Annotated in this window: 58 protein-coding genes (1 of these 58 running past the window's edge); 49 read left to right on the top strand and 9 right to left on the bottom strand. The window is 64.5% G+C overall.

Going from position 1 to position 56,459, the window contains the following annotated elements:
- The 10 genes from QCM77_RS29020 to QCM77_RS28975 form a co-directional block, all read left to right on the top strand.
- Positions 1-388 carry the 3' portion of a MetQ/NlpA family ABC transporter substrate-binding protein gene (locus QCM77_RS29020; RefSeq protein WP_279685892.1) on the top strand. 407 nt of this gene lie to the left of the window's left edge, so 388 of the gene's 795 nt are visible here — the last part of the coding sequence; its start codon lies beyond the left edge, outside the window; it ends in the stop codon at positions 386-388.
- Between the two features lie 130 nt (positions 389-518).
- Complete coding sequence (locus QCM77_RS29015) at positions 519-1,553, top strand: putative FMN-dependent luciferase-like monooxygenase (protein WP_279685891.1); 1,035 nt, start codon at positions 519-521, stop codon at positions 1,551-1,553.
- A gap of 47 nt (positions 1,554-1,600) precedes the next feature.
- Positions 1,601-2,224, top strand: coding sequence for a CMD domain protein (locus QCM77_RS29010; RefSeq protein WP_279685902.1), 624 nt, complete (start codon positions 1,601-1,603; stop codon positions 2,222-2,224).
- 12 nt (positions 2,225-2,236) lie between these two features.
- Positions 2,237-2,821, top strand: coding sequence for an alkylhydroperoxidase domain protein (locus QCM77_RS29005; RefSeq protein ID WP_279659375.1), 585 nt, complete (start codon positions 2,237-2,239; stop codon positions 2,819-2,821).
- A 59-nt stretch (positions 2,822-2,880) separates the two neighbouring features.
- Positions 2,881-4,038, top strand: coding sequence for an ABC transporter substrate-binding protein (locus QCM77_RS29000; protein WP_279685889.1), 1,158 nt, complete (start codon positions 2,881-2,883; stop codon positions 4,036-4,038).
- 136 nt (positions 4,039-4,174) lie between these two features.
- Complete coding sequence (locus QCM77_RS28995) at positions 4,175-5,998, top strand: ABC transporter permease (RefSeq protein WP_279659377.1); 1,824 nt, start codon at positions 4,175-4,177, stop codon at positions 5,996-5,998.
- The gene (locus tag QCM77_RS28990) at positions 5,998-6,831 is read left to right on the top strand and encodes an ABC transporter ATP-binding protein (RefSeq protein ID WP_279659378.1); all 834 of its coding nucleotides are present in this window, start codon (positions 5,998-6,000) and stop codon (positions 6,829-6,831) included. The genes QCM77_RS28995 and QCM77_RS28990 overlap by 1 nt, the downstream gene beginning before the upstream one ends.
- The gene (locus QCM77_RS28985) at positions 6,828-7,568 is read left to right on the top strand and encodes an ABC transporter ATP-binding protein (RefSeq protein ID WP_279685888.1); all 741 of its coding nucleotides are present in this window, start codon (positions 6,828-6,830) and stop codon (positions 7,566-7,568) included. The genes QCM77_RS28990 and QCM77_RS28985 overlap by 4 nt, the downstream gene beginning before the upstream one ends.
- A gap of 274 nt (positions 7,569-7,842) precedes the next feature.
- A complete protein-coding gene (locus QCM77_RS28980; protein ID WP_279685901.1) occupies positions 7,843-8,874 on the top strand; it encodes a HoxN/HupN/NixA family nickel/cobalt transporter in 1,032 nt (343 codons plus the stop codon).
- Positions 8,855-11,167 carry a TonB-dependent receptor gene (locus QCM77_RS28975; protein WP_279685886.1) on the top strand — a complete coding sequence of 771 codons (2,313 nt, stop codon included), beginning with the start codon at positions 8,855-8,857 and terminating at the stop codon, positions 11,165-11,167. The genes QCM77_RS28980 and QCM77_RS28975 overlap by 20 nt, the downstream gene beginning before the upstream one ends.
- Positions 11,168-11,174: 7 nt before the next feature.
- On the opposite strand, the gene QCM77_RS28970 is transcribed toward QCM77_RS28975, so the two are convergent.
- From QCM77_RS28970 to QCM77_RS28940, 7 genes are all read right to left on the bottom strand, one after another.
- A complete protein-coding gene (locus tag QCM77_RS28970) occupies positions 11,175-12,686 on the bottom strand; it encodes a helicase HerA domain-containing protein (protein WP_279659381.1) in 1,512 nt (503 codons plus the stop codon).
- A 103-nt stretch (positions 12,687-12,789) separates the two neighbouring features.
- Entirely contained in the window at positions 12,790-13,608 is an 819-nt protein-coding gene (locus tag QCM77_RS28965; RefSeq protein WP_279685885.1) for a YkgJ family cysteine cluster protein, read from the bottom strand.
- A 552-nt stretch (positions 13,609-14,160) separates the two neighbouring features.
- On the bottom strand, positions 14,161-15,225 hold the full coding sequence (locus QCM77_RS28960) for a ketopantoate reductase family protein (protein WP_279685883.1): 1,065 nt from the start codon (positions 15,223-15,225) through the stop codon (positions 14,161-14,163).
- Between the two features lie 1,210 nt (positions 15,226-16,435).
- Positions 16,436-17,071 carry a MarR family winged helix-turn-helix transcriptional regulator gene (locus QCM77_RS28955; protein WP_279659384.1) on the bottom strand — a complete coding sequence of 212 codons (636 nt, stop codon included), beginning with the start codon at positions 17,069-17,071 and terminating at the stop codon, positions 16,436-16,438.
- Between the two features lie 859 nt (positions 17,072-17,930).
- On the bottom strand, positions 17,931-19,256 hold the full coding sequence (fliI, locus tag QCM77_RS28950) for a flagellar protein export ATPase FliI (protein WP_279685882.1): 1,326 nt from the start codon (positions 19,254-19,256) through the stop codon (positions 17,931-17,933).
- Between the two features lie 36 nt (positions 19,257-19,292).
- Positions 19,293-20,021, bottom strand: a complete 729-nt coding sequence (gene flgF, locus QCM77_RS28945; RefSeq protein ID WP_279685881.1) for a flagellar basal-body rod protein FlgF — start codon at positions 20,019-20,021, stop codon at positions 19,293-19,295.
- A 3-nt stretch (positions 20,022-20,024) separates the two neighbouring features.
- Complete coding sequence (locus tag QCM77_RS28940; protein WP_279685880.1) at positions 20,025-20,813, bottom strand: DUF1217 domain-containing protein; 789 nt, start codon at positions 20,811-20,813, stop codon at positions 20,025-20,027.
- Positions 20,814-20,955: 142 nt separating this feature from the next.
- On the opposite strand from QCM77_RS28940, the gene motA reads away from it, so the two are divergent.
- The 38 genes from motA to QCM77_RS28750 all read left to right on the top strand — a co-directional run bounded on the left by motA (position 20,956) and on the right by QCM77_RS28750 (position 52,851).
- The gene (motA, locus tag QCM77_RS28935) at positions 20,956-21,855 is read left to right on the top strand and encodes a flagellar motor stator protein MotA (protein WP_279659388.1); all 900 of its coding nucleotides are present in this window, start codon (positions 20,956-20,958) and stop codon (positions 21,853-21,855) included.
- Positions 21,852-22,790, top strand: coding sequence for a flagellar motor switch protein FliM (locus QCM77_RS28930; protein ID WP_279659389.1), 939 nt, complete (start codon positions 21,852-21,854; stop codon positions 22,788-22,790). Before motA ends, QCM77_RS28930 begins: the two co-directional genes overlap by 4 nt.
- Positions 22,771-23,085, top strand: a complete 315-nt coding sequence (locus QCM77_RS28925) for a hypothetical protein (RefSeq protein ID WP_279685879.1) — start codon at positions 22,771-22,773, stop codon at positions 23,083-23,085. Before QCM77_RS28930 ends, QCM77_RS28925 begins: the two co-directional genes overlap by 20 nt.
- A gap of 76 nt (positions 23,086-23,161) precedes the next feature.
- Positions 23,162-23,542 carry a flagellar motor switch protein FliN gene (fliN, locus tag QCM77_RS28920; protein ID WP_279659391.1) on the top strand — a complete coding sequence of 127 codons (381 nt, stop codon included), beginning with the start codon at positions 23,162-23,164 and terminating at the stop codon, positions 23,540-23,542.
- A 2-nt stretch (positions 23,543-23,544) separates the two neighbouring features.
- Positions 23,545-24,585 carry a flagellar motor switch protein FliG gene (locus QCM77_RS28915; RefSeq protein WP_279659392.1) on the top strand — a complete coding sequence of 347 codons (1,041 nt, stop codon included), beginning with the start codon at positions 23,545-23,547 and terminating at the stop codon, positions 24,583-24,585.
- A 13-nt stretch (positions 24,586-24,598) separates the two neighbouring features.
- A complete protein-coding gene (flhB, locus tag QCM77_RS28910) occupies positions 24,599-25,684 on the top strand; it encodes a flagellar biosynthesis protein FlhB (protein WP_279685877.1) in 1,086 nt (361 codons plus the stop codon).
- An 85-nt stretch (positions 25,685-25,769) separates the two neighbouring features.
- Positions 25,770-26,150 carry a flagellar basal body rod protein FlgB gene (gene flgB / locus QCM77_RS28905; RefSeq protein WP_279659394.1) on the top strand — a complete coding sequence of 127 codons (381 nt, stop codon included), beginning with the start codon at positions 25,770-25,772 and terminating at the stop codon, positions 26,148-26,150.
- Positions 26,151-26,161: 11 nt separating this feature from the next.
- Positions 26,162-26,578, top strand: coding sequence for a flagellar basal body rod protein FlgC (flgC, locus tag QCM77_RS28900; RefSeq protein ID WP_279659395.1), 417 nt, complete (start codon positions 26,162-26,164; stop codon positions 26,576-26,578).
- A 2-nt stretch (positions 26,579-26,580) separates the two neighbouring features.
- Complete coding sequence (gene fliE, locus QCM77_RS28895) at positions 26,581-26,910, top strand: flagellar hook-basal body complex protein FliE (RefSeq protein WP_279659396.1); 330 nt, start codon at positions 26,581-26,583, stop codon at positions 26,908-26,910.
- Between the two features lie 15 nt (positions 26,911-26,925).
- Positions 26,926-27,714, top strand: a complete 789-nt coding sequence (gene flgG / locus QCM77_RS28890) for a flagellar basal-body rod protein FlgG (protein WP_279659397.1) — start codon at positions 26,926-26,928, stop codon at positions 27,712-27,714.
- Between the two features lie 34 nt (positions 27,715-27,748).
- Positions 27,749-28,204, top strand: a complete 456-nt coding sequence (gene flgA, locus QCM77_RS28885; protein ID WP_279659398.1) for a flagellar basal body P-ring formation chaperone FlgA — start codon at positions 27,749-27,751, stop codon at positions 28,202-28,204.
- Positions 28,201-29,331 (top strand): flagellar basal body P-ring protein FlgI, encoded by a 1,131-nt coding sequence (flgI, locus tag QCM77_RS28880; protein ID WP_279659399.1) that lies wholly within the window; start codon positions 28,201-28,203, stop codon positions 29,329-29,331. Before flgA ends, flgI begins: the two co-directional genes overlap by 4 nt.
- Before the next feature lie 67 nt (positions 29,332-29,398).
- On the top strand, positions 29,399-30,160 hold the full coding sequence (locus QCM77_RS28875; protein ID WP_279685875.1) for a MotE family protein: 762 nt from the start codon (positions 29,399-29,401) through the stop codon (positions 30,158-30,160).
- Positions 30,161-30,856: a flagellar basal body L-ring protein FlgH gene (gene flgH / locus QCM77_RS28870; RefSeq protein ID WP_279659401.1), complete on the top strand. Its 696-nt coding sequence runs from the start codon at positions 30,161-30,163 to the stop codon at positions 30,854-30,856.
- Between the two features lie 42 nt (positions 30,857-30,898).
- Complete coding sequence (locus QCM77_RS28865) at positions 30,899-31,342, top strand: flagellar basal body-associated FliL family protein (protein ID WP_279659402.1); 444 nt, start codon at positions 30,899-30,901, stop codon at positions 31,340-31,342.
- The gene (gene fliP / locus QCM77_RS28860; RefSeq protein ID WP_279685873.1) at positions 31,339-32,079 is read left to right on the top strand and encodes a flagellar type III secretion system pore protein FliP; all 741 of its coding nucleotides are present in this window, start codon (positions 31,339-31,341) and stop codon (positions 32,077-32,079) included. Before QCM77_RS28865 ends, fliP begins: the two co-directional genes overlap by 4 nt.
- A gap of 243 nt (positions 32,080-32,322) precedes the next feature.
- Positions 32,323-33,231, top strand: coding sequence for a flagellin N-terminal helical domain-containing protein (locus tag QCM77_RS28855; RefSeq protein WP_279659404.1), 909 nt, complete (start codon positions 32,323-32,325; stop codon positions 33,229-33,231).
- A 267-nt stretch (positions 33,232-33,498) separates the two neighbouring features.
- Complete coding sequence (locus QCM77_RS28850) at positions 33,499-34,410, top strand: flagellin N-terminal helical domain-containing protein (RefSeq protein WP_279659405.1); 912 nt, start codon at positions 33,499-33,501, stop codon at positions 34,408-34,410.
- A gap of 297 nt (positions 34,411-34,707) precedes the next feature.
- Positions 34,708-35,622: a flagellin N-terminal helical domain-containing protein gene (locus tag QCM77_RS28845; RefSeq protein ID WP_279685871.1), complete on the top strand. Its 915-nt coding sequence runs from the start codon at positions 34,708-34,710 to the stop codon at positions 35,620-35,622.
- Positions 35,623-35,929: 307 nt separating this feature from the next.
- Entirely contained in the window at positions 35,930-37,564 is a 1,635-nt protein-coding gene (gene fliF, locus QCM77_RS28840) for a flagellar basal-body MS-ring/collar protein FliF (protein WP_279685869.1), read from the top strand.
- On the top strand, positions 37,561-38,256 hold the full coding sequence (locus QCM77_RS28835) for a hypothetical protein (RefSeq protein WP_279659408.1): 696 nt from the start codon (positions 37,561-37,563) through the stop codon (positions 38,254-38,256). The genes fliF and QCM77_RS28835 overlap by 4 nt, the downstream gene beginning before the upstream one ends.
- A 6-nt stretch (positions 38,257-38,262) precedes the next feature.
- A complete protein-coding gene (locus tag QCM77_RS28830; RefSeq protein WP_279685867.1) occupies positions 38,263-39,561 on the top strand; it encodes a MotB family protein in 1,299 nt (432 codons plus the stop codon).
- On the top strand, positions 39,558-40,757 hold the full coding sequence (locus QCM77_RS28825) for a chemotaxis protein (protein ID WP_279685866.1): 1,200 nt from the start codon (positions 39,558-39,560) through the stop codon (positions 40,755-40,757). The genes QCM77_RS28830 and QCM77_RS28825 overlap by 4 nt, the downstream gene beginning before the upstream one ends.
- Positions 40,754-42,115 carry a flagellar hook-length control protein FliK gene (fliK, locus tag QCM77_RS28820; RefSeq protein WP_279685864.1) on the top strand — a complete coding sequence of 454 codons (1,362 nt, stop codon included), beginning with the start codon at positions 40,754-40,756 and terminating at the stop codon, positions 42,113-42,115. Before QCM77_RS28825 ends, fliK begins: the two co-directional genes overlap by 4 nt.
- The gene (locus tag QCM77_RS28815) at positions 42,066-42,647 is read left to right on the top strand and encodes a transglycosylase SLT domain-containing protein (RefSeq protein WP_279685862.1); all 582 of its coding nucleotides are present in this window, start codon (positions 42,066-42,068) and stop codon (positions 42,645-42,647) included. The genes fliK and QCM77_RS28815 overlap by 50 nt, the downstream gene beginning before the upstream one ends.
- Positions 42,648-42,742: 95 nt before the next feature.
- Positions 42,743-43,972: a flagellar hook protein FlgE gene (locus tag QCM77_RS28810; protein WP_279685860.1), complete on the top strand. Its 1,230-nt coding sequence runs from the start codon at positions 42,743-42,745 to the stop codon at positions 43,970-43,972.
- A gap of 34 nt (positions 43,973-44,006) precedes the next feature.
- Complete coding sequence (gene flgK, locus QCM77_RS28805) at positions 44,007-45,485, top strand: flagellar hook-associated protein FlgK (RefSeq protein ID WP_279685859.1); 1,479 nt, start codon at positions 44,007-44,009, stop codon at positions 45,483-45,485.
- Positions 45,486-45,488: 3 nt separating this feature from the next.
- Complete coding sequence (locus tag QCM77_RS28800) at positions 45,489-46,535, top strand: flagellar hook-associated family protein (RefSeq protein ID WP_279659415.1); 1,047 nt, start codon at positions 45,489-45,491, stop codon at positions 46,533-46,535.
- 33 nt (positions 46,536-46,568) lie between these two features.
- Positions 46,569-46,913, top strand: coding sequence for a flagellar biosynthesis regulator FlaF (gene flaF / locus QCM77_RS28795; RefSeq protein WP_063706425.1), 345 nt, complete (start codon positions 46,569-46,571; stop codon positions 46,911-46,913).
- Positions 46,913-47,323, top strand: a complete 411-nt coding sequence (flbT, locus tag QCM77_RS28790) for a flagellar biosynthesis repressor FlbT (RefSeq protein WP_279659416.1) — start codon at positions 46,913-46,915, stop codon at positions 47,321-47,323. The genes flaF and flbT overlap by 1 nt, the downstream gene beginning before the upstream one ends.
- 14 nt (positions 47,324-47,337) lie before the next feature.
- Entirely contained in the window at positions 47,338-47,760 is a 423-nt protein-coding gene (flgD, locus tag QCM77_RS28785) for a flagellar hook assembly protein FlgD (protein ID WP_279685858.1), read from the top strand.
- Positions 47,757-48,023: a flagellar biosynthesis protein FliQ gene (gene fliQ, locus QCM77_RS28780; RefSeq protein ID WP_279659417.1), complete on the top strand. Its 267-nt coding sequence runs from the start codon at positions 47,757-47,759 to the stop codon at positions 48,021-48,023. The genes flgD and fliQ overlap by 4 nt, the downstream gene beginning before the upstream one ends.
- Before the next feature lie 85 nt (positions 48,024-48,108).
- Positions 48,109-50,190 (top strand): flagellar biosynthesis protein FlhA, encoded by a 2,082-nt coding sequence (gene flhA / locus QCM77_RS28775; protein WP_279685857.1) that lies wholly within the window; start codon positions 48,109-48,111, stop codon positions 50,188-50,190.
- Positions 50,187-50,939: a flagellar biosynthesis protein FliR gene (gene fliR, locus QCM77_RS28770; protein WP_279659419.1), complete on the top strand. Its 753-nt coding sequence runs from the start codon at positions 50,187-50,189 to the stop codon at positions 50,937-50,939. Before flhA ends, fliR begins: the two co-directional genes overlap by 4 nt.
- 6 nt (positions 50,940-50,945) lie before the next feature.
- Complete coding sequence (locus QCM77_RS28765) at positions 50,946-51,365, top strand: hypothetical protein (protein ID WP_279659420.1); 420 nt, start codon at positions 50,946-50,948, stop codon at positions 51,363-51,365.
- Positions 51,362-51,841, top strand: a complete 480-nt coding sequence (locus QCM77_RS28760; protein ID WP_279685856.1) for a rod-binding protein — start codon at positions 51,362-51,364, stop codon at positions 51,839-51,841. Before QCM77_RS28765 ends, QCM77_RS28760 begins: the two co-directional genes overlap by 4 nt.
- A gap of 42 nt (positions 51,842-51,883) precedes the next feature.
- A complete protein-coding gene (locus QCM77_RS28755; RefSeq protein WP_279685855.1) occupies positions 51,884-52,396 on the top strand; it encodes a flagellar biosynthesis protein FlgN in 513 nt (170 codons plus the stop codon).
- Positions 52,393-52,851: a hypothetical protein gene (locus QCM77_RS28750; RefSeq protein WP_212485151.1), complete on the top strand. Its 459-nt coding sequence runs from the start codon at positions 52,393-52,395 to the stop codon at positions 52,849-52,851. Before QCM77_RS28755 ends, QCM77_RS28750 begins: the two co-directional genes overlap by 4 nt.
- A 245-nt stretch (positions 52,852-53,096) precedes the next feature.
- On the opposite strand, the gene QCM77_RS28745 is transcribed toward QCM77_RS28750, so the two are convergent.
- Positions 53,097-53,867, bottom strand: coding sequence for a response regulator transcription factor (locus QCM77_RS28745; RefSeq protein WP_279685854.1), 771 nt, complete (start codon positions 53,865-53,867; stop codon positions 53,097-53,099).
- An 819-nt stretch (positions 53,868-54,686) separates the two neighbouring features.
- Between QCM77_RS28745 and QCM77_RS28740 the strand changes: the two genes are divergently transcribed.
- Positions 54,687-55,628 carry a hypothetical protein gene (locus QCM77_RS28740; protein WP_279685853.1) on the top strand — a complete coding sequence of 314 codons (942 nt, stop codon included), beginning with the start codon at positions 54,687-54,689 and terminating at the stop codon, positions 55,626-55,628.
- Between the two features lie 14 nt (positions 55,629-55,642).
- Here QCM77_RS28740 and QCM77_RS28735 read toward each other — a convergent pair whose 3' ends face one another.
- A complete protein-coding gene (locus QCM77_RS28735; RefSeq protein WP_279685851.1) occupies positions 55,643-56,221 on the bottom strand; it encodes a MarR family winged helix-turn-helix transcriptional regulator in 579 nt (192 codons plus the stop codon).
- Positions 56,222-56,459: the final 238 nt, after the last annotated feature.

The following is a 56,459-nucleotide window of genomic DNA, read 5'->3' as shown; positions in this document are numbered from 1 at the left end:
TGGCGGCCGCGTGCTGCTGCTGCTGCGCGACAAGGGCGTGATCAAGCTGAAGGAGGGCACCGGCTTCAAGCCGACGGTGCTCGACATCACCGAGAATCCCAAGAAGCTGAAGTTCATCGAGGTCGACGCGGCGCAGGCGCCGCGCGCGCTCGACGATGTCGACGCCGCCGCGATCAACACCAATTATGCAACCCAGGCGGGCCTCGATCCCGTCAAGGATCCGATCCTGCGCGAGGACCCGAAGGGTCCCTACGTCAACCTGATCGCCATCCGCACGGCCGACAAGGACAAGCCCTGGGTCAAGATCCTCGTCGACAGCTACCACACGGCGGAGGTCAAGGAGTTCGTCCTGACCAAGTTCAAGGGCGCGGTGCTGCCGAGCTGGTAGGCAGTCTGCCCAGACAGACTCCAGTGGCGGGACGAAATACAGGCGACGTGGCAGCCTTGCGCAATGCCCGCTTGTCTGGAGCTGCGGCAACCGACATCATCGGGGCCCATCCTCGCCCGACAGGGGTCGTATGAAACGCTTAGCAAACCTGAAACGCCTGGGATTTTTCACGCGGCTTCTCGACGAGGCCCCGCCGGCCGAGCGATACCGCTTCGCGGCCGAGCAGATCGTACGCGCCGAGAAGGCGGGCCTCGATTCCGCGTGGATCGCGCAGCACCATTTCCACGAGCGCGAGGGCGGCCTGCCGTCGCCCTTTACCTTCCTCGGCTACGTCGCCGCGCAGACCTCGCGCATCCGCCTCGGCACCGGCATCGTCACGCTGCCGCTCGAGAACGCGGTGAGGGTGGCGGAGGACGCCGCGGTGCTCGATCTCATCTGCAACGGCCGCTTCGAGCTTGGCGTCGGCACCGGCGGCAACCCCTCGGCCTTTGCCGCCTTCGGCCTCGACAGCACCCAGCGCAACGAGATCTTTGCCCGCAATCTTCAGGTCGTTCGCACCGCGCTGGTGGGCAAGCCGCTTGACGGCGGCGATACGCTCTATCCGCAGCGGCCGCAATTGGATGGCCGGATCTGGCAGGCGACGTTCTCGGTGGCGGGCGGCGCGCGTGCCGGCAAGGCGGGCGATGGCCTGTTGCTGTCCCGTACCCAGCCGAGGCCCAAGGAGGCGCCGAAGGCAACGCTGGCCGAGATTCAGAAACCGGTCATCGATGCCTATCTCGAAGCGCTGCCGCCGGGACGCGAGCCCCGCATCATGGCCTCGCGCACCGTCTTCGTCGCCGACGACCGGACTGAGGCGATGCGCCTTGCCGATATCGGGCTGCGGCGCGCGCTGCCGCAATTCCTCAAGGGCGGTCACGCCAAGCCGGGCGAGACGCTGGAGGAGATGATCGCGGCGTTCGACACCCATGTCGGCGCGGCCGACGACGTCATCGCCTCGCTGCGCACCGACGCCACGCTCGAGCGGGTGACCGATCTCGTTTTCCAGGCGCATTCGGTCGATGCGCCGCACCCTCATATCCTGCGTTCGATCGAGCTGGTCGCGCAGAAGGTCGCGCCGGCGCTGGGCTGGACGCGGACGGCGCCCGATGTGGCGCTGGCGGGTTAGTCGGAATGAGCGGAATCGCGCTGTACGAGGCTGCAAGAGGCTAAATGATGGGTACGAAGGATATCATCGACATGCTCGCCGAGATCGAACCGGGCTCGGCCCTCGACGCCATTCGCGCGCGTCGCCTGCAGGCACGCGACAACGCGCAGAAGAGCTATCTCTCGCTGTTCGAGCCGATCGACGCCGGCGATGTCTCGCTGGTGGAGCGCGCGGCGGTCGCATTCTTCGTGATCGGTCTTCACCGCGAGCCCACAATGGCCGGCTTCTATCGGGCGAAGCTCGCTTCGACCGCCGACGGAGCGCGCCTGGTCGAAGCAGTCGATGTCGAAATCGCGCGGGGCGAGACCTCAGGCCCCTACGGTGCATTTCCCGCCGGTCCCCTGTCGGTGGAGAACAAGGCCGGCCTGATCTATCGCGTCAGCGCGGAACGCAAGCCTGATCTCGGCGCCCGGCTCGTTGCGGCGCTTGAACATGCGCATCTGCTGGTGTTCCGCCCGCGCGATGCCGCGTCAGCCGACATGAAGGCGCTGCTGGCCGCCGGCTGGTCGAACACCGGCGTCGTCACGTTCTCTCAGCTCGTCGCGTTCCTGTCGTTCCAGGTGCGCACCGTCACCGGACTGCGCGTGCTCGGTGCCTCGCTCGGGCGCGCGAACGCCGCGGCCGGCGCGTAAGGAGGCTGCATCATGAGCGCTGCAAACAATGTCACTCCGCCCGTCGTCTTCACCCAGGATGAACTGGGCTGGGTGTCGTGGATCGATCCGCTGCCCGAAGCCGAGCTGACCGAGCGGCATTTCGCCGGCCTGGTCGATCGCTCCCGTTCCAAGTCGGAATATTTCCGCCTGCTGGTGCGCGATCCCGAAGTGCTGGAAGCCCGCACCAAGACCGACAAGGACATCTTCTACAACATCGCCGACGGCCTGCCGCGCGCCGAGCGCGAGCTCGCGGCGGCTGCGACCTCGCGCTACAACGGTTGCATTTACTGCGCCTCCGTGCATGCGCGTTTCGCCAGCACCTATTCCAAGCGCCGCGACGATTTGCAGCGCCTGCTCGACGAAGGCGTTGGCGCCGATCTCGGCGAGCGCTGGAATGCGGTCGTCAAGGCCTCGGTGGCACTCGCCGCGACGCCGATCGCGTTCGGTCAGGACAATATCGATGAGCTGCGCCGCGCCGGCCTCGACGATGCGGAGATCGTCGACGTCATCAACGGCGCGTCGTTCTTCAACTGGGCGAACCGGCTGATGCTGTCGCTCGGCGAGCCCTCGAAATAGGCAATCTCACCGGCATAGAAATTGCTGGTTGTTTCAACACTGAGTGGATGGAGCCGTGCATGAGCAACATCGATCGTCGTACCCTGGTCAAGGGCTCGCTTGCCGCCATGATGGCGGGAGCAGCCTTCTCGCGCGCCGCCTTCGCGCAATCGTCCGAACCGATCCTGCTCGGCGTCAGCGGTCCGCTGACCGGGCCGAACGCGCAATATGGCACGCAGTGGAAGCAGGGCTTTGATCTCGCGCTCGACGAGATCCAGGCAGCCGGCGGCATCAACGGCCGCAAGCTCGCCTATAGTTTCGAAGACAGCCAGAGCGACCCGCGCCAGTCGGTGGCGATCGCCCAGAAGTTCGTCTCCGATCCCAGGATCGTCATGGAGCTCGGCGACTTCTCGAGTCCCGCCTCGATGGCGGCCTCGCCGATCTATCAGCGCGGCGGGCTGGTGCAGTTCGGCTTCACCAACTCGCATCCCGACTTCACCAAAGGCGGCGACTTCATGTGGAGCACCTCGGTCAGCCAGGCCGACGAGCAGCCGCTGCTGGCGGCCTATGCCGTGAAGCGTCTCGGCCTGAAGAAGCTCGCGGTGCTGCACCTCAACACCGACTGGGGCCGCACCAGCCGCGACTATTTCGTCAAGGCCGCGAAGGAGCACGGCGCCGAAATCGCCGTCACCGAGGGCTACATCGCGGAGGAGCGCGACTTCCGCTCGACGCTGGTGCGCGTCCGCGACGCCAATCCGGACGGACTGATCCTGATCTCCTATTATTCCGACGGTGCGCTGATCGCGCGCCAGGCGCGCCAGGTCGGGCTGAAGCAGGTGATCTGCGCTGCGAGCTCGGTCTACTCGCCGAAGTTTCTGGAGCTCGGCGGCGAGGCGGTCGAGGACGTCCATGTCGGCACGCGCTACTTCCCGGAAGACCCGCGTCCCGAGGTGCAGAAATTCATCGCGGGCTTCAAGAAGAAATACAACGGGCTGGAGCCCGACGCGTTCAACGCTTACTCCTACGACGCGATGAACATGGCGGCCGCCGTCGTCAAGATCGGTGGCGCCGACCGCCGTGCCATCCGCGACGCCTTCACGAAAGTGAAGGACGTCTCGAGCGTGATCTTTGGCAAAGCGACGTTCGACGTCGAGAGCCGCCGCGTCAAGGGCGCCATGAACGCGGAGCTGGTCGTGCGCAAGGGCCAGTTCGCGCTCTGGGACGGCAAGCCGACCTGACATGATGGCCGGGACAAAGCATGATCCGGAAAAGTGCGATGCGGTTTTCCGAAAAAATCATGCGTAAAACAAACTAGAGCGCGATCTCATCGCGCTTTATCGCTCCGGCCTTTTCTCTCTTCATTAGGAAAACTGCGTGTCTTCCTGGCTCGACTACACGATCAACGGGCTGATCGTCGGTAATGTCTACGCCCTCGTTGCGGTCGGGCTCGCGTTGATCTTCGGCGTCAGCCGGCTGATCAACTTTGCCCAGGGCTCGATCTATCTCGTCGGCGCCTATATCGGCTGGGTCGCGGTGGTGCAGCTGCATACGCCGCTGCCGCTCACCATCATCGTGGTCGCGGTGGCGGCGGCGCTGGTCGGCTTGATCATCGAACGGTTCGGCCTGCGCCCGCTGCAGAACTCGGTGCGGATCGCGCCGCTGCTCGCGACGATCGGCATCAGCTTCGTGCTCGATCAGCTCGTGATGCTGACTTTCTCGGCTAATCCCCGCGCGCTGCCGAGCCAGTTGCCGGATGTTCGCTTCCAGGTCGGCGGCGGCACGATCGGCCCGCTCGATCTGCTCATCGCCGGTGTCGGTCTCACCAGCGCGCTGCTGCTGTTCGTGTTCCTGCGCTACAGCAAGCTCGGCTGGGCGGTGCGTGCCACCGCGCAGGACCGCGACGCCGCGATGCAGATGGGCGTCGACGTCAACCGCGTCAATCAGGCGGTGTTCGGTATTGCGGCTGCGCTCGGCGGCGTCTCCGGCCTGCTGGTCGGCATGTACTACAACCAGATCGACACCGCGATGAGCCTGCAGGCGACGCTCAAGGGCGTCGTCGCCGAAGTCGTCGGCGGCGCCGGCAATGTGCCGGGTGCGGTGATCGGCAGCCTGCTGCTCGGACTGGTCGAGAGCTACGGCGTCGCCGTATTCGGTACCAGCTACCGCAATCTGTTCGCGTTCCTGCTGCTGGTCGTGGTGCTCGTGCTGCGCCCGAACGGGCTGTTCGCCGGCGCACGGCAGGCGCCGCCCGAGCCGCTCACCGGCACTTTCATCGCGCCGAGCCGGCCCGTGCGCATCCCGCGCTGGGCGCTGCTGGCCGCTACCGGCATCTTCGCGGTCCTGCCGCTGTTCCCGGTGTCCCTCTACGTGCTCCAGACCCTGATCAACGCCTGGCTGCTCGGCATGCTCGCGCTCAGCCTCACCCTGGTTGCAGGCACGATCGGCCAGGTCTCGCTGGGGCACGCAGCGCTGCTCGCGATCGGTGCCTACACCTCCGCGCTGCTGTCGCTGACCTTCTCCGTCCCGGTTGGCCTGGCCATCATCGGTGGCGGCCTGATGAGCGCCGCGCTCGGCACCGCCCTGATCTCGCCGTCGTTCCGGCTGCGCGGGCACTATGTCTCGATCGCGACGCTTGCGATCGGCGAGATCGTCTCATTGGTTATTTTGAACTGGGAAAGTGTCACGCGCGGCCCGATCGGCATCTCCGGCATCCCGCCGCTGTCGCTGTTTGGCTATGAGCTGATCAGCCCGATTTCGATTTATGGCTTCAGCTTCATCGTGATGGTCGTGCTGGCGCTGCTGCAGGGACGCCTGCTCGGCTCGCATCTCGGCCGCAGTTTTCGCGCCATCCGCGACGACGACATCGCCGCGCGCGCCTATGGGCTCAGCCTCAACCGCTACAAATCGCTGGCCTTCATCTTCGGTGGCTTCGCCGCCGGCGTCAGCGGCGGCATCGCCGCGCATCTCTATTCCTACATCAACCACGAGACCTTCAACACGCAGCAATCCATTTTGGCGCTGACCGTGGTGATCCTCGGCGGGCTCGGCAATGTCGTCGGCGCCATCGTCGGTGCGGTGGCGCTGGTCGGGCTGCCCGAACTGTTCCGGATCGCGGCGGAGTATCGCATCCTGATCTACGGCATCGTGCTGCTGCTGCTCGTGCGGTTCAGGCCGCAGGGCCTGTTGGGGACGATGTGATGGGCGCGACCATGCTGTCCCTGCGCGGGCTGACGCGGCGCTTCGGCGGCCTCACCGCCGTCGACGCCATCGATCTTGATCTCGCCAGGGGCGAGCTGATCAGCATCATCGGCCCGAACGGCGCCGGCAAGACGACGCTGTTCAATCTCGTGACCGGGCTTGATCGGCCGGACGCCGGGACAGTTCGCTTCGAAGGTCTGGACATCACGGGCCTCTCGCCGGAACGACTTGCCGCCGAAGGCATCGCGCGCACGTTCCAGCTTGGCCGCGTGTTTGGCAATCTCAGCGTCATGGACAACGTGTTGATCGGCGCCCACACGCGATTGCGCGCGGTCAAGCCGGCCATGCCGGTGATCGGCCCGCTGCTGGAATTGGGCTTGGCGCTGCTGCGCCCCGCAAGTGTCAAGGCCGAGGAAGAGCGGCTGCGCGAGGAGGTGAAGGTCATTCTCGCCCGCTTCGGCGAGCGGCTGCTGCCGCGGATCGACCAGCCGGCCTACAGCCTCTCTTACGCCAACCGCCGCCGCGTCGAGATCGCGCGCGCTCTCGCGCTGAAGCCGCGCCTGCTGCTGCTCGACGAGCCCACCGCCGGCATGAACCCGACCGAAACCGCGGAGATGCAGGGGCTGGTCGCCGAGCTGAAAGCGGAGGGCCTGACCATCCTCCTGATCGAGCACAAGTTAGAGATGGTGATGCGTCTCTCCGACCGTGTCATCGTCATGGACGAAGGCAAGAAGATCGCGGAAGGACCGGGCGAAGCGGTGCGCAACGATCCCAAGGTGATCGAGGCCTATCTCGGCCACGGTCTGACGACGGAGCAGGAGAGCGCGGCATGACGAATTCCTCGCCCGAGGTGCTGCTCGCGCTGACCAACGTCAATACCTTCTACGGCCAGGCCCAGGTGCATTTCGACCTGTCGATCAGCGTTGGCCGCGGCCACATCGTCTGCCTGCTCGGCGGCAACGCCAGCGGCAAGTCGACGACGATGAAGATCATTTTGGGCTTGGTGAAGCCGCGTTCCGGTGACGTGATCTTCGATGGTGCCTCGCTGATCGGCCTCACGACACCGCAGATCGTCCGCCGCGGCATCGCCTCGGTGCCGGAGGCACGGCGGTTGTTTGCGGACATGAGCGTGCGCGAAAACATCCTGATGGGCGCCTTCGTGCGCAACGATCGCACCGAAGTGGCGCAGGATCTCGACAAGATGCTCACACTGTTCCCAAAGCTCGGCCAGCGGCTGTCGCAGCGCGCCGGCTCGCTCTCCGGCGGCGAGCAGCAGATGGTCGCGATGGCGCGCGCGCTGATGAGCCGTCCCAGGATGATCGTGATGGACGAGCCGACCATGGGCCTGTCGCCGCTCTATGTCGACCGCGTGCTGGAGCTGATCCGCACCATCAACCAGGAGGGCGTCTCGGTGTTCATGGTCGAGCAGAATGCCAGCCTCGCGCTCGAGATCGCGCACGAGGCCTATGTGCTCCAGACCGGCAAGATCGTGCTGTCCGGCTCCGCCCGTGCGCTGAAGGACGATCCCCGCATCCGCGACGCCTATCTCGGCGGCTCCGAGGCGGCCTAGCTTGATCTCGGCCTTATGGTTCGAGACGCCCGCTTTCGCGGGCTCCTCACCATGAGGGTCTGGCAATCTCGCGGCGAAGCAAGACCTCATCCTGAGGAGCCCGCGCAGCGGGCGTCTCGAAGGATGGCCACAAGCATTCCTGCAAAGCGGTTCCCCTGAATTGCACTGGTCAGTATGACTATCTTATGAAAAGATCATACCGTCGCGCGATCGGCGTGCAGCGGACGGAATCAACGTCGTGACGAAACTATCTCTGCGGGCGGTCGAGCCCGGAATGGTGCTGCTGTTCGGCGGGCTGATCGCGGCCAACATCGCGACGTGGGCCTGGGCCTTCGCGGCGTTCGGCGACCGGCCGACGGTGATGGCGACCGCGCTGCTCGCCTGGGTGTTCGGCCTGCGCCACGCCGTCGATGCCGACCACATCGCCGCCATCGACAATGTCGTGCGCAAGCAGATGCAGGCAGGCGGCGCGCCGCGCAGCGTCGGTCTCTATTTCGCGCTCGGCCATTCCACAATCGTCGTGGTCGCGACCATGCTGCTTGCGCTTGGGGTCGTGAGCCTCGGCGGCGACAGCCTGCTCAAGGAGATCGGCGGCTTCATCGGCACGTCGGTCTCGGCGCTGTTCCTGCTGGTGATCGCGGCCATCAATCTCGTCATCTTCGCCGGCCTGTGGCGGACGTTTCGCGCAGCACGGGAGCAGGGGATTCACGACGCGGAGGGCCTCGATGCCCTGCTTGCCAATCGCGGCATCCTGGCGCGGCTGCTTGGCCCGATGTTCCGCCTGGTGACAAAACCCTGGCACATGTATCCACTCGGCTTCCTGTTCGGGCTCGGCTTCGACACCGCAACCGAGATCGGCCTGCTCAGCATCTCCGCCAGCGAAGCCGCGCGCGGCGCGTCGCTCGCCGATGTCCTGGTCTTCCCCGCGCTGTTCGCATCGGGCATGGCGCTGGTCGATACCGCCGACTCGGCACTGATGGTGAGCGCCTATCGCTGGGCCTTTGTCGATCCGCTGCGAAAGCTCTGGTACAACCTCACGATGACAGGGGCTTCCGTGGCGGTGGCGCTGTTGATCGGCGGCATCGAGGCGCTCGGGCTGATAGCGGACCGGCTCAGCCTGTCCGGCGGCGTGTGGGCGCTGGTCGACGGCCTCAACGACTCGCTCGCCAATGTCGGCTTCGCCGTGATCGCGCTGTTCGCGATCGCGTGGCTCGTCTCGGTCGTGCTCTATCGGCGCATGTTTGCGTTCAACCGCGGCGCCGCGCCAAAAGTGATGCAATGCGCCGATGCCACCGAGGCGGTCTGAGCCCGGCCGACGCTGCGGCGCGCTGACGGCATTTTCGATCCTGGTGCTGCTCGCAGATGGCGGTGACGCCTTCGCGCAGAACGCAGCCACCTCGCGTGAGCTGCCGCCGGTCCAGGTCAGCGGCGGCGAGACGAAACCTCACAGGAGGCCGGCCGTAGCGCGACGCGCCAGCAAACCGGTCCAGTCCAATGGCCGTATCGTTGTTGATCCGACAGCGATGCAAGCGGCGGATGCGCGCAGCGTCGCCTCCGGCGCCAAGGGCCCGCCCAGCATGGCAAGCGAGATCACCGTCTCCGGCGAGGAGATCAACGCGCGTCCTTTCACACGGCCGGGCGAGGCGCTCGAAGCCGTGCCGGGGCTGATCGTGACCCAGCATTCAGGCGAAGGCAAAGCCAACCAGTATTTTCTGCGCGGCTATAATCTCGACCACGGCACCGATCTCGCCATCACCGTCGACGGCGTGCCCGTCAACATGCGCACCCATGCGCATGGCCAGGGCTATGCGGACCTGAACTGGCTGATCCCGGAAACCATTGCCGCGATGGACGTGCGCAAGGGGCCGTATTTCGCCGATGAGGGCGATTTCGCCTCGGTCGGCAGCGTTCACATCGGCCTGATCGACCGTACCAGGGGTCTCGCGCAGGTGACCGCCGGCAGCTTTGGTTATCGCCGACTGCTCGGCATGGACTCAGCGAAGGTCGGGGACGGCTCGCTGCTCGTCGCCGGCGAGCTCGGCGCCTACAACGGCCCGTGGGACAATCCGGACAATGTGCGCAAGCTCAACGGGCTCGTGCGCTACAGCCAGGGCACCGCGACGGACGGCGTGTCCGTCACCGGCATGGCCTATGCAAACAAATGGAATTCGACCGACCAGGTGCCGCAGCGCGCGATCGCGAGTGGCCTGCTCGACCGGTTCGGCTCGGAAGATCCAAGCGACGGCGGCAACACCAACCGCTTCGCCCTCTCGGCCCGCGTGGCGCAGAGTGACGATGTCGGGTCGTGGAAAGCCAACGCCTATATCGTGAAGAGCCAGCTCGACCTCTTCAACAACTTCACCTATTTCCTTGGCGATCCCGTGCTTGGCGACCAGTTCCACCAGCACGACGACCGCCTGATGGCCGGCGCCAACATCTCGCGCACGCTGAACGGCTCGTTCGCAGGGCTGCCGATGCAGACCACGATCGGCCTGCAATCGCGCTATGATTCGATCGATCTGGCGCTGACCAACAATTTTCGGCGCGGCTTCGTCTCCAACGTCCGCAGCGACAAGGTCGGCGAGGGTAGTGTCGGTGTCTTCGCCGAGAACACCGTGCGCTGGACCGACTGGCTGAGGACCACTGTGGGCTTGCGCGGCGACTACTATGCCGCCGATGTCACATCCCAGTTCAATCAAAACAACTCCGGGCGGGCCGATGCCGCGCTCGGCAGCCCGAAGTTCAGGATGGTGCTTGGTCCTTTCAACCAGACCGAATTCTTCCTCGGCGCCGGCTACGGCATGCACTCGAACGACGCCCGCGGCGCGACCACGACCGAAGACCCCGGTGATCCCGCCACGAGGCTCACGCCGTCGCCGCTGCTGGTGCGCACCAAAGGCGCAGAGGTCGGCGTTCGCAGCAGGATCGTTCCCGGCCTCGACACCTCGCTCAGCCTCTTCATCCTCGACCAGGATTCCGAGATCTTGTTTTCCGGCGATGCCGGCGACACCTCGGCGACCCGCGCCAGCCGTCGCTACGGCTTCGAGTGGACCAACCATTACCGCCCGAGATCGTGGATCGACATCGACGCCGATCTTGCGATGACGCATGCGCGCTTCCGCGGCTATGACAGCGATCAGGCAGAGGTTTACGCCTCGCTCGCCGGCTATCCCGAGGCGCAGATCGGCAACGCACCCGGCAATGACATCCCGAACGCGCCGGCGATGGTGGCATCAGCCGGCATCACGCTCGGCGAGAAGACCGGCTGGTTCGGGGCCGTGCGCTGGCGCTATCTGGCGTCGAGCCCGCTGACGGAAGACAATGCGTTCCGCTCGTCTGCGACCAGCATCTTCAACGGACGCCTCGGTTATCGCATCGACAATGGCTGGCGCCTCCAGCTCGACGTGCTCAATCTCTTCAACACGCAGGCGAACCAGATCACCTATGCCTATGGTTCGCTGCTCAAGACCGACACGCTGTACAATCTCTGCACGTCGGGCTCCGCGCCGACGGCGGTCTGCCAGAACGGCGTGATGGACACCGTGCTGCACCCGGTCGAGCCGCTTACGGTTCGTGTGACGGTGGCGGGGACGTTCTAGAACGGCGTCAAGCCGAAGCCGCGCTCGGAGCCTGCTCCGCGGGCAAATCATCAGCATTGGGATCGCCGGGCGCCGTGGCCCAGGCGAGCTCCACCAGCGTCACGAACCTACGTCCGGCGCCGTCGAGCTGGCAGACGATCAGGCCTTGCTCCTCCATGTAGCCGAGCAGGCGCTGCGCCCGGCGCAGCGAATGCGAGCCATAGGCGCGGGCGATCGCGGCGTCGCCGGGGCAGGGCCAGCCTTCTTTCGCGGCGCGCGCGATCATCATGAACACGCCCTGCATGTCGTCGGGCAGGATCGAGGCGCGCAGGGAGACTTCCTGCCAGGCGGCGTCCTCGGTCAAATCAGTGCCGAGGCCGGCGCGCGCATGCGTCAGCATGCGGCGAAATTCGTTGAGGTCGGGCACGGCCGAGCCAAGCCCCTCGATGCGGCAGCGGACGACGAACTCCTGGTAGAGCACGCCGATCGCGCGGAAACCGGCATCGGGCGCAGCGAGCACGGCACGAAGGGTCCGATCCACGCGCTCGCGCCGCTCTGCGAGCTCCTCGGCACTGACCGGTACCTCGATCAGCTCGGGGCCGATCTCCGGTGCCGCAGCCTTCGCGGCGCGGAGCTGCTCGAGCAGATCAGGCGCGGGCCGGCGCTGCGGCCGGCTTGCATCGGGCGGCGGCGCGGCCAGGATCACGGCGCGCATATTCTCGAGTGCGGCTTCAGGCATCGGCATCAGCCGCGGCGTGGAATTGCGCGGCTGGGTTTCGGTCGCGCCGATATTCAAACGCAGGGGGCGGCGCGACAGCGCCGGGCCGAGTGCCATGAATTGTCCGCGTTCGAGATCGCGAAAGGATTCAGCCTGCCGCCGCTCCATGCCGAGCAGGTCGGCGGCGCGCGCCATGTCGATGTCGAGGAAGGTGCGGCCCATCAGGAAGTTGGACGCTTCCGCCGCGACGTTCTTGGCGAGCTTTGCCAGCCGCTGGGTCGCGATAATCCCGGCAAGCCCGCGCTTGCGGCCGCGGCACATCAGATTGGTCATCGCGCCGAGCGAAAGTTTTCGCGCTTCGTCCGAGACTTCGCCCGCGACCGCAGGCGCAAACAGCTGCGCCTCGTCGACAACCACCAGCATCGGGTACCAATGGTCCCGGTCCACGTCGAAGAGCCCGCCGAGGAAGGCCGCGGCGCGGCGCATCTGGTTTTCTGCGTCGAGCCCTTCGAGATTGAGCACGGTGGAGACGCGGTGCAGCCGCGCGCGCTCGCCGGCGACCTGAAGGCCGCGCTCGGTGTGATCCTCGGCCTCGATCACGAGATGGCCGAAATGCTCCGCCAGCGTGACAAAATCGCCTTCGGGATCGATGATGGCCTGTTGCACCCAGGGCGCGCTCTGCTCCAGCAGCCGCCGCAGCAGATGTGATTTTCCGGAACCCGAATTGCCCTGCACCAGGAGGCGGGTTGCCAGCAGTTCCTCGAGGTCCATGGCCGCCGCGGCGCCCGCCGTGGTCTGCCCCATCTCGATCGCAACCGTCATGCCCGACTCAAGTCCCCATCATTCGCGGACAGGGGCTTATCAACCCGGCCGGGGCGCGTCGAGCGCCACGGCGCGAATCACGACCCGTTGCCCACGGCGCAGTTCAGGCGTGATGCGACAGCCGTAGAAGTGCGGGCCGATAGGGGGCCTGCGGATCGTCGTCCTCATTCGAGGGAATGGCGCAGGAGCCGAATTCCTGCCTGATCCGCTCGATCTCGGCGATGCGCTCGTGCAGCCGCTGCAGATGCTCCGGCGATTTCGCCCGCCAGAATCGGAACGTGTCGGCGGTGAGTGGCAGGAAAGCGGTGCCGAACAGCGTCGGCTCGGGAACGACGGTGCGCCCGAGCAGCAGGAACCGGTCGGCGCTGGAGACGACGAGGGTCGCGTAGCCGCGGTTTCCGATACGCCTGATGCCATTCAGCGACCATTCGGCGAGCTTGCTGAAATAGGGCTCCTCGCGCCAGCGATCGGGGCAATCGTCGTCGACCGTCACATTCACGGCGTCCTGACTGAAATGCACGATGATGCCCGAGTTCGCGGGAAACCACTCGTCGTCGAGATGGCCTTGCAGCCAGGCGCAGACGAAGGACCGGCACATCTGGGGACGGCGCTCGTAGATGGTGCAACCCGTGCCGGTCTGCCAATGCATGCATAGTTGGTTCACCGGCTTGTCGACTCCGGCCACCTCGAGGATGTCGCAGCAAGCGTTGCACGATCCGCATTGCCGGGCGGGCCGGGCCGCCTTCGTCGGGCCGGTCCCGCGAAAACCCTGGCCGTCGCGGACCAGCAGCTTCTGCTTCTCCAGCGCAGTCAACGCACGTTCGATTTTGAGACGGGATAGTCCGGTGGCGTCGATCACGCCCTTCATCGTCGTCGCGCCTGCCTCTACTGCGCGGACGACGCTCAACATCGCCTGGTCCATGATTCTTATTCTTGGTTTTCTATTTTTTACTGGCTATCGAGCGGCACCTTGGGATCCATCGGCCGCGACTCCACGGGATGACGTGAAGGCGTGACCTGACCGAAGAACTATCCGGCAATACATCTTGCGCGTGTGTATCTGCGAGGCAAGACAGCGAGCCTGACGCATACGCATGCAGCGTTTGCGCAAATGGAGGATCGCCGCGAAGCGTGCGACCTCGTTCGAGCGCGCAGCGGAGAAGAATCTGTGCGCTTTGGTTCAGTTCGAGCGGAAATATCGCCTTTTCACGCTGCGTCACGTCGAGACATGACGGGCAACAGGCTTTGCCTCACCCGCTCGTGATGTTTGCGGGTGAGAGCGGGAGCGAACTGGAAGCGACACGATCGCGTGATCAACGACTCGCGATCTCTCGTGTTGAGTTTGCGTCACACCGGGAACAGTGCCGCGCGAGATTATTTGCGGGTAGGGCTTGGTGACAGCGGGCGCGACGCTCAGCCCTGGTGTCCTGAGCGCGTGAGCGCCGACGCGTTCGTTAGCGATGGAACCGACCCGTTACTGCGCGCCCGATCCTCCCTGCACGATCTTCTCGTTGAGCTTCAGGTCCACGGTCTCGACCGTGCGGTCGATCTCTGCATTGGGCACGCCGAGCTGATGCGAGATCAGCTTCACCAGCAGGTCGACGCGCTCGATGAAGGGCGCGCCGCTCGCCACGGCGCGCGCGGCCGATGACGGCTTGAGCAGGCTTTCGGCGGCCTTGGCGTATTTCGCGAACGGCACCTGGTCCTGCGGATCGGCGCCGAGACGGCGGGCGATCGCATCGACATGGTCGTAGATCGTCTGCGAGCGCGCGAGATCGCCGTGCACGGCGTCACGGATCGACTGCGGCTCGTGCGGCGTGATGCAGCGGTAGTTGCCGGTCAGCAGCATCGACCATTTCGCCAGCGGCACGAACAGCGAAGAGAACACTTTCAGCTTCACCGGCACGTCGTGGCCGTCGAGGGTCACCGCATCGATGTCGGCTTCGAGCTCGCGCAGCACCTTGTTGTGCTTGTCGTCGGCGAAGGCCGACGCCTTGAAGTTCGTGGGCAGTCCGACGTGAAGCACGTTCGCAGCCTCTTCCGGCGGGCGGAAGGCCTGCGGGTCGGGAGAGCACAGCGTCACCAGCCCCGGCTCGAAGCGCTCCCACACCTGCGCATTGGTGTAGGCCTCCTCGAGATCCATGTCTGCGAGCGAGGGGATCCGCTTCAGGTAAGGCAGCGGCGGCATGTTCATGATCGACAGGCACGGTAGCTTCGCCGCGGCGATCCTGACCATGAGAACGCGCACCGTGTGGTTGGTGTATTGCGGCTCCTGCATCGCAAGGCCGACCATGTCGTAACGAGACAAATCCACATTGGCCGGCGTCACGGCGTCGAGCTTGCCGGGCAGGTCGCGCGAGAAGAGGGCGCGGTGCACCGCCTCGTCACGCAACTTGATGCGCACCTCGGTACCCTCGCGGTTGATCAGCTCCGCGGTCTTGGCGCGGCAGACCAGGGTCACGTTGTGCCCCGCCATCAGCAGCTTCGTGCCCAGCAGGGAGCCGTAGGAAGCCCCGAGAATCAGGATGTTGCGCGCCATGTTCCGTCCCTTTGACAGATTGTGTGATTTTTTGAGCCCCGGCGGTCATCCGCGGGCGAGTTTGGCGGCATGTAAGGCAAACTGCGTCGGGATGGCAACTGGGATAATGCATACAAGGCTCGGGCTGCTATCCCGTAGCCCGGCTGGAGCCAACGGGTCGGCGCGAGGCGCCGCCCGATGACAGGCTCCGCGCAATCCGGGATCGCTCCCGGTGGCGGCGCTTTCCCGGATTACGCTTGCGCTCCATCCTGGCTACGCGTCCTCGCCTGTGTCGCCCCTCTGTCAATCCGCCCATGCAAATATATTCCGCTTTACCGAAATTCGGAAACGGCGTATGTGTCGCCCATCCCGGCTCATCCTTGAGGGGCGATCTTGTGGTCGTCACGTTCGCGAGCCGGGCTTGCGGTGGACGCGGCAGCGTCGGGTGCGAAAGGTCTGGGGCAGGGCGGATTGCTCTCCGTGAGCCCAAAGGTTCGTGCCGACGAGCGGCGCTGTCAGGTTCGTCTCGTCTGTAAGTTTCCGGCTCCGTCGACAGGGCTGGAAAAACTGCGGCGAAATGGCGAGCCGTGCGTACGGCAAAACCGTGTGGTCCTGGCCGTCGTTGCTACGGTCAAGCTCTTGCGGATGCGGCATTCGCGTCAACCGGCGCGATGTCGGTGACTTCTGCGAAGGCGAGGGAGGCCAGAACGAACTCGGCTCCCGGGAGAGCACGGCATAAGCCGTCCAACCACTGCGCAGGGAAGGCCGAGTGATTGGCTACACCTGTATGCTGCTGTGCGGTTTTTCTGCGTGTACTTTCGCGCAGCGGACCGCGGGTGCCAGCCGGCACCCGGCCTTCCCTGTGCCCTCTTGGACAAGAGGGTGGAGCGACCAAGCAAAGCTCGGGCGAAATGCGCCGCGAGGACGCGAAGGTGTGTCTGCGTTTTGAAAGCGAAAGTTAAGCGGGATTCCGCTCTCGTGCCCCGGACGCCGCGCAGCGCTATCCCGGCGATGCGAAGCATCGTCCGGTTCAGCGGTGCGCTGCAGAGCCGGGGCCCATGTCGCCCCACTGTACCGTGTCGCTGCTGGGTCCCGGCTCTGCGCAGCAGCGCAAGAGCGTTGCAGCTTGTCCGGGACACGAGAGGCACCGCGTGCGCCTTCAAACAACACCGCCGCTGCGAAATCTTCGGCAAGCTCTGCTCGGGATATGCGCCCGGAAATTACGCGCGCCTCAGCCCTGGCTCGCAACGCGCGCGCGGTCGAGATGGGCCTCGATCTTCGGGCGGTCGCGGGTGCGCTCGAAACTGGTGCAGAGCAGTTCGGTCTCCTCAAGCGAGACCGGGGCGCGATACAGCCGGCACATGAATTCGGCCGTTGCGCGCCCTTTGCCGGTAGCCGGGCCGCGTTCGGCGAGAAACATGCAGTCCCGGCAGACGCTGGCATCGAGCCGCTGATGTGCCGCGTCGAGGTGATTGAGGATCTCCCGCAGCGAATCGCGCAGCCTGGCGCACTCGTCGGTTCCAAGCGCCGTGACCGCGTTCAGCACGTGATTGATCGGATCGTGCTGGTTCAGGCACTTTTCGCCCTGCGCGGTGACGTGGAGCACGACGGAACGCTTGTCCTCGTGCGACGGCTTTCGCACCAGGAAGGACTTGCCCTCCAGCGTCTTCACGATCTGCGATGCAGTCGCCCTTGTGGCTCCGATGAAGCCGGCGAGTGCGGACGGAGTGCGCGAAAACCTGTTGGCGCGGCCGAGAAAGCGCAGCGCCATCCATTCCCGATCGCGCAATCCATGCTGATTGCCTTCGAAATACCAAGCCCTCGCCGCCTGAACCAGCAGCTCGACGGCTTCTCTTGCCAATGGCATGAATTCCTACCTTGCCCGGGGGATCACGTCTGCGGCGCCCCGGAGCCGCCTTCCGTCGTCGCGCACGATCCCTTTGCGAGAAGCCGTACCACCCGCAATGTCCGACATATGCACCGTGCTCTTCTCTCGCGCGAAGGCACGGACTGCCCCGCGCCCGACCTGGACCGATCGGCACTGCAAGCTATGGCGCGGGAAGCGGTGTTGCTGATGGTATGCCAATCGCGGCGTCGTCGCACTGGAGCCCGAGTAGCCGTCGCCAGCAGACGATGGATCGGAGTAGTTCAACCGAAGCCCCTAAAGTTCAAGTCACAAGCAGACGTTTCTTAATCTTCCAACGAAACGATGAATGAGCTTCTCAACAAAATCAAGTAGAGACCCTCTCGGAGACAGGATGTCGTCGCAGGGGAATGTAACGTTCAAGACAATCTCGCTCTTCGGGACACATGATGGTGAACGCAATACGCTGTTCCACGAGCAACATGCACTCAACTATGCGACGGTTTGATTGCACGGCACGTTGCTGGCTGTCGTTGATGCAAGTTGATCGAAGCTTGTGCATGAGGACGATGCGGATCGGGATGTCATCCACAACTTGTGCGCTCTACCGGAGAATCGCCAAGGGAACTCACAGGAATTACACGTGGCAGTTGTCCAGGCCGGGATCGCGGAATCGCCGGTTCGGTCGCTTTCGGCGCGGCTGCGCGATTTCCTCACCCCAACGGGGGGAGGCGATCACGGTGGAAACCGGAGACGGCCGTGCATGCGCATGCGCTGGAAGCGTGGCGGCATGCGCAATCGCCTGTCGAAAACAATGGTGCGATCGCGGGGCGGCTCGCGCGCCGTCTCAGCCTGAGACTTGCTAGTCGCCCTTGAGCATGTCCCGCAGCTCGCGGAATGGATCGGCGCTTGGTGGAGCCGAGGCGTCCTGCCGCATCGCGCTGTAGATTCTCGGGACCATGTCGACCGCCTGGTCGAGACCCGAATCACGTCCCGGCTGGTATCCGCCCATCAGGCGAAGGTCGCGCGTGTCCTCGTATTTGGCCATCATGGCGCGCAGCTTGCTCACCAGTTCGCGTTCTTCGGGGTCCCAGACGTTATGGGCGAGGCGGGAGACCGAACCCAGAACGTCCACGGCTGGATAGCGTGCCTGGTCGGCAATGTGCCTGGAGAGCACGATGTGCCCATCGAGTGTGCTGCGGATGGTGTCGGCGATCGGCTCGTTGTGATCGTCGCCGTCCACCAGCACGGAGAAAATCCCGGTGATCGTCCCGGATCCCTCCTCGCCGGGTCCGGCGCGCTCCAGAAGGCGCGGCAGATCGGTGAAGACGGTGGGTGCGTAGCCGCGCGCGACCGCCGGCTCACCGGCGGCGAGCGCGACCTCGCGGGCCGCGTGGGCGAAGCGGGTGATCGAATCGACCATGAGCAGGACCGATTCGCCCCGGTCGCGGAAATATTCGGCGACCGCCATGGCCGTCTTCGGCGCCAGCCGGCGCATCATCGGGCTTTCGTCTCCCGTCGACACGATTGTGACGGCGCGGTGACGATCGGCGCCCAGCACGTCCTCGATGAACTCGCGCACCTCGCGGCCGCGCTCGCCGACCAGGGCCAGCACGACGGTGTCAAAACCCTGACTGCGGGCGAGCATCGCAAGCAGCGTCGATTTGCCGACGCCGGAACCGGCAAAGATGCCGACGCGCTGGCCGGCGCAGATCGGGGCGAACAGGTCGATGACGCGTACGCCGGTGCGCAGCGGCTTGTGGACGCGTGCGCGCTTCATGGCCGAAGGCGCGTCCGCCTCCGCCGAGACCGCACGCGATCCCGGGGTGAGCGGGCCCTGTCCGTCCAGCGGCGCCCCGAGCGCGTTGATGACGCGGCCCTTCCAGCTCTGATCGGGCGCGAAGGACAGTGGCGGCATCCGGTAGGCGACCGAGCCGAGGCCGCCGGCGAACTGCCGATCGAACGGCTTGGCAATGATGCCCTCGCTGTCGATCCGCACCACCTCGCCGATCTGGGGCTTGCCGCCTGAGTTGACGCCGATCAGTTCGCCGAGCCTGACGAAGCGCGACAGGCCGGAGACGCGGAAATGCGTCGGCGCGATCTCGGAGATCGCGCCGCTGACGCTTGCCAGGGGAGTGCTCTGCTGAAGCTCCAGCAGCGCCCACTCAAGTTGACGAAGAGCGTTCAAGGAAACCGTCCAACCTCATTGCGCGTGGGGCGCCGTCTACTTGCCGGGTTCGCCCAGCGTCCGGATTGCGTTCTGGAGCGAGCTCTCGGTGCCCTCGATCATCGAATTGGTGCCGTCGAAGGCGCGCGAGGCCGCGATCAGCTTGGTCAATTCCATCATCGGATTGGCGCCGGAGCCCTCGACATAGCCCTGCTTGAAGCCGTCGCGGGAGAAATCGGCGATGGCAGTCGCAGGCCGGTCGGGCGTGACGCCCGAATTGCCGTAGCGGTCGAGACTGGCGTCGGCGGGAATGTTGAACAGACCGATGGTGCCGATCTCGTTGTTGTCCTGGGTGATCGCGCCGCTGCGCGCGATCGAGACCGGTCCGCCGTTCGGATCGAGCGTGATCTGCGCGCCGCCGGAATCGATGACGGGGAAGCCGGACACGGTCTGAAGGTCGCCGTTGGGGGCGATCTGGAGGCGGCCGTCGCGCGTATAGACCGTGCCGTTCGGACCGGCGAAGGCGATCCAGCCCTGTCCAACCACGGCGACGTCGAGCGGGTTGCCGCTCTCGGTGATGCTGCCCTGCTCGCGCGAGATGATGTTGTCGCCGGGCGAGGAGAAGGCGACCGGGTTCGCGCCCGCCTTGGACAGCACGGTCTCGAACTTCACCACGTCGGTGCGGAACGCCGCCGTGTTGACGTTGGCGACGTTGTTGGCGATCGTCTGGAGGCGCTTTTCGAGGGCGACCTGCGCCGACAATCCCACATAGAGAGCAGATTGCATGACTTACCTGTTGAACCGGATGTTCTGAAGCGTCGTGAGCATGTTCGTATCCAGGCTGGCCGACGTCGACGCGCCGCCGATCAGGACCAGCGCCGGGTTGGTCGAGGTGTCGCTCTGGGCCTGGGTCGCATCCCACATTGCCGCAAAGCGCTGCACGAATTTGGTGACCTTGGCCGGGTCCTGGAAGTCGGTGAGCTTGACCTTGTCCGTTATCATCTTGGCCTGGGCATCGATGTCGGACGAGCTGATCATCGACGACCAGCCCATGGCGGTCTGAACCACCTGGGTCAACGCCTTGTCGGCGAGGATCTGGTAGGCATTCGTGATCGTGGAGGCCTTGCGGGTGAAATAGAGCGCCAGCCGCAGGCCCTCGTTCTGGTCGCCGGCCTTCTGCTCCATCGTCTGCGTGACATATTGGGTCGCCGTGCCGGTCGTGGCCGCCGTGGTCTGGGTCGCCTTGTCGCCGAGGGCGGCGAAATTGAAGGCGGTGGCGAATTCCCGGTAACGGGTGTCGGAGAGCTTGTTGGCGAAAGCGTCCTTGGTCGCGACGCCCTCGGTCAGCACCTTGCGCATGAACGCCTTGGCATAGGTCATGTCGCTGAGGCCATAGGCCTTCATCGCGTAGGAGTAGAGGCGATAGTCCTTCAGGAAGTCGTCGACGGTCTTCACGTTGCCGATGTGGCTGAGGAAATAGTCGGTGTCGCGGCTGACATCCGGCTGCGTCGCGACCTGCGTCAGCGACTTGCCCATGTCCTTGGTCAGTCTGGTGTAGTCCGCGATGGTGGATAGCATGACACGCGCCCCTCTGGCCGCTCTTGCGACATCGTCCCAAGCTGCCGTGAATTGCTTGCGCGAGGCTGACGAGGGGGAAGCCAGCCTCGCGCAAGGCTCGCCAACTAGATATTCCCGCTGGGATCGGTGATGGAGCGGCGCGTTGGGCAGTTTCGTGGGGATCGTCATCACGGTAGCGGCGCTGCTGGGCGGATTTGCCGCCATGGGCGGGCATCTGGCCGTGCTCATGCAGCCGTGGGAGTTCGTGATCATCATGGGCACCGCGGCCGGCACCTTCATCATGGCCAATCCGTGGAAGACGGTCGCGGATACCGGGCTTGCCTGCATGCAGGCAGTGACGGGGGCGGTGCCCGGTCAGCGCTACTATCTCGACCTGCTCGGCGCGCTGCACGCGCTGATGCGGGAGCTGCGGGGCAAGGGCCGCAACGAGGTCGAGGCGCATATCGACGATCCCGCGTCCTCCGAGATCTTCAAGGCCTTCCCGAGCGTGCTCGGAGATCCGTCGCTGCTCCAGTTCATCTGCGACTATGTCCGCCTCATCATCATGGGTAACGCGCGAACGCACGAGATCGAAGCGCTGATGGACGAGGAGATCCACACCATCGTGAAGAGCAAGCTGGCGCCCTACCACGCGCTGGTGGTGGTCTCGGAAGCGCTGCCTGCGCTCGGCATCGTCGCCGCGGTACTCGGCGTCATCAAGGCCATGGGCGCGCTCGACCAGTCGCCGAAGCTGCTGGGCGGCTTCATCGGCGCCGCCCTCGTCGGCACCTTCGCCGGTATCTTCCTGTCCTACGGCATCATTTCGCCCTTCGCGATGAAGGTGAAGATGACGCGCGAGAAGCGTTGCCGGCCCTATATCATCGTCAAGCAGACGCTGCTGGCGTTCATGAACGGTGCCATGCCGCAGATCGCCGTCGAGCACGGCCGCAAGATGATCGCGAGCCCCGAGCGGCCCTCGATCGACGTTGTCGAGAACGAGACGATCGCGGGCCCCAAGGCGGTCGTGACCGAGGCTGAACCGAAGGCTGCGCGCGCATCATGATGGAAGCCCTCGACGTCGATCAACGCAAGCAGCTGCCGAACTATCTGCTGGACGCCGCCGGCATATCGATCGAGCGGATGCCGATGCTCAATGTGATCTTCGATCGCATGGCGGCGTCGTGCACGGACAGCCTGCAGCCGATGGCCGGAACGCCGTGCTATTTCTCGGTCAACGGCATCACCAACGACCGCGTCGGCGACATCGTCAAGGATTACGAGGCCAACGCGGTTGCGGCCGTGCTCTATGCCGAGCAGTGGGATTCCCGCATCATCATCATGCTCGACCGCGACTTCGTGTTCACCATGGTCGAGGCGATGTTCGGCTCCGACGGCGCCGAACCGCCGCTCGACGTCGAACGCTCCTTCTCGAACATCGAGATCCGCCTGGTCCAGGCGCTGTTCGAGCGGTTCGCCAAGGCGCTGCAATCCGCCTTCGCCGGCACCTCCAACGTCACCTTCCGCGTGGAGCGGGTCGAGACCGCCATGGCGTCGCTGGCAATCGGGCGGAGCGGCAACATGTCGATCTGCGCGAACATCATGCTGCAGGCACTCTACCGCGGCGGCCAGATGTTCCTCATCATTCCGCACTCCGCGCTCAACCCGCTCAGGCAGAAGCTCGCGACCGTCGTCGTCAGCGACGGCCGCGCGGCCGATCCGCGCTGGCGCGAGCAGATGGAGACCGAGGTTCACCGCACCGAGGTGACGCTGAGCGCGGTGCTGGACGAGAAGATGATTTCGCTCGGCGACGTGGTGAAGTTCCAGGTCGGGCAGGTGCTCGAGCTCGAAGCCACGCCACGCACGCTGGCTCGGCTCGAGAGCAACAACCAGGTGCTGTTCTGGTGTCAGATCGGCCAGCTTGATGGCTATTACGCCATGCAGGTGGCAGATCCCGTCGATCAGAAACGGGAGTTCGTCGATGATATCCTATCTCGTTGATGCCGTGCTGCTGATTGCGCTCGCTTTCACCAGCATGCGGGTGACCCGGATGCATAGCGAGCTGGCGCGGTTGCGCAGCTACCAGGGCGAATTCTCGACCATCGTCCACGAGACGGCGGGTGCCTTCGACACGGTCATCACCGCGGCGCATGATTCCACCGCAAATCTGGGCCGGCTCGCCAACGTGCTGAGCACGAAGATCGATCAGGCGCACGAGGCGATTGCGGCGCTCGATGCGAGGAGCGGGCTCGCATCGGCGGCGACCGCAGGCGGCGCCGACGTGAACAAGCATTGAAACCGAAGCCGGCTGAACAAATACGATCGGATCGTTGCGGCGCTCCGGGAGCGGAAATACCAAGAGGCAATACCAAATGGCGCAGTCCTTCGACTATGAGTCAGCATCGGCGTCCGAAGAGGGGCATACCGAGACATCTCCGCTGGAGCGGCTGGCGGAGATCGCCGCGCGCACTGCGGAGGAGAGTGGCAAGTTCGCCAATGTCGATGCCATCCTGCGCATTCCCGTGACCATGCAGGTGGTGCTGGGATCGGCGACCATTCCGGTGGCAAACCTGATGAAGCTCGGCCGCGGCGCGGTGGTTCCGCTAGACCACCGGGTCGGCGAACCCGTCGACGTCGTCGTCAACGGCCGCGTCGTCGCCCGCGGCGAGGTGGTCGTGGTCGAAGAAGACAATTCCCGCTTCGGCGTCTCGCTCACCGAGATTGTCGGGCCGTTGGGGCAGGGTGATACCTGACCATGGCGGCACAGGTCGGCATGGCTCCCATCAAGCAGCGAGGCGTTGCCACGCTGGGCGGAACGGATAAGGTCGCGGCACTCCTGCTCGCCATGGGCCGGCAGGCGGCCGCGAGCGTGCTCGCGCAGTTCGAGCCGCAGGATATCCGCATCGTTACCAAGGCCGCGGCCGAGCTGCGGCCGATCACCGCGCAGGAACTCGAGTCGATCGTCGAGGAGTTCGCCCAGCAATTCTCGATGGGCGCCAACATTCTCGGCACCCTCGGTGGCCTGGAAGCCGTGCTCGGCGACGTGCTTCCGGCCGACCAGGTCTCGGCCATTATGTCGGACCTGCTCGGCAATTCGAGCCGGTCGGTGTGGGACCGCGTCTCGTCGGTGTCGGAAAACTCGCTGGCAAGCTACCTCTCCAAGGAGCACCCGCAGACCGCGGCGCTGATCCTGTCCAAGGTCAAGCCGTCTTGCGCCGCCAAGGTCATGAGCCAGCTGCCGTCGAGCCTGCGCAACGAGCTGATGCGGCGCGTGCTCAGCCTCAAGCCGATCGTCGATGACGCCCTGAGGGTGCTCGAAAAGACGCTGCACGAGGATTTGACGCTGAACTTCGCCCGCAACCTCGGCGCGGATACCTACGCCCGCGTCGCCGACATCATCAACAAGATGGAGCGCGGCCATATCGAGGATATGCTGAAGAGCCTGTCGGAGAAGCGGCCGAAGTCGGCCGAAGTGCTGAAGGAGCTGCTGTTCACCTTCGACGACGTGACCAACCTGACGCCGAAGGCGCGCACCATGATCTTCGACCAGGTGCCGACCGATCGCATCGTCATCGCGCTGAAGGGCACCGACAAGCATTTCCGCGAGATGATCCTGTCCTCGGTCGCCTCGCGCGTCCGCCGCGTCGTCGAGCACGAACTCGCCATCGGCGAGCCGTCGAACCAGCGCGACGTGCTGGAGGCGCGGCGCGTGATTACCGACCTCGCGCTCGACCTCGCGGAAAAGGGCGAAATCGAGCTCAACCCCGAGCAGGAGGATGAGCTGGTCTTCCGCTGACCGCTGAACCGGCATGGCAGAAACAACCGATCAGGAGAGCAAGACCGAAGAGCCGACCGAGAAGAAAGTCCGCGATGCGCTCGAACAGGGCAAAATCCCGGTCTCTCGGGAGGCGTCGATCTTCGCCTCGATGGCCGCGCTGATGGTGATCCAGGCGTTCCTGATCGGCCAGGGCGTGCAGCAATTGACGCCGATGCTGACGAGCTTTCTCGACGATCCCGACGGCTTCCCTCTCAGCACCGGGGCGGACGCCCTGAATCTCCTCACCGTGGTAGGGCTTCAGGCATTGCGGTTCCTGGTGCCGCTGGTGGTCATCCTGGCGGTGTTCGGGCTCGCGGCCTCGCTGTTGCAAAACGCGCCCAGCCTGGTGCTCCAGCGCATCATGCCGGACCTTTCGCGAATTTCTCCGCTCAAAGGCTGGAGCCGGCTGTTTGGATCGCAGGGTCTCGTCGAGTTCGCCAAGTCGCTGTTCAAGCTCGCCGCGGTGACCGTCGTCGTCGCGTTCGTGCTGCGCTCGTCGGAAGCGAGGGCGTTCGAGGCGATGTACACCGATCCGGTCGCACTGCCGGAGATGATTCTGAACATCGCCATGCGGATCGTCTCGGCGATCTGCATCGCGACCATCGTCCTGGTCGCGATCGATCTCGCCTGGGCGCGCTTCCATTGGCGGCGCGAGCTGCGCATGACGCGGCAGGAGATCAAGGACGAGCACAAGCAGGCCGAAGGCGATCCGTTGATCAAGGCGCGCCTGCGCTCGCTGGCGCGCGACCGCTCGCGCCAGCGCATGATTTCCTCCGCGTCGCGCGCGACGCTGGTGATCGCGAACCCGACGCACTTCGCGATCGCACTGCGCTACGAGCGCGAGGAAAATCCGGCGCCGATCGTCGTGGCCAAGGGCATGGACGTGATCGCGCTGAAGATCCGCGAAGTCGCCGAGCAGAACCGGATTCCGGTGATCGAGAACAAGGCGCTGGCACGCGCGCTCTACGAGGCGGTTCAGGTCGACCAGGTGATTCCGGCGGAGTTCTTCCGGCCGGTCGCCGAGATCATCTACTTCCTGCAGTCCAAGCAGACGCCGCGGACCGAGAAGGTTCAGTAGAATTCCGAGGACGACGTCTCGCGCATCAGCCTGACGAAAGCTTGCGATCCTAAGTTTACCCTGTCTGAACCAGAATGGTGCTGCCGTGGGACCGCTCTATCTCTTCGAACTCGCATCGTCGCAGGCGCGGTACCTCGAGCTCCGCCAGTCGACGATCGCCACCAACGTCGCCAACGCCAATACGCCGGGCTTCAAGGCGCGCGACGTCGAGCCGTTCAACAAGGTGCTCGACGGCATGCCGGTGAGGCTCGCGACGACGTCGCCATCGCACATGCAGCTCTCCGCGGCCGAGAGCGACACGCGGGCGACCGCGAAGAAGGACAGCTGGGACGTGGTTCACTCCGGCAACTCCGTCAGCCTCGAGCAGGAAATGATCAAGGGCAGCGACGTCAGCCGCGACTACTCGATGAACTCGGCGGTCGTGCGGTCGTTTCACCGCATGCTGCTGTCGAGCGCGAAGACCTGAGGTGAACTGACATGCTGGACGCACTGCAATCTTCATTGACGGTCGCGAGCTCCGGGCTCGAAGCGCAGTCGACGCGCATGCGCATCGTCTCGGAGAACCTCGCGAACGCGACGTCGACGGGGCGCGCCGCCGGCGCCGATCCCTATCAGCGCAAGACCATCACCTTCGATGCAGCGATGGACCGCGCCTCGGGCGCGCAGCTGGCGAAGGTCAAGGAGATCGGGGTCGACACCACGCCGTACCGCGTGGAGTACGAGCCGGGGCATCCCGCCGCCGACAAGGCCGGCTACGTCAAGCTGCCGAACGTCAACATGATGATCGAGATGGCGGACATGCGGGAAGTCAACCGGTCCTATGAAGCCAATCTACAGGTAGTGAAACAGGTGAGGTCGATGCTGGGCATGACCATCGACCTGCTGAGGAGCTGACAATGCTTGAGGCAATTTCATCCACCGCGATTTCCGCCGGGCAAGCGGCGAGCCGCGCGACCGAGGCGCAGGCCATCTCGCCGGCGGCGACGCCCGCGATCCAGCCCGGCGGCGAGGTCGGATTCGAATCGGTGATGAAGCAGGTGACGACGGACGCGATCGGCACGCTGAAGGCGGGTGAAGCGGCGTCGATCTCGGCGATGCAGGGCAAGGAATCGACGCGGCGCGTCGTGGAGGCGCTGATGTCGGCCGAGCAGGCCCTGCAGACGGCCGTCGCGGTTCGCGACAAGGTCGTGCAGGCCTACCAAGAAGTCGTTCGGATGTCGATCTGATCAAGGAGTGACGCTGTGAAATCGCTTGCCATCGCGGCTACGGGCATGAACGCCCAGCAGACCAACATCGAAGTCATCGCGAACAACATCGCCAACATCAACTCGACGTCGTACAAGCGGGCGCGCGCGGAATTCACCGATCTGTTCTACCAGATGGACCGCATGCAGGGTGTTGCGAACACCAACGGCTCGTCACCGATCCCGGAAGGCGCCAATCTCGGCCTCGGCGTCAAGTCGGCGGCGATCCGCAAGCTGCACATCCAGGGCGCGCTCACGCAGACCGGAAATCCCTACGACATGGCGATCAACGGTCGCGGCTGGTTTCAGGTGCTCGGCCCGAACAACGAGGTGCAATACACCCGCGCGGGTTCGTTCAACACCAATGCCAACAGCCAGCTCGTCACGACCGACGGCTACCTGCTGGATCCCTCCATCACGGTGCCGCAGGGAACGGTGCAGGTCACCGTCAACCAGACCGGTCAGGTGTTTGCCAAGCTGGATACGGCCGTCAACCCGCAGCAGATCGGCCAGCTCAACCTTGCCAATTTCGCCAACGAAGCGGGCCTTGAGCCGCTTGGCAGCAATCTCTATCGCGAGACCACGGCGTCCGGCACGCCGGTCGTCGGGCTGCCGGGCGATTCCGGCTACGGCAAGATCAACCAGCAATATCTCGAAGCCTCGAACGTCGACCCGGTCAAGGAAATCACCGAGTTGATCTCGGCGCAGCGCGCCTACGAAATGAATGCCAAGGTCATCCAGGCCTCGGATGAAATGGCCCAGACAGTCTCGAAGGGCATGCGCTAGTTCCGGTGTCTCGATGTTGAACAGGGTAGGCTTGATGGCGCGCGGGTTGGCCGCTGTGCTGCTGGTTCTCGTCTCGGCGCAGGTCGCCGCGGCCGAAGAGAAGCGGCTTCCCGTGCCGGCTGTCTCGATCCGCGCCGGGGATCTGATCCGGGACGACATGATCACCGAGCGCGCCTTCGCGCCGAACGTGCTCGGCGTCGCCATGTTCATCGAAGGACGCCAGGTCCTCGTCGGGCGAATGGCACGGCGCACGTTGCTGCCCGGTCAGCCGATCCCGACCAATTCGGTGGAGGATCCCTGGACCGTCGCCCGCGGCGCGATGGTCAAGGTCGTGGTCGAAGACAGCGGCCTGTCGATCGTGACCTACGGCGCAGCGATGCAGTCGGGCGCGCCCGGCGCGCTCATCCCGATCCGAAACACCGATACCGGTGTGATCATCAGGGGCATCGTCCAGCCCGACGGCACCGTCAAGGTCGTGGACGGGTCATGACCAGAGTCCTGCTTGCGCTCGTCCTGCTCGTTTCCGCCGTCAGCGCCCAGGCCGCCGTCCGCATCAAGGACATCGCGGACATCAAGGGATTGCGCGAAAACCAGATCGTGGGCTATGGCCTCGTCATCGGCCTGAACGGCACCGGCGACACGCTCCGCAATGCGCCGTTCACGGAGCAGTCCTTGCAATCGATGCTCGAGAACATGGGCATCAATGTCAGGAACGAGACCACGAGCACGACCAATCCGCCGCGTCCGACGACGCTGCGCACGCGCAACGTCGCGGCCGTGATGGTGACCGCGGACCTGCAGCCTTCGATCGGTGCGGGCGAGCGCATGGACGTGACCGTGTCGTCGCTCGGCGATGCGACCTCGCTGCTCGGCGGCACCCTGGTGATGACGTCGCTGCGCGCGGCGGACGGCGCAGTCTACGCGGTGGCGCAAGGCGCGGTCACGGTCGCCGGCTACAGTGTCGGAGGCCAGGCCCAGAACGTCAGCCAGGGCACGCCGACTGCAGGCCGCATTCCGAACGGCGCGCTGGTCGAGCGCGAGGTGCAGGGTAGTCTCCATGAAATGGAATACCTGGTGCTGGAGCTGAAGAACCCCGACTTCGTCACCGCAACGCGAATCCTCGACGCCATCAACCGCTACGCGGGCGGACGCTACCGCGCGCAGATCGCCTTCGAACGCGACTACCGGACCATCGTGCTTTCGAAGCCGCGCCACATCGGCCCGGTGCGCTTTCTGGCCGAAATCGGCGAGCTGACCGTCGAGCCGGACACGCCGGCGCGGGTGGTGATCAACGAGCGCACCGGCACGGTGGTGATCGGACGCGACGTACGGATTTCGACCGTTGCCGTCACGCACGGCAATCTGACGGTCCGCGTCACCGAGCTTCCCGTGGTGTCGCAGCCGGCGCCGTTCTCGCAAGGGAAGACGGTGGTCGTGCCCCAGACCGTGGTCGAGGCCAACGAGGCCGGATCGCAGGTGGCGATCCTGAGCGGCGTCGATCTCCAGCGCCTGGTGCGCGGGCTGAACCAGATCGGCCTGAAGCCATCAGGCATCATCGCGATCCTCCAGGCGATCAAGACGGCCGGCGCCCTCCAGGCCGATGTCATCGTCCAATGATGCGTAAGCGTCGTGCAAGCTTGGTCGCTCAATGCTCAGGTCTCGACCGAGAATCGCACGCGGCCCGATGTTGAAGCTGGATCACAAAGCTATACTCCTCCTCCTGATCGCGGCCTCCGCCCTCGCGAGCGCTTCGCCCGTGCTGGCGCTGGATGAGGCCAAGCCGTCGAAGCCGCTCAACCTGCTGTCCTTCGCGCGCGCCCGCGCCCCGGGACCGCAGAAGCCGATCTCGTCGATCCCAAGCGACAATGCGGCGATCCGGGCGACGGCATGGACGGCCGAAGATTCGGGGCCCGCGACCACAGGTGCCGTGCCAGCTTCCGAGAAGCCGGCGCCGGCGCCGGCAGTCGCGCCGGTGCGCCCCGCCAAGCCCGGCAGCGTCACGGCGCCGCCGAAGCCTGCGCCGCCCCAGGCGGCTGCAACGGCCGACAACGAAGTCGCTCTGTTCTGCAGCAATGTCGCCGACCCCGCCGTCGATGCCAGGCTGGCCTGGCAGCTCAAGGAGCTGGAGAAGGCCGAGAACCAGCTCCGCGAGCGGATCGCCGAGGTCGAGGCCAAGCGCGCCGAATACGAGAAGTGGATGGCTTTGCGCGACGACTTCCTGAAGAAGGCCGAAGCGAGCGTCGTCGAGATCTACTCGCGCATGAAGCCGGACGCTGCCGCGACGCAGATCGCCGGCATGGCGGACGAGACGGCCGCGGCCGTGCTCGCAAAGCTGAGCCCGAGGAGCTCGAGCGCAATCTTCAACGAGATGGAGACGGGGCGCGCAGCGCACCTTGCCGATCTGCTCGGCGGAATGCGTCGCGTGGATGACGGAAAGACCAAATAAATGAAGCTGCCAATCCTCATCCTGTCGCTGTTGTTGCTTGCCGGCTGTTCCCATGACTCGGCCGAAATCCTGACCGGCCCGAAACTGTCGCCCGTGGGCAGCGGCCTGAGGACGCAGGCTGACCCGATCCCGGTGACGCCCCGCATGCGCACGCCCGTCAGCTACCGCTCGACCTGGGACGACGGCACCGATCTCTACCGCGATCCGCGCGCCCGGCGTACCGGCGATGTGGTCACGATCATCATCTCGATGCAGGACAAGGCCAAGCTCGACAACAAGACCGACCGTTCACGCGATTCGCAGATCAAGTTCGGCCTCGACTGGCTGATGGATGTCGCCGGATGGCAGGACAAGGGCCAGACCACCGCCAACCTCAGCACCAACACCCAGATCAAGGGCAACGGCCAGATCGATCGCACAGAGGACATCAAGCTGTCTATCGCAGCTATCGTCACCGACGTGTTGCCGAACGGCAATATGATGATCAGCGGCTCGCAGGAATTCAAGGTCAATACGGAGATGCGCGTGCTCAACGTCGGCGGCATCGTGCGTCCACGCGATATCTCGCGAACCAACACGATCTCATACGAGAAGATCGCCGAGGCGCGCGTCGCCTATGGCGGTCGCGGAAATCTGTCTGACGTGCAGCAGCCTGGATGGGGACATCGGATCTATGACGCCGTGGCACCATTCTGAGATTGGCGACCCTCGGGCCGCGTCGCGAGGGCAGAGGACGTCATGCGCCTGATTGCGGCCATCGTGGTGCTGACCCTGATCGCGATCGGCGCGGGCGCGCTTGCCGGCCTGCATCTGTTTGCGGCCGCCGAGCGCGTCGCCGACGCGAAGAAAACCGCCACGCCACCGCCGATGGCGTCGAGCTACGCCGGCAGCGCGCGGCTCAGGAAACTGTCCCCGATCGTGACCAATCTCGCCGCGCCGGCCAACAACTGGGCTCGTATCGAAGCCTCCATGGTGACCGAGAGCATGAGCGACGAGGATGCCGGCATCCTGGCCGCCCACATCAGCGAGGACATCGTCACCTATCTGCGGTCGGCGACGGTTGCGCAGTTCGAGGGATCGCGCGGGCTTCAACATCTGCGCGACGACCTGACCGAGCGCGCCAATATCCGCTCCTCGGGCAAGATCCGCGAATTGATCATTGAGACGTTGGTGATCCAGTGAAACTGAGAGTCCTGCTGCTTGCGTTGCTCCTGGTCGTGCTGCCCGAGGTGGCACTGGCCCAGATTCCGGACCTCAATTCGCTGCTGCCGCCAGGCAACGGCTCGACCAGCGGCCGGATCATCCAGCTGATGGCGGTGATCACGGTGCTGTCGGTGGCGCCGGGACTGCTCATCATGGTGACGAGCTTCACGCGATTTGCGGTGGCGCTGTCGTTCCTGCGCTCCGGTCTCGGTCTCCAGACCACGCCCGCCAATCTGGTGCTGATCAGCCTCGCGCTGTTCATGACCTTCTACGTGATGGCGCCGACCTTCGACCGCGCCTGGGAGACCGGCGTCCAGCCGCTGATGAAAAACGAGATCTCGGAGGAAGAGGCCTATTTGAAGATCACCGATCCGTTCCGCGAATTCATGCTGGCCCATGTTCGCGACAAGGATCTGCAGACCTTCGAATCGCTCGCCGCGGAGAGCTTCCGCAGGAAGTTCGATGACAAGCGCGTCGACATGCGCGTCATCATTCCGGCCTTCATGATTTCCGAGCTCAGGCGTTCGTTCGAGATCGGATTCCTCATCATCCTGCCGTTCCTCGTCATCGACATGATCGTGGCGACGCTGACCATGTCGATGGGCATGATGATGATGCCGCCGACGATCCTCGCGCTGCCGTTCAAGATGCTGTTCTTCGTGCTGATCGACGGCTGGAATCTGCTCGCCTCCGGACTGGTGCGGTCGTTCTCGTAAGAGCCGCGATCGTTGGCCGAACGGCTGGTTATGGTTAGCGAGAAGTAATATTAACCATATGATATTGCTGCGAAATTCAAGGCCATCTTAATCTGCGTGCAAGATTCAGCGTGCTAGCAATGCGGCACGGCGGGTTGGACCCCACCCACATTGGTCCAAAGGCATGATGCCGCCCCTCCGTACCGGTGAAAGCCCGGTATGTCCCCAGTGAAAATGTAACGCGTACATAAAGGGACATTCGCAATGTCAAGCCTTCTCACGAACTCGACCGCCATGACCGCACTCCAGACCTTGCGGTCTGTGAGCTCGCAACTCTCCACCACCCAGACCCGCATCTCCACCGGCCAGCGCGTCGCGACCGCCTCGGACAACGCTGCCTACTGGTCGATCGCGACGTCGATGCGCGCCGACAACGCCGCACTCTCGGCAGTCTCCGACTCGCTCGGCCTGTCGGCCGCGACCGTCGACACCGAGTATACCGCTCTGACCACGGTCATCGGCGACAAGGACTCCGGCCTGACCAAGCTCCAGTCCCTGCTGGTCGAAGCCAAGACCGCCGGTATCGACCGCAGCAAGATCCAGGCCGACGTCACCCAGATCCAGCAGCAGATGAAGGCGACAGCCAACGCGGCGACCTTCAACGGCATCAACTGGCTGAGCACGACCGCAACGACGCCGACGACCTTCAGCCTGGTGTCGTCGTACTCGCGTGTCGGCAGCACGCCCACCACCGGCTCCATCACCGTGACGACCGCGAACTACTCGCTCTACACCTCGGCGCAGGCCGGTATTCTGGACACGGCCGGTTCGACCGCTCCGTCGATCGACACGATGAGCATCTCCGCGCTGACCGACTCGGCAGCTGACCAGACCACGCTCGATGGCTACATCGCGCAGGTCACTGCCGGGATCAACTCGGTGGCCTCGGCCGCCGCCAATCTCGGTGCCGTCAAGAACCGACTCTCCACCAACACGGACTTCGTGAAGTCGCTGATGGACTCCGTGGACCGCGGTATCGGCCAGCTCGTCGACGCCGACATGAACCAGGAGTCCACCCGCCTGTCGGCCCTCCAGGTCCAGCAGCAGCTCGGTGTGCAGGCGCTCTCGATCGCCAACAACAGCAGCCAGAGCATCCTGTCGCTGTTCCGCTAAGCCTCGAACCATCCTGGGAGGGCCGCGCTTCTCGCGAAGCGCGGCCCTTTCGTTTTGGCGTGACGTCCCGTGCACGCCGTAATTTCGGCTGTCCTGTTGCGGCCGGGACACAGAGCCACAAGCCTCGCACAAGCTTCGCGGGCTATCGTCACCGTTACGACAGGTTGGGCCCGCTTTTCGCCGCCCAAAGGCATGATGCCGCCCTGCCGTACCGGTGCAAGTCCGGTATGTCCCCAAACTCAATTCAATCTTCAAAGGGACATCAAAATGGGTTCTAGCCTCCTCACCAACTCCTCCGCAATGACCGCGCTGCAGACGCTTCGGAACGTCAGCGCGCAACTTGCTACCACGCAGAACCGGATCTCGACCGGCCAGCGCGTGTCGACCGCCTCGGACAACGCCGCCTACTGGTCGATCGCGACGTCGATGCGCTCCGACAATGCGGCGCTTTCCGCCGTGTCCGACTCGCTCGGTCTGTCGGCCGCGACCGTCGACACCGAATATACCGCTCTGACCTCGGTCATCGGCGACAAGGACTCCGGCCTGACCAAGCTGCAGGCGCTGCTGGTCGAAGCCAAGACTGCCGGTATTGACCGCACCAAGATCCAGGCGGACGTCACCCAGATCCAGCAGGATATGAAGCTCAAGGCCAACTCGGCGACCTTCAACGGCATCAACTGGCTGAGCACGACCGCCACCACACCGACCAGCTTCAACCTGGTGTCGTCGTACTCGCGCGTCGGCGGTACGCCCACCATCGGTTCCATCACCGTGACGACCGCCAACTACTCGCTCTACACCTCGACGCAGACCGGCATTCTGGACACGGCCGGTTCGACCGCTCCGTCGATCGACACGATGAGCATCTCCGCGCTGACCGACTCGGCGGTTGACCAGACCACGCTCGATGGCTACATCGCGCAGGTCACCGCTGGGATCAACTCGGTGGCCTCGGCCGCCGCCAATCTCGGTGCCGTCAAGAACCGCATCGCGACCAACACAGAGTTCGTCAAGACGCTGATGGACTCCGTGGACCGCGGTATCGGCCAGCTCGTCGACGCCGACATGAATGCGGAATCGACCCGCCTTCAGGCGCTGCAGACCCAGCAGCAGCTCGGTGTTCAGGCGCTCTCGATCGCCAACCAGAACAGCCAGAGCATCCTGTCGCTGTTCCGCTAAGCCTCAGAACCAGCTGGGAAGGGCCGCGCTTCTCGCGAAGCGCGGCCCTTTTCATTTTGGCGTGCGTTGGTCGCGCGCCATGACCTTGGCACATCGACTTTGCACGTCAATTTGGCTCACCCTGTCGCGGTCCGGTCACGGAGCCACAAGCCTCGCACAAACTTCGCGTGCTATCGCCGCTGTCACGTCAGGTTGAGCGCGCTTTTCCGCAGCTCAAAGGCATGATGCCGCCCTGTCGTACCGGTGCAAGCCCGGTATGTCCCCAAAAATTCAATCCGTTTCAAGGGACGTCAAAAAATGAGCTCTAGTCTTCTTACCAACTCTTCTGCAATGACTGCGCTGCAGACCCTCCGGAACGTCAGCTCGCAACTCGCCACCACACAGAACCGGATCTCGACCGGCCAGCGCGTGTCGACTGCTTCGGACAACGCCGCCTACTGGTCGATCGCAACGTCGATGCGCTCCGACAACGCGGCGCTCTCCGCCGTGTCCGACTCGCTCGGTCTGTCGGCCGCGACCGTCGACACCGAATATACCGCTCTGGGCTCGGTCATCGGCGACAAGGACTCCGGCCTGACCAAGCTGCAGGCGCTGCTGGTCGAAGCCAAGACTGCCGGTATTGACCGCACCAAGATCCAGGCGGATATCACCCAGATCCAGCAGGATATGAAGCTCAAGGCCAACTCGGCGACCTTCAACGGTATCAACTGGCTGAGCACGACGACCGGCACCACACCGACCAGCTTCAACCTGGTGTCGTCGTACTCGCGCGTCGGCGGTACGCCCACCATCGGTTCCATCACCGTGACGACCGCCAATTATTCGCTCTACACCTCGACGCAGACCGGCATTCTGGACACGGCCGGTTCAACCGCTCCGTCGATCAACACGATGAGCATCTCGGCGCTGACCGACTCGGCGGTTGACCAGACCACGCTCGATGGCTACATCGCGCAGGTTACCGCTGGGATCAACTCGGTGGCCTCGGCCGCCGCCAATCTCGGTGCCATCAAGAACCGCATCGCGACCAACACAGAGTTCGTCAAGACGCTGATGGACTCCGTGGACCGCGGTATCGGCCAGCTCGTCGACGCCGACATGAACGCGGAATCGACCCGCCTTCAGGCGCTGCAGACCCAGCAGCAGCTCGGCGTTCAGGCGCTCTCGATCGCCAACCAGAACAGCCAGAGCATCCTGTCGCTGTTCAAGTAAGCTTCAGTTTTTGAAAACGACCGTGCTCCCTCGGGAGCACGGTCTCCGCTATGAACGGCGGACGTGACGGCACATGACGTGCCCGCAATCGACCTTTCGACGCCAGATTTCAAGCAATACGCCGTAGCCGATCGCGCCGCGATGCGCCCGGCTGTCCGCCTGTTGCCGATGCGCGCGATTGCGTCACCCGAGACTCTTGTAAAATTGCAACGCCTCGCCTGCGAACTGACACATTCGTGTTCCCGCGCAACCTTCAGGCAAGGTTGGCAGCGGAGTGTCCTCTACGTTCGCATTGGTACGAGGTCATATGCTGTTCAGTCGTGCGCAATTACAGCAACTGCTCAACAATCTGCTGGAGCTTGGGCCGCGACGCCTGATGGCCTTGGGATTGATCGGCTTTGCCGTTCTCGTCACCGTCGTCGGCGGCGCCTATTATCTGAGCCGGCCTGAATTCGAAACGCTCTATACGGGTCTTAGCCGCGAAGACGTGACACGCATGGGCTCCGCGCTGCGCGAGCAAAACATCGCCTTCGACGTCAATACAGCCGGTGACGCAGTTTCGGTGCGCCCGAGCCAGACCATGCAGGCGCGGATGCTGCTCGCCGAGAAGGGGCTGCCGACCAGCGCCAATTCCGGCTACGAGCTGTTCGACAAGATCGGCTCGCTCGGCCTGACCTCGTTCATGCAGGAGGTGACCAAGCTCAGAGCGCTTGAAGGCGAGATCGCGCGCACGGTTCAGTTGATGAAGGGCGTGAAGGCGGCGCGGGTGCATATCGTGCTGCCGGTGCGCGGCTCGTTCCGCGCGACGCAGCAGCCGCCTTCGGCATCGGTCGTGCTGCGCACCGACGGCGCGCTCGAGGCGCGCACGGCGCAGTCGATCCGCCATCTCGTCGCCGCCGCCATTCCAGGCATGAGCCGCGACAAGGTGACGGTGCTGGATGCCGATGGTTCGATGCTGCTGGCCGAAGAGGACGAGGGCACTGCGGCGCCGACCAAGATGGCAAGCCTGCAGAAGACCGTCGGCGGGATGGTGCAGGAGAACATCCGCAAGGCGCTGACGCCGTATCTCGGGATCGATAATTTCGAGGTGAGCGTATCCCCGCAACTCTCCACCGACAAGCGGCAGATCAACGAAACCGTCTACGATCCTGAGAACCGCGCCGAGCGCTCCGTCCGAAACGTGCGTGAGAAGGAGGCGTCGCAGAACGCGGACCGATCGACGCCGACCACGGTGCAGCAAAATCTTCCCGACCAGCAGGTGAACGCCGGCGGCACCAAGAATTCCAGCGAGGACAAGACGCGCCGCGAGGACGTCACCAATTTCGAGGTCTCGTCCAAGACCACGACGACGGTGAGCGACGGCTATTCGGTGAAGAAGCTGTTCATTGCCGTGCTGGTCAACCGCGGGCGGCTCGTCGCCGACCTCGGCGACAAGACCAACCAGGCCATCGTCGACAGCAAGCTCGCCGAGATCAGCCAGCTCGCGGCCACGGCCGGTGGGCTGGACAAGGCGCGCGGCGACCAGATCCAGGTGACGGCCGTCGATTTCATCGAAGGCTCGCGCGAACTGGCGCCGGTGCCGCCGATCAGCTTCGTCGAGATGATCAACAAGCAGCTCGGCACCGTCATCAACGCGGTCACGATCCTGGCCGTAGCTTCGATGCTGGTGTGGTTCGGACTTCGGCCCGCGGTCAACGGCATCCTGACCCATCGCGCGGCGCAGGAGCAGACCGAGGCGGCGGAAGCTGCCCAGCTCGAGGCGGCCGCCGCCGGAAACCTTGCATTGGCCGATAACGAGGAGGCCGAGCTCAATCTGGTCGAAGACCTCGAAGGCAAGATGCAGCGAACGCCGCAGAAGCGGCTGGAGCAGATCGTCCGTCTCGATCAGATGCAGGCGGCTGCGATCCTTAAAGACTGGATGCGACGCGAGGAGGCGGCATGAACGCGGCAATCGGAAAGCTCCTGACGCAGTTCGACGCGAACGGGCGGGTCAAATCGCCTCCGCCTCCGCCGCCGCCCAAGATCCAGGACGTGCTGACAAGGCCGAAGGAGGCCCGGCGCGAGCCGCAGCCCCAGACTCATTCGCAGGCGCAGTCGCAGCTTCAGTCGCCGCTTCCGGCGCCGAAGGCGGAAGCGCCGCCGGCCAATGTTCTGGACGATGCCTATCGGCGCGGGCACGCGGCCGGCGTAGCAGAGGGCGACGCCAGGATCGCCGAGGAGCGGGTGCGCAGCGCGATCCGGCTCGGTGAGGAGCGGGCCAAGTGGTCCGACCAGCAGGCGGTCGCGGTTGTCAGCGGCTTCGAGACGGCTTGCCGCGAGATCGAGACCAACATCGCGAGCTCTGTTGCGCGGATATTGCTGCCGTTTCTCGCCGATGCGGTCCGCGACAAGGCGATCGGGTCGCTGGTCGAGCAGATTGCGGCGCTGACCGGCAATTCGCCGGTGCCGGTGTTCAAGGTCACCGGCCCGAGCGAACTGCTTGACCTCGTGAAGACGCAGCTCGAGACGGCCCGGCGAACGGGCATCGAGTACGAGGCCGCCGATACTTTCGAGGTCCGCGTCGTGGCCGACCAGACCGTGATCGAGACGCAGATCACGGCCTGGAGCGAACGCCTGAAAGAGGCACGCCGGTAGTCCGTCATGAATGAGGTCAAGTCAGAGCTCGTCATCATCCGTCGGCGGAGCGCCTTCGACGACGAGAAGCCGCACGGCGGCGTCTGGAAGATCGCCTATGCGGACTTCATGACCGCGATGATGGCATTCTTCCTGGTCATGTGGCTGATCAATGCGCTCAACCAGGATCAGAAGCAGGTGGTCGCGAGCTATTTCAATCCGATCAAGCTCGCGGAGAACGCACCTGCCCCGAAGGGGCTGAAGGATCTCTCGAAGAAGGAGCCGTCGTCGTTCGAAGGCCAGGATGGCAGGCGTCAGCCGGCAGGACCGAGCGAGGAACGTCGCGGTGACTCTCCGACGGCCGAGAAGCCGCCCTTCTACGAGGAGAAGGTCCTGTTCCGCGATCCCTATACGACGCTCGCCGAGATCGCCAGCAACGCGAACCAGGCCTCGGGCCAGCGGCGCGCCGGCGCTCTGACGTCCGCCGAAGAGGAGGGCCTCAAGGGAGGCGACGCCTACCGCGATCCCTTCGATCCCGGCTATTGGAAGCTTGCGCCGCAGGCATCCAAGGATGCCGATCGCATCATGGAGAGCGAGCCCAAGCCGAATGCGTCCGCGCGCGACGCCGCGTCCGGCACAGCTCAGGGCGAGCCGCAGGCGCGCCGTGCCAAGCTGGACGACGCCGGCGGAAGCGTGGCTCCGAACACCGATGCGTCGTCCGCAAGCCTGTCGCCCCTGCTGCCGCCGGGGCCCGCGCCGTCGCAGTCTTCTCGCGAAGGGAGCGCGCAGCCGGGCGCCCAGGCTGGCGTTCAAGCCAATACGACGAAGGAATCCGAGCCGCGCGATGCGGCCCAGGCCCAGCAACCGACGGTCAAGCAGCTTCAGTCGGCGATCGCGGAGGCGCTGTCGGACATCAAGCCCGGCGCGAGACCGGTGGCTGAGGTGCGTCAGGTCGAGGAAGGCCTGCTGATCAGCCTGACCGACGACGCGAACTTCGGCATGTTCGCGGTCGGCTCGGCTGAGCCTCGGCCCGAGCTCATCCGCGTGATCGACAAGATCGGCCCGCTGCTGACGAAGCGCCCCGGCATGATCATCGTCCGCGGCCACACCGACAATCGGCCGTACCGATCGGAGACCTATGACAATTGGCGGCTGTCGACGGCCCGTGCGCAGATGGCCTATTACATGCTGGTCCGCTCCGGCGTCGATGCGCAGCGCATCGAGCATGTCGAGGGGTACGCCGATCGGCGGCCAAAGCTTCAAAACGATCCGGCGGCGGCGCAGAATCGCCGGATCGAGATCATGGTCCGGGAGAAGCGTCCTTGATCAGGCCTCTTCTCCGCGCCGCGCTGCTGATGCTGCCGTTCGCGGCGGCAGGCGCATTTGCCGAGCCGGCACCTGCACCGGCCCCGGCGGCATCGGCATCGAGCGAGCCATATGAGCTCGTTCGCGCATTGCAGGCCGTGCAGGACGGCATCGCCAACGGCGATAACGCGGCGCATGGCAACCACATCGCATTGCTCCGGCAAATCGGCCAAAAATTTCTCGCCGCCGATCCAGGCGTGTGGAGCAATCCTCAGAACGGCCAGGCCGTCGTCATCTACCTGCTCAGCGGCGGCGCGCCGCAACTCGTCCGCAAGCTGCCGCGCGACAAGCTGAACGTCGACGGACGGCTGTTCGATGGCGCGCTCGCCTATGTCGAGGGCCGTCAGGACGAAGCGCGCGAGCTGCTCAAGGACGTCAAGCCGCGGACGATTCCGTCGGGCCTCGGCGGACAGGTCGCGCTGGTCCAGGGCGCACTGTTCGCGCGCGTCGAAGCATCGCTCGCGATCGAGCGGCTGGATGACGCGCGCCTGCTCTTGCCGGGCACATTGGTGGAGGAGGCGGCGCTGCGGCGCGAGATCCTGCTGGTCGGGCAGGCCGAGGATTTCGACAAGTTCGAGTTCCTGACGCTGGCCTATATCCGCCACTACCGCAACTCGGTCTATGCCGGCGACTTCTGGCAGCGCTTTTCCACGGGCCTGACGCAATCGAGCCTCGCGCTCGACGAGCGCCGGTTTGCGCGGATCACCACTTTGCTGGAGCAGATCGACCGCGCGAGCCGCCTCAAGCTCTATCTCGTGATCGCGCGCACCGCGATGGTGCGCGGAGGGCTGGCCGTGACCCGGCTTGCCGGCGAGCGCGCGCTCACGCTCAGCGCCGATGCCTCGGCGGATCGCGAACGGGCGCACTTGTTCCGCGGCGTGTCGCGGGCGCTCACCGACGAATATGACGGCGGTCTCGCCGAGTTGAAGGCGCTCGACCGCTCGAAGCTGCCCGAGCGCGATATTCCGCTTCTGAATGCAACGGTGCAGCTCGCACTCGACGTCCGCAAGCCGTTCGCGGGCGGATCCGCCGCCACAGCCGACAAGCCTCCGGTCACGCCGGCGCGTCTCGATCTCGCGTCGTCGACCGCGACGCTTGCGCGCGCGCAGAAGCAGCTAGGCGAACTCGAACTCCTCACCAGGGATCGCCGTCCATGACGAAGCTCAGTGGAACCTCCGGACAGGTCTTTTCGGGTCTCGCCGAAAGCCTCAACATGCGGGGCACAACGCGCGCCGGCAAGAGCGCCGGGGCGAAAGCGCAGGCGGACTCGTCGTTCAACGATCTGCTCCACACCGTCTCGAACCTCGCGAAGCGGGCGCTCAACGACGAGGGCAGCGATACGGCCGTAAAGGCCGGAACGCTGCGGACGCGCCTGGCGCACCAGAGCGAGAAGGACAACGCGAAGGACGAGACGGTGCGCGAAGGCACCGCGGCGGTCGAGGAGCCCGGATCCAGCGAGAAGTTCACCGAGAAATCTTCCGACAAAAAAACCGACAAATCGTCGGGGAAACATGGTCCGGTCGACCATGCCGAGAAGGCCGACGTCCAGAACCGATCCAGCATTGCCGTGATCGTCGGACAGCAGATCGCCGCCGGGCCGGTCGTGCAGCCGCAGATGCAAGCACCGGCCAGCGACAAGAAGGATGCGTCCGGGCGCGACGAGCGGTCTTCCACGACCAAGCGCGAAGTTCAGGCCATGGGCATGGCGAAGGCGGCGACAGCCGACTCCCCATCTCCTGTGGCTCCGACCGCCGCGCACGCGTCGGCCGCGGCTTCGCAGGCGACGGCCACCGCCCAGGCGGCATCGACGCAAGGCAGCGAGCCATCGCCGAAGCCAACGGCGCCCGGCTTCGAGGCCGTCGCGGCCAATGTCGAACGCGCTGCCAAGGCTTCGGCGCGGGACACGCTGCCCGAGGTCACCAAGGTCACCGTGGTCCAGCAGGAGACCCATCTGCCCCCGGCGCAGTTCAACGCTTCCCAACAGGTCGCCAATGCCGTCGTCGCCGAGCTGAAGGAATCTCCGGCACCGGCGGCGTCCGCGGCTCCCGATCTTGCGGCGTCCCAGACCAACGCACCGGATCAGCCGCTCAAGATTCTGACCATCAATCTCGAACCGCCTGCGCTCGGCAACGTCACCGTGCGTCTTCGTCTCGTCGGCACCGAGGTGTCCGTCCACCTTGCCGCCGAGCGCAAGGACACGAGCCAGATGCTGGACCAGCAGCGCGACTCGATCCGCGAGCTCATGCAGTCGGCGGGCTACGTCGCCGACGTTGCGCCGGTCCAGCACGGCTCGCTCGACGGATTCCAGAGCGGCTCCGGCCAGTCGCAGCCGCAGCTCTCGGGCCAGCAACAGCCATCGTCGCAGCCGCAAGGCCCGTTCGACGGCACGAGCAATTCGTCGGGGCAATCGGACGGCGGCGCGAAGCAGGCCCGACAGGAGCGCCAGTCCAACCAGGAGACGCGTCATGACCAGGACGTGGCGCCGCAGATTCGTCGCGGCCCTGTTTATCTGTAACGCCGGCGCCGCGGCAGCGGCGACCGACAACGCGCGCCCCTGCGAGCGCGAGATGGCGCGTGCGTCCCGGCAGCACGGAATTCCGCTCGGCATTCTCTACGCGGTCGGCCTGACCGAGACCGGGCGGCGCGGCGCGCTTTATCCTTACGCGCTCGGCGCCGAAGGACAGACCGTGTTCGCCAAGGACATGAACGACGCGATCGCGAGCTTCGAAGCGATGCGAGCTAAGGGGATCAAGCTGATCGACCTCGGCTGCATGCAGATCAACCACTACTACCATGGCGACAAGTTCGCTTCGGTGCGGGCGATGTTCGATCCTGCCAGAAATGTCGATTACGCGGCGCGCTTCCTCAAGGAACTGAAGCAGCGCGAGGGCAGCTGGACCATGGCGGTCGCCCGCTACAATGCAGGCCCCAACAACCAGCCGGCGCAGAAGCGTTACGTCTGCCACATCGTCGCGCATCTCGTCTCCAGCGGCTTCGGCGCGTGGACCGACAAGGCGCGCACGTTCTGTCAGCCCAAGACGACCTGAAGGGACGACATCAAGTTGTGCATCGTTCCCCATCATCAGCCCCGCGCAAGCAACAACCCCCATTGTAACTGCAACCTACCAAAGGAGCCCAATTCATGAGCCTGTATGGTGTTATGCGCACCGGCGTTTCCGGGATGAGCGCGCAGTCCAACAAGCTGTCGACGGTTTCGGACAACATCGCGAACGTCAACACCACCGGCTACAAGCGGGCTTCGACCGAGTTCTCCTCGCTGATCCTGAAGAGCGGCTCGGGTAATTACGATTCCGGCGCGGTCGAGACCACGGTGCGTTACGCCATCTCCGATGCCGGCAACTACCAGTTCACGACCTCGGCGACGGACCTCGCGGTCCAGGGCAACGGTTTCTTCGTGGTGCAGGACCCGAACGGCAACAACTTCCTGACGCGCGCCGGCGCGTTCGTGCCCGACAGCACGGGCAATCTCGTCAACGCGGCCGGCTTCCAGCTGATGGGCTACAACATTGCCAACGGTGCCACGCCCACCGTCGCCGCCAACGGGTTCGGCGGCCTCCAGGTCGTCAACGTCAACCAGATGGCGCTCCAGGCCGCGCCCTCGACCAAGGCTACCGTGGCCGCCAACCTCGATCCGAGCGCAACCGCGATCGCGGCGCCGGCCGGTCCGGCCAACTACACTTCGAAGACCTCGATGGTGACCTACGACAACATCGGCAATGCCGTGACGCTCGACGTCTACGCCGCAAAGACGGGCGCGAATACCTGGGACATCGCGGTCTACAACGGCGCAACCGCGCTGACGACGAGCGGCCCCGCGACCACGTTCACCTTCAACGTTTCCGCGGCCGGCAAGGGCGCACTGGCCGCCGCGAGTCCGAAGGCGCTCTCGGTGGCGATCCCCGGCGGTTCGGCTGCCTTCAACATCGACCTCTCGGCCATGACCCAGGTCGCCTCCAGCTTCGGCTTCAAGGCGACCGTGGATGGCAACGCTCCGTCCGCAGTGGACAAGGTGAACATCGACGACAAGGGCGTCGTCACCGCCGTCCTCAAGAACGGCACCACGCTGCCGAGCTTTCAGATCGCGCTCGCGACCGTTCCGAGCCCGGACCATCTGACGCCCGAAGTCGGCAACGTCTACTCGCCGAACCTGGATTCCGGAAACGTCCAGGTCGGCCTCGCCGGCCAGGGCGGGCTCGGCACCATCCAGTCGGGTGCTCTGGAAGATTCCAACGTCGATCTCGCCGACGAGTTGACCTCGATGATCGAGGCGCAGCGCGGCTTCACCGCGAACTCGAAATCGTTCCAGACCGGCGCCGACTTGCTGGACGTGGTCGTCAACCTGAAGCGCTGATTTCTTCAGCGCTCGTCCCCGGCAAGAGCAGATCATGAACCTTACCGCCGCTCTCGAATCCGCCCGCTCCTCGCTGATGGCGTCGGGCATCCAGTCGTCGGTCATCTCGCGCAACATCGCCGGGGCCAGCGCCACCGGCTATTCGCGCAAAATTGCCGTGCTGGACAACCTCCCCGGGACCGGCGTCTACGTGGCGGCGATCCAGCGCGCCGCGAGCTCGGGTCTCTACGACAACGTCTTGACCGCGACCTCGTCGTCGGCCAAGCAGAGCGCGATCTCCGACGGTCTCCAGAAGATCTCATCTGCCACGGTGGACGATCCGGAGCTCGACCAGTCGCCGACGGCGCAGCTCAATGCGCTGAAGAAGGCACTCCAGCAATACGCCAACGCCCCGGACAACACCACGCTGGCGCAGGCGGCGGTGACGTCCGCCAAGGACATGGCGATCGCGCTCAACCAGGCGACCCAGACCGTGCAGTCGGTCCGCGAGGGCGCGGATGCCGACATGAACACGTCGGTTCAAAACATCAATCGGTTGCTCTCCCAGTTCCAGACCGTGAACACCGCGATCGTGAAGGGTACGATCTCCGGCGACGACATCACCGACTACCTCGACCAGCGCGACAGCATCGTCTCGCAGCTGTCGCAGGAGCTCGGCGTCACCATGTCGACCCGTCCCAACGGCGACGCGGCGCTCTACGCCGACAGCGGCGTGGTGCTGTTCGACAAGACGGCGCGGACGGTGAGCTTTGCGCCGACCAACGCTTATACGGCCGGGACCACCGGCAATGCGGTCTATATCGACGGTGTGCCGGTGACCGGCGCCAATTCAGTGATGCCGCTGAAGTCGGGCAAGCTCGCGGGCCTCGCCCAGCTGCGTGACCAGGACACGGTCACCTACCAGAGCCAGCTCGACGAAATCGCGCGCGGCCTGATCGATACCTTCAAGGAAAGTGACCAGTCGCCTGTTCCGACGCTGCCCGACGTTCCCGGTCTCTTCACCTATCCCGGCGCGCCGGCGATGCTGGCGAGCGCCACCGTCTCGGTGGGCCTCGCTGGCACGATCTCGGTTGCTGCATCGGTCGATCCGGCCCAGGGCGGCAATCCAAACCTGTTGCGCGACGGCGCGATCAGCGGCAACGTCGCATACCAATACAACACCACCGGCTACGGCGGCTACTCGGCCCGGCTGCAGCAGCTCATCGGCGGCATGGATGCGTCGCAGCCGTTCGATGCAACCACGCAAGGCAAGCCGAGCGGCAGCTTGATCGACTTCGCGTCGTCGTCGACGAGCTGGATCGAAAACCAGCGCAAGACCGCGGACTCCAACGTCACCTACCAGAAAACGCTGCTCGACCGCAGCACCGCGGCGCTGTCGAACGTCAGCGGCGTCAACATGGACGACGAGATGTCGTTGATGCTTCAGGTCGAGCGCACCTATTCGGCCTCGTCGAAGATCATCTCGACCGTCGACGAAATGTTGCAGAGCTTGCTGGCTGCCGTGGGGAATTAAGTCATGATGAGCGCGAACTACATCTCGACGTTGATGCTGTCTTCTTCGTTGAGGTCCTCGATCACGAACAATCAGGCCGCGCTGGCCAAGGCCTCGAAGGAAGCCACCACCGGCCGCTTCGCCGATGTCGGCCTCGAGCTTGGTGCCACGACGGGAGGCGACGTCACCCTGCGCGCGGACCTGAGCTTCGCCGATCAGCTCGTCGATACCAACGGGCTGGTCTCGGGACGCCTGGACATAACGCAGAGCCGGATCACCCAGCTTGGTTCCACCGCAACGGACTTCCTCAAGGACCTGATCGCGGCCCGCAGCACCGACGGCGGCGGGCGGATCATCCTGCCGCCTGCGTCCTCCAACCTCCAGGATCTGATTGGCGCGCTGAACGTCTCCTATAACGGCTCGTATCTCTTTTCGGGCATCAACACGCAGAACACGCCGATCACGGCCTACACTGCCGGCTCGGCCAGCAAGAACCAGGTCGATGCCGATTTCTCCGCCTTCTTCGGCTTCACGCAATCCTCTCCCAGCGTGAGCGGCATCACCGCGGCTCAAATGCAGACGTTCCTCAACACCAGCTTCGATGCCGAGTTCGCGAGCCCGGCCTGGAACACCAACTGGTCAACGGCCACCGACCAGGTCATGCAAAGCCGAATCTCCACGACCGAGATCGCCGATACCTCCGTGAGCGCCAACCAGACCGGCTTCCGCAAGCTCGCCGAGGCCTACACCATGATGGCGGATCTCGGGAACACGAACCTGGACCAAACGACGTTCCAGGTCGTCGTGGACAAGGCCATCGGCCTTGTCGGAAACGCCATCACTGACCTTGCTACCCTCGGCGGCAACATCGGCACGGTCCAGCAGCGGATTACCTCCGCAACCGATAAGCTCAAGACGCAGCAGGACATACTGAACAATCAGATCGTCGGTATCGAGCGGGTCGATCCGACGGAAGCGTCGGTTCGGGTCAACACCTTGCAGACCCAGATTCAGACCGCGCTCGCGCTGACGTCGCAGCTCCAGAAGATCAGCCTCATCAACTATCTCTGAGCCAAGGCTCGTTTAGAAGGCAGAGTTGTCCCGATGACGTTTGAAGCCTACGAAGCGGTCGTCGACGAGAGCGGCTATGAGGCGCGGGGCCGCGAGCGGCAGGCGCTCAGCCTCGGCATCGACCGGCTCGAGCGGATCCAGAAGGGCCGCTTCAGCCTCGAGGATCTGGTCGAGAGCCTGCTCTATGTGCGGCGGCTGTGGACGATCTTCATCGAGGATCTCGCGCATCCGGAAAACGGACTTCCGGAAAAGCTGCGCGCCGACATCATCTCGATCGGGTTGTGGGTCGTCAAGGAAGCCGACCGCCTTCGCGAAGAAAGATCGAACGACGTGATGCAGCTCATCGAAATCAACCGCCTGATCCGAGACGCTCTTTGATGAAGATATCCTTGCGTGCGGGCGAACGAGTCTACATCAACGGCGCGGTGCTGCGCGTGGACCGCAAGGTCTCCGTCGAACTCGTCAATGACGTGATGTTCTTGCTCGAAGGGCAGATCATGCAGGCCTCCGACGCCACCACGGCGCTGCGGCAGCTCTATTTCATCGTCCAGCTCATGCTGATGAACCCGACCGACGTCCGGGATGCATCGGCTCTCTACGGGCAGCATCACGCGGCCCTGATCGCGGTGTGCGAGAGCCACGAGATGCTGGTCGGGCTTGGCGCCATCAACGACCTGGTCGAGGCGACCCGTTACTTCGAAGCGCTCAAGCGGATCCGGGCGCTGTTCCCGGTGGAGCAGGCCATCCTGGCCGGCGCCACGATCGATTCCCCATTCGAGGCTGCCTGACAGCGGAGAAGCACATGAACGTCACCAGCGCGACCGATAGCACCAGCAAGTCATCCAGTTCGACCGGCTCGACGACGTCGACGTCGAGCACCGGCGTCGACTACAACACGTTTCTTCAGCTCCTCATCGCGGAGATGAAGAATCAGGATCCGACCAATCCGATGGATACCTCGCAGTATATGAGCCAGTTTGCGCAGCTCTCGTCGGTCGAGCAGGCGATGCAGACCAATACGAAGCTCGACGCTCTGCTGTCTTCGCAGTCGCTGTCGCAGGCCGACGGGCTGATCGGAAAGACCGTCAGCTTCACGGACTCGACCGGAGCGAGCTTCAGCGGCAAGGTCGCTTCGATTTCCATCAACAGCGACGGCTCCGTCGCGACGCTCGAGAACGGCACGAAAGTCGCGATCGGCCCTGGTCTCACGATCAGCCAGTCATGAACGAACGGGACGCTCTCGACATCGTCCAGGCGGCGATCTGGACCATCATCGTCGCCTCCGGGCCTGCCGTCGGCGCCGCGATGCTGGTCGGCACCATCATCGCGCTGATCCAGGCGCTGACCCAGATCCAGGAGATGACGCTGACCTTCGTTCCGAAGATCATCGTCATTCTCGTGGTCGTTGCCGTCTCCGGCTCCTTCATCGGGGCCCATCTCTCCACCTTCACCGAGATGGTCTATTCGCACATCGAGCGCGGCTTCTGATCCGGGCGGCCCGGGCCACGCCCGCCACCACCCCCGCGTAAGCTTTGCACGGCAGATTACGGGCCGGATCCTCTGCCGGTGACCCATGTCCGATACGTTAGCTGCTAGCCTGCCGACCCCGCGACGATTGGGCGCCGACGCCTTTTTCGCAGGCGGCATCGTGGCCATGCTCACGATCCTGTTCCTGCCCATACCGCCGATCCTGATCGATCTCGGCCTCGCCTTTTCGATCGCGCTGTCGGCGCTGATCCTGATGGTCGCGCTGTGGATCCAGCGGCCGCTCGATTTCTCGGCTTTCCCGACCGTGCTCCTGATCGCGACGATCCTGCGGCTTGCGCTGAACGTCGCAACGACTCGTCTGATCCTGTCGCGCGGCGGGGAGGGGGAAAACGCCGCGGGCCATGTCGTTGCCGGCTTCTCGAAGTTCGTCATGGGCGGTGACTTCGTCATCGGCCTGATCATCTTCGCGATTCTGGTCACGGTGAACTTCGTCGTGATCACCAAGGGTGCAACGCGTATCGCCGAAGTCGGCGCCCGCTTCACCCTGGATGCCATCCCCGGCAAGCAGATGGCGATCGACGCGGACCTGTCCGCAGGCCTGATCGACGACAAGGAAGCCCAGCGCCGGCGCCGCGAGCTGGAAGAGGAGAGCGCGTTCTTCGGCGCCATGGACGGTGCCTCGAAATTCGTCCGCGGCGACGCCATCGCGGGCCTGATCATCACCGCGATCAACATTTTCGGCGGTATCATTATTGGCGTGACGCATCACGGGTTGACGCTGGCACGCGCCGCCGACGTCTACACCAAGCTGTCCGTGGGCGACGGTCTGGTAACGCAGATGCCGGCCCTGATCGTGTCGCTGTCGGCGGGCCTGCTCGTCTCCAAGGGCGGCACCAGGGGTTCGGCCGAGCAGGCGGTGTTGCGGCAGCTCGGCGGCTATCCGCGCGCGGTGTCGGCCGCGGCGCTGATGATGTTCGTGCTCGCCTTGATGCCGGGGTTGCCGATGGCGCCCTTCCTGCTGCTCGGCGGCGTCATGGCCTTCGTCGGATACTCGCTGCCGAGGCGGCAGGCGGCCCTGAAGCAGAAGGAAGACGCGCGCAAGGCCGACGAACGCGCCCAGGTCGAGGCCAAGGAATCCGTCAAGGAATCGCTCAAGACCGCGGAGATCGAGCTGGCGCTCGGCGGCCACCTTTCGGTCCATCTGCTGGGCTCGCGCACCGAGCTCGCGCACCGCGTGGCCAAGATCCGCAAGAAGTTCGCCAAGCAGTACGGCTTCGTGGTTCCCGAGATCAAGCTCACCGACAATCTGTCGATCGATCCCAAGGGCTACCAGATCCGGATCCACGACACGCGCGTCGCCCAGGGCGAGCTCAGGCTCGGCGAGGTGCTGGTGCTCGTCGACAAGGACGGCAAGCCGGACGTGCCCGGCGAAGAGGTGATCGAGCCGGCCTTCGGCATGAAAGCCCTGTGGGTGACGGACGCGTTCGCCGACGAGGTCAAGCGTCAGGGCTGCAAGCCGGTCGACAATCTGTCGGTGCTGCTCACGCATCTGAGCGAAGTGGTCAGGGCCAATCTCGCCCAGCTCCTGTCCTACAAGGACATGCGCGGCCTGCTCGACCGGCTCGATCCCGAATACAAGCGCCTGGTCGAGGATCTCTGCCCGTCGCAGATATCGTACTCAGGACTGCTGGCGATCCTGAAGATCCTCCTGGCCGAGCGCGTGTCGATCCGCAACCTCCATCTGATCCTCGAGGCCATCGCCGAGATCGCGCCCCATGTGCGGCGCTCCGAGCAGGTGGCAGAGCATGTGCGCACGCGTCTTGCCCAGCAGATCTGCGGCGATCTCTCCGACAACGGCGTGCTCAACGTGGTCCGTCTCGGCAACCGTTGGGACCTGGCGTTCCACCAGAGCCTGAAGCGCGACGCCAAGGGCGACGTCGTCGAATTCGACGCCGATCCGCGCCTGATCGAGCAGTTTGCGACCGAAGCCAGCGCCGCGATCCGAAAGTTCACCGAGAACGGCACCAGCGTGGTGATGGCGGTGACCCCCGAAGCCCGTCCCTACGTCCGGATGATCCTGGAACGGGTATTTCCGACACTGCCGATCCTGTCGCATGTCGAAGTCGCGCGCAGCACCGAGATCAGAGCGCTCGGAGCCATATCGTGATCAGCGGCCTCGCCGACAGCGTGCTGGTGACGTTCATCGTGTTCTGCCGCATCGGTGCCTGCCTGATGCTGGTGCCCGGCTATTCCAGCGTCAACGTTCCGGCCCAGGTCCGCTTGTTCGTCGCGCTCGTCACGACGTTTGCGCTGACGCCGATCCTGGTCGCTGTCCTGAAACCTCTCACGGACAACGCGGCGCCGCTGACGCTCGCGCTCCTGATCTGCTCCGAGCTCGTGGTCGGCAGCGTCATCGGGCTCGGCGGCCGGGTGTTCTTCCTCGCACTCCAGACCATGGCCACCGTGATGGCGAGTGCCATCGGGCTGAGCAACATCCCGGGGACGCCGATTGCCGACACTGATCCGGCGCCGGCCCTGGTGCCGCTGATCATGGCGTCCGTCACCACGCTGTTCTTCATGACCGACCAGCACTGGCAGGTTCTGCGCGGGCTGATGAACTCCTACGACGTCTGGCATCCCGGCGACAGGCTCGGCGGCAGCATGCCGCTCGACCAACTCGTCGGCCGGCTGTCGGAGGCATTCGTGCTGACGCTGCGGATCGCCAGCCCTTTCATCGTCTATTCGGTCGTCGTCAACTTCGCGGTCGGCCTGATCAACAAGCTGACGCCGGCAATTCCGGTCTACTTCATCTCGGTGCCGTTCGTGCTGTTCGGCGGTTTCCTGCTGCTCTATCTCACCAGCGACGAGCTCTTGACCCAATTCATGCTCGGCGTCTCGTCATGGCTGGCGGGGTGATCGGTCATGACGTCGCGCGCGGACAAGCTCGGCCGGATGGTCTCGCTCGTGAAGCTCCAGCTCCGGCTGTCCGAGTGGCAGCTCGCGCATCTGCGGCAGCAGGAGCGCAGCTTGCAGGACGAGCAGGAATGGCTGGTCGGAACTCTCAACGAGGGGAAGCCGCCGGCGGGATCATCGAGCGAATCGATCGCGCGGCGCCTGGCCAGAACCAGCGTCGGCGCGCGCGCGGTTCAGGCGCAGGCCTCGCAACAGCTCGACCAGGTTCGCACGGAGAGCCGCCGTGTGAAGCAGTTCGAGCAGGTCGCGAAGGCGGCGCTCGCGGACAAGCTTCGCGACGCCGAGAAGCGATCGCTCGAGGAGATGACGGGAACAAGCCTCACCGTGCGCGAGTGGACGCCACGGCCAGCCAGCCGGAACAAGACATGATCGTGACAGCGACACCCGACCTCGTTCTCGACGTCCTCGACGCGGCCGATCCCGTGGCGCAGCGCGCGGCCACCGCGAAGCTCGACGCGCTGAAATCATCGGACACGGATTTCGCCGCCACGATGAACGCGGAGGTCGGCAAGGCCAAGGCGGCGGCTGCCGATCAATCCGCTACGATGGTTTCGGAAGCGCAGTCGGGTGCGGTGAACGGGGCGCCGGTGCAGGTGATCAAGGCGCCGGCATCCGGCGAGGTGTACCGGAAGTTCGAAGCCTTCATCCTCCAGACCTTCGTCGAGACGATGTTGCCGAAGGAGTCCGAGGAGGTCTTTGGCAAGGGCACGGCCGGCGGCGTCTGGAAGTCGATGCTGGCGGAGCAACTTGGTGCTCAGCTGGCAAAGGGCAAGGGCATTGGCATTGCCAAGCAGCTCGCCGCCGCGCATCCGGCGGGGCCGGCCGCTACGGGCAAGGCCGGATGACGATCCGGAAATGGGTGACAGAAGTTGAAGGGTGAATTTCCTATGCAGGCACAAGAAGGCGCGGCGGCCCTGGTGATGGAACAGCCGGTCGTGGACACCGAGGCGATGACGACGGCGGCCGTGTTGGGCGATGCGCTGTTGCCCGTGCTGCTGCCGAATGTCGGTGGCGAGGTGGCGAGCGACGGCGCGGATGCGGCGAGATCGGACGAGGTGCGCGGCCTGCTGGCTGCAATCCGCCGGCTCGAAAGCATCGTCGAGGAGGAGACGGTCGCGCTCGCTACGGGTCAGAAGATCGACTTCGACGAGTTCAGCGCCCGGAAGAGCCGGAGCATGCTGGAATTCGTCCGCCTGATGCGGGCACGAATGCATCTCGGCAGCGAGGTCGAGATCACCGAGGAGATCCAGCGATTGCGCGAGAAGCTCGAGCGAAACCGTTCCATCCTCGAAATGCACTACGACGCGGTGCGCGAGGTCGCAACTATCATCGTCAAGGCCATCAAGGATGCCGAGTCGGACGGCACCTATACCGGTCGTGCAGCACAGGACGGAAGATGATCAGACTCGTGCTGGCCGGGCTCTGGGTATGCATCCTCACCGCGGGCACGAGCTATGCCGTGGCCTATTGGAAGGAAAACGGCAGCCTGCTGCCGGCGAAGGACGAATATCTCGACGGGCTGCAGTATCAGAAGACGCGGGCGCTGAGCGTGCCCATGGTCGAGGGTGGCAACGTGCAGGGCTACATCGTCGCGCGCTTCGTCTACACCGTGGAAGCGCGGACCATGCATCAGCTCAACGTTCCGCCGGAGCCGTTCGTCGTCGATGAAGCCTTCCGCAGGATCTATGCCGACGACCGCCTCGATTTCAGGAAACTCGCCCGTTACGACCTCTCCATCCTCACGACGGCCATCAAGCAGCGCGTCAACGAGCGGATGCAGGCCGATGTCGTCCAGGACGTCCTGGTCGAGGACTTCAACTACGTGTCGAAGGAAGAATTCCAGCAGAAGCCCTAGAAGCATTATCGGTTCCGATTGAATCAGAACCGAAGCTCTGGATTCCGGGTTTGAGGCGTTTTATTTCACGCGAACCGGTATCCACTTCGTCCGAAAACGCTCGAGAGCAAACAGCGGGGCCCGAGGCGCCGCAGCGCCGGTACCGCCGCGCCGGGGTTCGCCGGTTACGTCGCTGAAAGTACAACGGCCTCTGCGAAGGTAATTCGCAGAGGCCGTTGTCGGTTTCGTGGCAGCGCCCTGCCGTATCAGTTTCCGGCCGGATACGCCGCCGGGGCGGCATGCGCCCTGTTCAGGAGGATGCCGACCTCGTCGAGCTCCTGCATCGGTACGTCGATGGTCTCGCCGGCCGGGATGTCGAGGCGGTACCCGACGTAGCGGCGGGCCACGATCGCATCGAAGCCGAGGCGGTCGCGGAGTTTCTTGCGCAGCTTGCTGACGTGGCTCTCGATCACGCTCTCGTCGAAGGTCGCCTCGAAGATGCCGTAGACCGCGTTGAAGATCTGCGTCTTGGTGATCCACTTGCCGTGGTTGCTGACCATATATTCGAGAATGCGCAGTTCGCGGCGGGGCAGGGTGAGGGCGTGGCCCGCGATCTCGGGGTCACGTCCGTTGAAGAAGACCTGGATCCTGGTCTCGCAGGGCCTTGGCAGTTCCCCGACCCGGCGGCGCGCGATTGCGGCCGTTCGGGCGAGGATCTCGCGGAGATGAATCGGCACGTGCACGACGTCATCGACGCCCGATTCGAACAGCTCCAGCGTGTTCTTGAGCATCTTCTGGCCGCTCATGGCGATGATGGGAGCCGAGGAGCGCTTGCGCATCGCCCGCGGCAGGCTTCCACGAGCGTCGCAATCCCCGAGGAGGAAGGCGTCCACCGCAGCCAGATCCGATTCACTCGCAGATTGCAGCCAGTCCCAGAACTCTCCGGAGGAGAAGCCGATCGACGAAACACCTTCGCGAACGAGCCCTCCGACGTAGCTGTTCGTGACGCTCTCGCGATCATCAACGATAATATACATCAGTCTTTCGCCCCTGTTTCGCACTTGTTGCGGCCGGTTCGTTGTTGTGATGCCCGGCTCGGCAACGGTGCTGTTTGACGACATTCCTTCCCGCGAACCGTTGTTATGGTTTCGATATTCGCGGGCAGCCCTACGCATTCAGTGCCTGCGTTTCGCAGGCCTGCTACTTCGACTCGATACTGAACGCTTACTGCGTGAGGCCCGGCGGGTGTCTTGCGGACCACCTCGCGGAGCGGATTGAGAAAGCGACCTAGAACATTTGCGCCAAGTTGCTCATCGCGTCCGAACGCTACCGTACTGTGTCGATCCCCCCGCCAACTGGCGAGAATCACTTGAGTAGGACCGTAACAATTGCCGATTTCCGATCAAGCGTGCGCAACAAAGCGATTGCTACACGTGCTTGATGTTGTTGGTTTGTTTCGAGTTGTTTCTTTGTATATCTAACCGCATCAGTTGATTTGGAATCTGAACTAGTTTTGCATCATCGCAGGTATAAAGTTCCGCATCTCCGTATGATTGCAGCTATTTTGGGTGGTGCTGCGCTTCATGCACATTGAGGGGTTTTCAACCCGGGATTGACTCTCCTCATCGCGTTTCCACATGCGACAATTCGACTCATGTATAGCGAGGCGACTCCAGCTTGGCGAAATCTTGGCGAGTGTGTGTCTTTCGAGTCGCACTCTCGCCACGTGTATGACGCGTTGGACTCATGTGACGTCGTCTCGCGCGGGATGAAAATTTTTCGATGCGCACGTTTCAGGCAAGCTTCGGCAAATAACCTCACCGATCGATAGATCGAACCGAACGGAGCATTCTCACATGTTGTCCGATGGACAAGCTCGTCCGAACGCGACTGCCGATGTTTCAGCGGCGGCGAAGCCGGCTGCGGAGGCGCGCGATGCCAGGGACAATGCGGCGCGAGGCGCCAAGCCTGCTGCGAACACCAAGCGTGTGTCGGCAGTAGCGAGTGATGAAACTCTGGCGAAAGAGGCACTCGAGGGTCTGAAGCGTATTCGCGCCAAGGCGCGGCTCGATAAGATGGCGATACCCAAGCCTACGTCGACCGTGATCAAGCCGGCCGTGATCGTGGCCAAGCCGCCGCCGCCGCGTCCGACATGGGTCGCGCCGCTCGCAACATTGGCGGTCGCTGCGATCCTGGTGGTCTGCGCCTGTACCGGCGTGATCGCCTATCTCACCACGCAGCCCGCCCAGAGCAATGTCGCGACCAATACGGAGATCAGGAACCTGCGCGAGACGGTGGCTCAACTGCGCAAGCAGGTTTCGGGCGTGTCCGACAATCTCGACGGCCTGCGCACCGCGGTCGATCAATCGAGCAAGGCGACCAATGACCGTTTTGGCCGTTTCGGCGAGAACCTGGATCGGATCGAACGGGTGAGCTCGTCCTCGACGGTGAAGCTCGACAAGCTTGCCCAGGCGCAGGCCCAGGCTCCGACGCCCGTCGCCTCCCAATCGCAGCAGCCAATGCCGATGATGGCTTCGGCCACCGCGCCCGAGATCACGGGATCGGTGTCTCCGTCCGAGCGCACGTCGGCGCCGCGGAAGACGGTCAAGGGCTGGTCGGTCCGCCAGGCCTATGAGGGGATTGCGATCCTGCAAGGCCCGAACGGCGTCATCGAGGCCGTGCTGGGACAGCAGGTGCCCGGCCTTGGCCGCATCGAGGAGATCAAAAACGAGAACGGACGTCTGGTGGTGGAGTCCAGCGGGGGCGTCATCTATTCGTCACGCAAGGCAACGCCCTGATCGAGGGCCGCCTTCTATTGGCGGTGATGCTCGAAGCTGGTGCATAGCAGATCGACCTCCGCCTCCGCGATCGGCGCGCGAAACAGGCGGCAGCTGAACTCGGCCGTCGTCTTGCTGTCCGCGGTGGTGCGATCTTCGCGGAGGAAGATGCATCGCTTGCAGACGTCGGTATGATGCCGCTGTTCGGCTGCGTCCGACTGATCCAGCACGTGGCGGAGCCCGTCGCGGAAGCTGGCCTTGGCCTCGTCCTCGAGGACGGCGATGGCCTCGACGAGGACGTTGACGGGGTCGCGCACCAGGAACTTCTTGCCCTGCTGTGTCACACTCAGCATCACCGACCGCTTGTCCTGGGCCGAGCGCTTTCGCTCGAGATAGCCGAGCCGCTCCAGCTCGCCGATGATGAACGAGGCGGTGCCGCGCGTGGTGCCGACGTAACTCGCGAGCGCCGACGGCGTCCGGGAAAACCGGTTGGCGCGGGAAAGGAAGCGCAGAGCCATCCACTCGCGGTCGCGCAAGCCGTGCTTGGTGCCTTCGAACCACAGCATCCTTGCGACCTGCTCCAACAGTTCAATCGATTCACGAGCTAAATTCATTTCAATTCCGGGTCGGATAAATCTTTATTCAATTGAGCTTTTGGTAGCGCAATCTGGGTGGACGAGAATGAAGCTCCCGGGCGGTCCTTCGAGGGAACTTCCGGACGTGGAACTAGGGTCTGTTGAGATTCACTTGGAATGGATGACAGCGGTGGCGAGGTAGATCATCGCTTCGAAGCTGCCGTCTGTCTTGTCACATCGCATCGCTATGCGTTTGAATTCCTTCAGCTTGCCGAAG

Origin of the sequence: Bradyrhizobium nivariense, assembly GCF_029846695.2 — a bacterium.
GTDB lineage: Bacteria > Pseudomonadota > Alphaproteobacteria > Rhizobiales > Xanthobacteraceae > Bradyrhizobium.
The sequence above is the reverse complement of the archived record's forward strand: the minus strand, read 5'-3'. Positions and strand labels throughout refer to the sequence as shown.

Excerpts from the sequence above, each read along its gene's own strand:
- QCM77_RS29015 (WP_279685891.1), top strand. The coding sequence starts at position 519 with ATGAAACGCTTAGCAAACCTGAAACGCCTGGGATTTTTCACGCGGCTT.
- QCM77_RS29010 (WP_279685902.1), top strand. The coding sequence starts at position 1,601 with ATGGGTACGAAGGATATCATCGACATGCTCGCCGAGATCGAACCGGGC.
- QCM77_RS29005 (WP_279659375.1), top strand. The coding sequence starts at position 2,237 with ATGAGCGCTGCAAACAATGTCACTCCGCCCGTCGTCTTCACCCAGGAT.
- QCM77_RS29000 (WP_279685889.1), top strand. The coding sequence starts at position 2,881 with ATGAGCAACATCGATCGTCGTACCCTGGTCAAGGGCTCGCTTGCCGCC.
- QCM77_RS28990 (WP_279659378.1), top strand. The coding sequence starts at position 5,998 with ATGGGCGCGACCATGCTGTCCCTGCGCGGGCTGACGCGGCGCTTCGGC.
- QCM77_RS28985 (WP_279685888.1), top strand. The coding sequence starts at position 6,828 with ATGACGAATTCCTCGCCCGAGGTGCTGCTCGCGCTGACCAACGTCAAT.
- QCM77_RS28980 (WP_279685901.1), top strand. The coding sequence starts at position 7,843 with ATGGTGCTGCTGTTCGGCGGGCTGATCGCGGCCAACATCGCGACGTGG.
- QCM77_RS28975 (WP_279685886.1), top strand. The coding sequence starts at position 8,855 with ATGCCACCGAGGCGGTCTGAGCCCGGCCGACGCTGCGGCGCGCTGACG.
- QCM77_RS28970 (WP_279659381.1), bottom strand. The coding sequence starts at position 12,686 with ATGACGGTTGCGATCGAGATGGGGCAGACCACGGCGGGCGCCGCGGCG.
- QCM77_RS28965 (WP_279685885.1), bottom strand. The coding sequence starts at position 13,608 with ATGGACCAGGCGATGTTGAGCGTCGTCCGCGCAGTAGAGGCAGGCGCG.
- QCM77_RS28960 (WP_279685883.1), bottom strand. The coding sequence starts at position 15,225 with ATGGCGCGCAACATCCTGATTCTCGGGGCTTCCTACGGCTCCCTGCTG.
- QCM77_RS28955 (WP_279659384.1), bottom strand. The coding sequence starts at position 17,071 with ATGCCATTGGCAAGAGAAGCCGTCGAGCTGCTGGTTCAGGCGGCGAGG.
- flgF (WP_279685881.1), bottom strand. The coding sequence starts at position 20,021 with ATGCAATCTGCTCTCTATGTGGGATTGTCGGCGCAGGTCGCCCTCGAA.
- QCM77_RS28940 (WP_279685880.1), bottom strand. The coding sequence starts at position 20,813 with ATGCTATCCACCATCGCGGACTACACCAGACTGACCAAGGACATGGGC.
- QCM77_RS28930 (WP_279659389.1), top strand. The coding sequence starts at position 21,852 with ATGATGGAAGCCCTCGACGTCGATCAACGCAAGCAGCTGCCGAACTAT.
- QCM77_RS28925 (WP_279685879.1), top strand. The coding sequence starts at position 22,771 with ATGATATCCTATCTCGTTGATGCCGTGCTGCTGATTGCGCTCGCTTTC.
- fliN (WP_279659391.1), top strand. The coding sequence starts at position 23,162 with ATGGCGCAGTCCTTCGACTATGAGTCAGCATCGGCGTCCGAAGAGGGG.
- QCM77_RS28915 (WP_279659392.1), top strand. The coding sequence starts at position 23,545 with ATGGCGGCACAGGTCGGCATGGCTCCCATCAAGCAGCGAGGCGTTGCC.
- flhB (WP_279685877.1), top strand. The coding sequence starts at position 24,599 with ATGGCAGAAACAACCGATCAGGAGAGCAAGACCGAAGAGCCGACCGAG.
- flgC (WP_279659395.1), top strand. The coding sequence starts at position 26,162 with ATGCTGGACGCACTGCAATCTTCATTGACGGTCGCGAGCTCCGGGCTC.
- fliE (WP_279659396.1), top strand. The coding sequence starts at position 26,581 with ATGCTTGAGGCAATTTCATCCACCGCGATTTCCGCCGGGCAAGCGGCG.
- flgA (WP_279659398.1), top strand. The coding sequence starts at position 27,749 with ATGGCGCGCGGGTTGGCCGCTGTGCTGCTGGTTCTCGTCTCGGCGCAG.
- flgI (WP_279659399.1), top strand. The coding sequence starts at position 28,201 with ATGACCAGAGTCCTGCTTGCGCTCGTCCTGCTCGTTTCCGCCGTCAGC.
- QCM77_RS28875 (WP_279685875.1), top strand. The coding sequence starts at position 29,399 with ATGTTGAAGCTGGATCACAAAGCTATACTCCTCCTCCTGATCGCGGCC.
- flgH (WP_279659401.1), top strand. The coding sequence starts at position 30,161 with ATGAAGCTGCCAATCCTCATCCTGTCGCTGTTGTTGCTTGCCGGCTGT.
- QCM77_RS28865 (WP_279659402.1), top strand. The coding sequence starts at position 30,899 with ATGCGCCTGATTGCGGCCATCGTGGTGCTGACCCTGATCGCGATCGGC.
- QCM77_RS28855 (WP_279659404.1), top strand. The coding sequence starts at position 32,323 with ATGTCAAGCCTTCTCACGAACTCGACCGCCATGACCGCACTCCAGACC.
- QCM77_RS28850 (WP_279659405.1), top strand. The coding sequence starts at position 33,499 with ATGGGTTCTAGCCTCCTCACCAACTCCTCCGCAATGACCGCGCTGCAG.
- QCM77_RS28845 (WP_279685871.1), top strand. The coding sequence starts at position 34,708 with ATGAGCTCTAGTCTTCTTACCAACTCTTCTGCAATGACTGCGCTGCAG.
- fliF (WP_279685869.1), top strand. The coding sequence starts at position 35,930 with ATGCTGTTCAGTCGTGCGCAATTACAGCAACTGCTCAACAATCTGCTG.
- QCM77_RS28835 (WP_279659408.1), top strand. The coding sequence starts at position 37,561 with ATGAACGCGGCAATCGGAAAGCTCCTGACGCAGTTCGACGCGAACGGG.
- QCM77_RS28830 (WP_279685867.1), top strand. The coding sequence starts at position 38,263 with ATGAATGAGGTCAAGTCAGAGCTCGTCATCATCCGTCGGCGGAGCGCC.
- fliK (WP_279685864.1), top strand. The coding sequence starts at position 40,754 with ATGACGAAGCTCAGTGGAACCTCCGGACAGGTCTTTTCGGGTCTCGCC.
- QCM77_RS28815 (WP_279685862.1), top strand. The coding sequence starts at position 42,066 with ATGACCAGGACGTGGCGCCGCAGATTCGTCGCGGCCCTGTTTATCTGT.
- QCM77_RS28810 (WP_279685860.1), top strand. The coding sequence starts at position 42,743 with ATGAGCCTGTATGGTGTTATGCGCACCGGCGTTTCCGGGATGAGCGCG.
- flgK (WP_279685859.1), top strand. The coding sequence starts at position 44,007 with ATGAACCTTACCGCCGCTCTCGAATCCGCCCGCTCCTCGCTGATGGCG.
- QCM77_RS28800 (WP_279659415.1), top strand. The coding sequence starts at position 45,489 with ATGATGAGCGCGAACTACATCTCGACGTTGATGCTGTCTTCTTCGTTG.
- flaF (WP_063706425.1), top strand. The coding sequence starts at position 46,569 with ATGACGTTTGAAGCCTACGAAGCGGTCGTCGACGAGAGCGGCTATGAG.
- flbT (WP_279659416.1), top strand. The coding sequence starts at position 46,913 with ATGAAGATATCCTTGCGTGCGGGCGAACGAGTCTACATCAACGGCGCG.
- flgD (WP_279685858.1), top strand. The coding sequence starts at position 47,338 with ATGAACGTCACCAGCGCGACCGATAGCACCAGCAAGTCATCCAGTTCG.
- fliQ (WP_279659417.1), top strand. The coding sequence starts at position 47,757 with ATGAACGAACGGGACGCTCTCGACATCGTCCAGGCGGCGATCTGGACC.
- flhA (WP_279685857.1), top strand. The coding sequence starts at position 48,109 with ATGTCCGATACGTTAGCTGCTAGCCTGCCGACCCCGCGACGATTGGGC.
- QCM77_RS28765 (WP_279659420.1), top strand. The coding sequence starts at position 50,946 with ATGACGTCGCGCGCGGACAAGCTCGGCCGGATGGTCTCGCTCGTGAAG.
- QCM77_RS28760 (WP_279685856.1), top strand. The coding sequence starts at position 51,362 with ATGATCGTGACAGCGACACCCGACCTCGTTCTCGACGTCCTCGACGCG.
- QCM77_RS28755 (WP_279685855.1), top strand. The coding sequence starts at position 51,884 with ATGCAGGCACAAGAAGGCGCGGCGGCCCTGGTGATGGAACAGCCGGTC.
- QCM77_RS28750 (WP_212485151.1), top strand. The coding sequence starts at position 52,393 with ATGATCAGACTCGTGCTGGCCGGGCTCTGGGTATGCATCCTCACCGCG.
- QCM77_RS28745 (WP_279685854.1), bottom strand. The coding sequence starts at position 53,867 with ATGTATATTATCGTTGATGATCGCGAGAGCGTCACGAACAGCTACGTC.
- QCM77_RS28740 (WP_279685853.1), top strand. The coding sequence starts at position 54,687 with ATGTTGTCCGATGGACAAGCTCGTCCGAACGCGACTGCCGATGTTTCA.
- QCM77_RS28735 (WP_279685851.1), bottom strand. The coding sequence starts at position 56,221 with ATGAATTTAGCTCGTGAATCGATTGAACTGTTGGAGCAGGTCGCAAGG.